This window comes from Rhodococcus sp. IEGM 1305 (assembly GCF_030058635.1).
Classification (GTDB): Bacteria; Actinomycetota; Actinomycetes; order Mycobacteriales; family Mycobacteriaceae; genus Rhodococcus_F; species Rhodococcus_F opacus_D.
Window position 1 is genome coordinate 229804 of sequence record NZ_JASHKX010000003.1, and the last position, 56394, is coordinate 286197.

The 56394-nt window shown below is 66.4% G+C and carries 54 protein-coding genes and 3 pseudogenes (2 of these 57 cut by a window edge); 20 read left to right on the forward strand and 37 right to left on the reverse strand.

Translation table 11 applies throughout. The annotated features are described in order from the left end of the window. Positions 1 to 389 carry the 5' portion of a hotdog family protein gene (locus QM693_RS07670; RefSeq protein WP_283351902.1) on the reverse strand. Its footprint begins 31 nt before the window's first position, so only the first 389 of its 420 coding nucleotides appear in the window; it begins with the start codon at positions 387 to 389; the stop codon falls past the left edge of the window. Beyond that, entirely contained in the window at positions 386 to 697 is a 312-nt protein-coding gene (locus QM693_RS07675) for a hypothetical protein (protein ID WP_283351903.1), read from the reverse strand. Before QM693_RS07675 ends, QM693_RS07670 begins: the two co-directional genes overlap by 4 nt. Positions 698 to 972: 275 nt before the next feature. On the opposite strand from QM693_RS07675, the gene QM693_RS07680 reads away from it, so the two are divergent. Both QM693_RS07680 and QM693_RS07685 read left to right on the forward strand, forming a co-directional pair. Continuing rightward, the gene (locus tag QM693_RS07680; RefSeq protein WP_283334999.1) at positions 973 to 1824 is read left to right on the forward strand and encodes an alpha/beta fold hydrolase; all 852 of its coding nucleotides are present in this window, start codon (positions 973 to 975) and stop codon (positions 1822 to 1824) included. Beyond that, a complete protein-coding gene (locus QM693_RS07685) occupies positions 1821 to 3065 on the forward strand; it encodes a multidrug effflux MFS transporter (protein WP_283334998.1) in 1245 nt (414 codons plus the stop codon). Before QM693_RS07680 ends, QM693_RS07685 begins: the two co-directional genes overlap by 4 nt. Here the strand turns inward: QM693_RS07685 and QM693_RS07690 are convergent. Continuing rightward, on the reverse strand, positions 3028 to 3771 hold the full coding sequence (locus tag QM693_RS07690; RefSeq protein WP_283351904.1) for an IclR family transcriptional regulator: 744 nt from the start codon (positions 3769 to 3771) through the stop codon (positions 3028 to 3030). The two genes, QM693_RS07685 and QM693_RS07690, sit on opposite strands and share 38 nt — an antisense overlap. Positions 3772 to 3832: 61 nt before the next feature. After that, positions 3833 to 4600: an IclR family transcriptional regulator gene (locus tag QM693_RS07695; protein WP_283351905.1), complete on the reverse strand. Its 768-nt coding sequence runs from the start codon at positions 4598 to 4600 to the stop codon at positions 3833 to 3835. A 147-nt stretch (positions 4601 to 4747) separates the two neighbouring features. Here QM693_RS07695 and QM693_RS07700 point away from each other — a divergent pair, with 147 nt between their 5' ends. From QM693_RS07700 to dmpG, 3 genes are read left to right on the forward strand one after another with little or no spacing between them, the layout of a single operon-like run. Further along, complete coding sequence (locus tag QM693_RS07700) at positions 4748 to 5578, forward strand: 2-keto-4-pentenoate hydratase (protein WP_283351906.1); 831 nt, start codon at positions 4748 to 4750, stop codon at positions 5576 to 5578. Between the two features lie 5 nt (positions 5579 to 5583). Beyond that, positions 5584 to 6567, forward strand: a complete 984-nt coding sequence (locus QM693_RS07705; RefSeq protein WP_283351907.1) for an acetaldehyde dehydrogenase (acetylating) — start codon at positions 5584 to 5586, stop codon at positions 6565 to 6567. Beyond that, positions 6564 to 7592, forward strand: coding sequence for a 4-hydroxy-2-oxovalerate aldolase (gene dmpG / locus QM693_RS07710; RefSeq protein ID WP_283334993.1), 1029 nt, complete (start codon positions 6564 to 6566; stop codon positions 7590 to 7592). Before QM693_RS07705 ends, dmpG begins: the two co-directional genes overlap by 4 nt. A 247-nt stretch (positions 7593 to 7839) precedes the next feature. Here the strand turns inward: dmpG and QM693_RS07715 are convergent. Further along, positions 7840 to 8019, reverse strand: a pseudogene (locus QM693_RS07715) (MFS transporter); the annotation flags it as partial. Between QM693_RS07715 and QM693_RS37795 the strand changes: the two are divergent. Continuing rightward, the gene (locus QM693_RS37795) at positions 7978 to 8205 is read left to right on the forward strand and encodes a three-helix bundle dimerization domain-containing protein (RefSeq protein ID WP_411194590.1); all 228 of its coding nucleotides are present in this window, start codon (positions 7978 to 7980) and stop codon (positions 8203 to 8205) included. The pseudogene QM693_RS07715 and the gene QM693_RS37795 sit on opposite strands and share 42 nt — an antisense overlap. Before the next feature lie 78 nt (positions 8206 to 8283). Here QM693_RS37795 and QM693_RS07720 read toward each other — a convergent pair whose 3' ends face one another. The 7 genes from QM693_RS07720 to QM693_RS07750 all read right to left on the reverse strand — a co-directional run bounded on the left by QM693_RS07720 (position 8284) and on the right by QM693_RS07750 (position 16532). After that, the gene (locus tag QM693_RS07720) at positions 8284 to 8985 is read right to left on the reverse strand and encodes an MspA family porin (RefSeq protein WP_280780176.1); all 702 of its coding nucleotides are present in this window, start codon (positions 8983 to 8985) and stop codon (positions 8284 to 8286) included. A gap of 267 nt (positions 8986 to 9252) precedes the next feature. After that, positions 9253 to 10488, reverse strand: a complete 1236-nt coding sequence (locus QM693_RS07725; RefSeq protein ID WP_283334992.1) for a fatty acid desaturase family protein — start codon at positions 10486 to 10488, stop codon at positions 9253 to 9255. 198 nt (positions 10489 to 10686) lie between these two features. Beyond that, on the reverse strand, positions 10687 to 12228 hold the full coding sequence (gene mhpA, locus QM693_RS07730) for a bifunctional 3-(3-hydroxy-phenyl)propionate/3-hydroxycinnamic acid hydroxylase MhpA (RefSeq protein ID WP_283351908.1): 1542 nt from the start codon (positions 12226 to 12228) through the stop codon (positions 10687 to 10689). Next, entirely contained in the window at positions 12225 to 12581 is a 357-nt protein-coding gene (locus QM693_RS07735) for a DoxX family protein (protein WP_280780179.1), read from the reverse strand. The genes mhpA and QM693_RS07735 overlap by 4 nt, the downstream gene beginning before the upstream one ends. Next, the gene (locus tag QM693_RS07740) at positions 12578 to 14467 is read right to left on the reverse strand and encodes an acyl-CoA synthetase (protein WP_283351909.1); all 1890 of its coding nucleotides are present in this window, start codon (positions 14465 to 14467) and stop codon (positions 12578 to 12580) included. The genes QM693_RS07735 and QM693_RS07740 overlap by 4 nt, the downstream gene beginning before the upstream one ends. Continuing rightward, positions 14464 to 15402 (reverse strand): fumarylacetoacetate hydrolase family protein, encoded by a 939-nt coding sequence (locus QM693_RS07745; RefSeq protein ID WP_283351910.1) that lies wholly within the window; start codon positions 15400 to 15402, stop codon positions 14464 to 14466. Before QM693_RS07745 ends, QM693_RS07740 begins: the two co-directional genes overlap by 4 nt. Continuing rightward, positions 15399 to 16532, reverse strand: coding sequence for a VOC family protein (locus QM693_RS07750; RefSeq protein ID WP_283351911.1), 1134 nt, complete (start codon positions 16530 to 16532; stop codon positions 15399 to 15401). The genes QM693_RS07745 and QM693_RS07750 overlap by 4 nt, the downstream gene beginning before the upstream one ends. Before the next feature lie 293 nt (positions 16533 to 16825). On the opposite strand from QM693_RS07750, the pseudogene QM693_RS07755 reads away from it, so the two are divergent. The 3 genes and pseudogenes from QM693_RS07755 to QM693_RS07765 all read left to right on the forward strand — a co-directional run. Beyond that, positions 16826 to 17176: pseudogene (locus tag QM693_RS07755) on the forward strand (hypothetical protein); the annotation flags it as partial. A gap of 96 nt (positions 17177 to 17272) precedes the next feature. Continuing rightward, complete coding sequence (locus QM693_RS07760; RefSeq protein ID WP_280780184.1) at positions 17273 to 17935, forward strand: TetR/AcrR family transcriptional regulator; 663 nt, start codon at positions 17273 to 17275, stop codon at positions 17933 to 17935. Positions 17936 to 18161: 226 nt separating this feature from the next. Further along, positions 18162 to 19553, forward strand: a complete 1392-nt coding sequence (locus tag QM693_RS07765) for a DUF2252 domain-containing protein (RefSeq protein WP_283351912.1) — start codon at positions 18162 to 18164, stop codon at positions 19551 to 19553. Between the two features lie 326 nt (positions 19554 to 19879). Here the strand turns inward: QM693_RS07765 and QM693_RS37800 are convergent, their stop codons facing one another. The 8 genes and pseudogenes from QM693_RS37800 to QM693_RS07800 all read right to left on the reverse strand — a co-directional run bounded on the left by QM693_RS37800 (position 19880) and on the right by QM693_RS07800 (position 28124). Continuing rightward, a complete protein-coding gene (locus QM693_RS37800; protein WP_280780186.1) occupies positions 19880 to 19993 on the reverse strand; it encodes a carotenoid oxygenase family protein in 114 nt (37 codons plus the stop codon). A 216-nt stretch (positions 19994 to 20209) separates the two neighbouring features. Further along, on the reverse strand, positions 20210 to 20701 hold the full coding sequence (locus tag QM693_RS07770) for an SRPBCC family protein (RefSeq protein WP_283351913.1): 492 nt from the start codon (positions 20699 to 20701) through the stop codon (positions 20210 to 20212). Positions 20702 to 22511: 1810 nt separating this feature from the next. Beyond that, positions 22512 to 23230, reverse strand: a pseudogene (locus tag QM693_RS07775) (cyclase family protein). 69 nt (positions 23231 to 23299) lie between these two features. Then, complete coding sequence (locus QM693_RS07780) at positions 23300 to 24148, reverse strand: HpcH/HpaI aldolase/citrate lyase family protein (RefSeq protein ID WP_283351914.1); 849 nt, start codon at positions 24146 to 24148, stop codon at positions 23300 to 23302. A 28-nt stretch (positions 24149 to 24176) separates the two neighbouring features. Further along, the gene (locus QM693_RS07785) at positions 24177 to 24965 is read right to left on the reverse strand and encodes an SDR family oxidoreductase (protein ID WP_280780189.1); all 789 of its coding nucleotides are present in this window, start codon (positions 24963 to 24965) and stop codon (positions 24177 to 24179) included. Positions 24966 to 25051: 86 nt separating this feature from the next. Further along, entirely contained in the window at positions 25052 to 26413 is a 1362-nt protein-coding gene (locus QM693_RS07790) for an MFS transporter (RefSeq protein WP_283351915.1), read from the reverse strand. Between the two features lie 38 nt (positions 26414 to 26451). After that, positions 26452 to 27456 carry an alcohol dehydrogenase catalytic domain-containing protein gene (locus tag QM693_RS07795; RefSeq protein WP_283334984.1) on the reverse strand — a complete coding sequence of 335 codons (1005 nt, stop codon included), beginning with the start codon at positions 27454 to 27456 and terminating at the stop codon, positions 26452 to 26454. A 131-nt stretch (positions 27457 to 27587) separates the two neighbouring features. Continuing rightward, entirely contained in the window at positions 27588 to 28124 is a 537-nt protein-coding gene (locus QM693_RS07800) for a 2,4'-dihydroxyacetophenone dioxygenase family protein (protein WP_280780192.1), read from the reverse strand. Positions 28125 to 28374: 250 nt separating this feature from the next. Between QM693_RS07800 and QM693_RS07805 the strand changes: the two genes are divergently transcribed. Then, positions 28375 to 29433: a LacI family DNA-binding transcriptional regulator gene (locus tag QM693_RS07805; RefSeq protein ID WP_283351916.1), complete on the forward strand. Its 1059-nt coding sequence runs from the start codon at positions 28375 to 28377 to the stop codon at positions 29431 to 29433. Between the two features lie 183 nt (positions 29434 to 29616). On the opposite strand, the gene QM693_RS07810 is transcribed toward QM693_RS07805, so the two are convergent. From QM693_RS07810 to QM693_RS07840, 7 genes are all read right to left on the reverse strand, one after another. Beyond that, entirely contained in the window at positions 29617 to 30198 is a 582-nt protein-coding gene (locus QM693_RS07810; RefSeq protein WP_283351917.1) for a gamma carbonic anhydrase family protein, read from the reverse strand. After that, positions 30195 to 31748 (reverse strand): pyruvate kinase, encoded by a 1554-nt coding sequence (gene pyk, locus QM693_RS07815; RefSeq protein ID WP_283351918.1) that lies wholly within the window; start codon positions 31746 to 31748, stop codon positions 30195 to 30197. The genes QM693_RS07810 and pyk overlap by 4 nt, the downstream gene beginning before the upstream one ends. A gap of 21 nt (positions 31749 to 31769) precedes the next feature. Continuing rightward, a complete protein-coding gene (locus tag QM693_RS07820) occupies positions 31770 to 32987 on the reverse strand; it encodes a glycerate kinase (RefSeq protein WP_283351919.1) in 1218 nt (405 codons plus the stop codon). Between the two features lie 43 nt (positions 32988 to 33030). Then, positions 33031 to 33957: a beta-keto acid cleavage family enzyme gene (locus tag QM693_RS07825; RefSeq protein ID WP_283351920.1), complete on the reverse strand. Its 927-nt coding sequence runs from the start codon at positions 33955 to 33957 to the stop codon at positions 33031 to 33033. A gap of 52 nt (positions 33958 to 34009) precedes the next feature. Next, positions 34010 to 35023, reverse strand: a complete 1014-nt coding sequence (locus QM693_RS07830; RefSeq protein WP_283351921.1) for a ketopantoate reductase family protein — start codon at positions 35021 to 35023, stop codon at positions 34010 to 34012. Further along, the gene (locus tag QM693_RS07835) at positions 35020 to 36354 is read right to left on the reverse strand and encodes an MFS transporter (protein WP_283351922.1); all 1335 of its coding nucleotides are present in this window, start codon (positions 36352 to 36354) and stop codon (positions 35020 to 35022) included. Before QM693_RS07835 ends, QM693_RS07830 begins: the two co-directional genes overlap by 4 nt. A 152-nt stretch (positions 36355 to 36506) precedes the next feature. Continuing rightward, positions 36507 to 37574 carry a LacI family DNA-binding transcriptional regulator gene (locus QM693_RS07840; protein ID WP_283351923.1) on the reverse strand — a complete coding sequence of 356 codons (1068 nt, stop codon included), beginning with the start codon at positions 37572 to 37574 and terminating at the stop codon, positions 36507 to 36509. A 333-nt stretch (positions 37575 to 37907) separates the two neighbouring features. On the opposite strand from QM693_RS07840, the gene QM693_RS07845 reads away from it, so the two are divergent. From QM693_RS07845 to QM693_RS07855, 3 genes are all read left to right on the forward strand, one after another. Further along, entirely contained in the window at positions 37908 to 38798 is an 891-nt protein-coding gene (locus tag QM693_RS07845; RefSeq protein ID WP_283351924.1) for an SMP-30/gluconolactonase/LRE family protein, read from the forward strand. Positions 38799 to 38894: 96 nt separating this feature from the next. Then, a complete protein-coding gene (locus QM693_RS07850) occupies positions 38895 to 40181 on the forward strand; it encodes an MFS transporter (protein ID WP_283351925.1) in 1287 nt (428 codons plus the stop codon). A gap of 209 nt (positions 40182 to 40390) precedes the next feature. Next, positions 40391 to 40558, forward strand: coding sequence for a hypothetical protein (locus QM693_RS07855; RefSeq protein WP_283352186.1), 168 nt, complete (start codon positions 40391 to 40393; stop codon positions 40556 to 40558). 73 nt (positions 40559 to 40631) lie between these two features. On the opposite strand, the gene QM693_RS07860 is transcribed toward QM693_RS07855, so the two are convergent. Beyond that, positions 40632 to 41672 carry an NAD(P)-dependent alcohol dehydrogenase gene (locus QM693_RS07860; protein WP_283351926.1) on the reverse strand — a complete coding sequence of 347 codons (1041 nt, stop codon included), beginning with the start codon at positions 41670 to 41672 and terminating at the stop codon, positions 40632 to 40634. Positions 41673 to 41778: 106 nt separating this feature from the next. Then, positions 41779 to 42240, reverse strand: a complete 462-nt coding sequence (locus QM693_RS07865) for a MerR family transcriptional regulator (RefSeq protein ID WP_283351927.1) — start codon at positions 42238 to 42240, stop codon at positions 41779 to 41781. A gap of 719 nt (positions 42241 to 42959) precedes the next feature. On the opposite strand from QM693_RS07865, the gene QM693_RS07870 reads away from it, so the two are divergent. The 3 genes from QM693_RS07870 (at position 42960) to QM693_RS07880 (ending at position 45279) form a co-directional block, all read left to right on the forward strand. Continuing rightward, complete coding sequence (locus tag QM693_RS07870; protein WP_283334969.1) at positions 42960 to 43400, forward strand: VOC family protein; 441 nt, start codon at positions 42960 to 42962, stop codon at positions 43398 to 43400. Positions 43401 to 43508: 108 nt separating this feature from the next. Then, a complete protein-coding gene (locus QM693_RS07875; protein WP_283334968.1) occupies positions 43509 to 43847 on the forward strand; it encodes a YciI family protein in 339 nt (112 codons plus the stop codon). Between the two features lie 925 nt (positions 43848 to 44772). After that, the gene (locus QM693_RS07880) at positions 44773 to 45279 is read left to right on the forward strand and encodes a polyketide cyclase (RefSeq protein ID WP_283336754.1); all 507 of its coding nucleotides are present in this window, start codon (positions 44773 to 44775) and stop codon (positions 45277 to 45279) included. A 215-nt stretch (positions 45280 to 45494) separates the two neighbouring features. Here QM693_RS07880 and QM693_RS07885 read toward each other — a convergent pair whose 3' ends face one another. From QM693_RS07885 to QM693_RS07900, 4 genes are all read right to left on the reverse strand, one after another. After that, a complete protein-coding gene (locus QM693_RS07885; protein ID WP_283351928.1) occupies positions 45495 to 46262 on the reverse strand; it encodes an AraC family transcriptional regulator in 768 nt (255 codons plus the stop codon). 59 nt (positions 46263 to 46321) lie between these two features. Continuing rightward, positions 46322 to 46465, reverse strand: coding sequence for a cupin domain-containing protein (locus tag QM693_RS07890; RefSeq protein ID WP_280780205.1), 144 nt, complete (start codon positions 46463 to 46465; stop codon positions 46322 to 46324). Between the two features lie 537 nt (positions 46466 to 47002). Then, positions 47003 to 47203, reverse strand: a complete 201-nt coding sequence (locus tag QM693_RS37605; protein WP_349307468.1) for a hypothetical protein — start codon at positions 47201 to 47203, stop codon at positions 47003 to 47005. Between the two features lie 10 nt (positions 47204 to 47213). After that, a complete protein-coding gene (locus QM693_RS07900; protein WP_283336756.1) occupies positions 47214 to 48674 on the reverse strand; it encodes an FAD-dependent oxidoreductase in 1461 nt (486 codons plus the stop codon). A gap of 149 nt (positions 48675 to 48823) precedes the next feature. Here QM693_RS07900 and QM693_RS07905 point away from each other — a divergent pair, with 149 nt between their 5' ends. Beyond that, the gene (locus tag QM693_RS07905) at positions 48824 to 49441 is read left to right on the forward strand and encodes a TetR/AcrR family transcriptional regulator (RefSeq protein WP_283336757.1); all 618 of its coding nucleotides are present in this window, start codon (positions 48824 to 48826) and stop codon (positions 49439 to 49441) included. Between the two features lie 336 nt (positions 49442 to 49777). Beyond that, complete coding sequence (locus QM693_RS07910) at positions 49778 to 50698, forward strand: S1C family serine protease (protein WP_283336758.1); 921 nt, start codon at positions 49778 to 49780, stop codon at positions 50696 to 50698. Between the two features lie 33 nt (positions 50699 to 50731). Here the strand turns inward: QM693_RS07910 and QM693_RS07915 are convergent, their stop codons facing one another. The 3 genes from QM693_RS07915 to QM693_RS07925 form a co-directional block, all read right to left on the reverse strand. Beyond that, entirely contained in the window at positions 50732 to 51229 is a 498-nt protein-coding gene (locus QM693_RS07915) for a hypothetical protein (protein WP_283336759.1), read from the reverse strand. A gap of 70 nt (positions 51230 to 51299) precedes the next feature. Continuing rightward, positions 51300 to 52772, reverse strand: a complete 1473-nt coding sequence (locus QM693_RS07920) for an aldehyde dehydrogenase family protein (protein WP_283336760.1) — start codon at positions 52770 to 52772, stop codon at positions 51300 to 51302. A gap of 460 nt (positions 52773 to 53232) precedes the next feature. Next, the gene (locus tag QM693_RS07925) at positions 53233 to 54180 is read right to left on the reverse strand and encodes a hypothetical protein (protein WP_283336761.1); all 948 of its coding nucleotides are present in this window, start codon (positions 54178 to 54180) and stop codon (positions 53233 to 53235) included. Positions 54181 to 55061: 881 nt separating this feature from the next. On the opposite strand from QM693_RS07925, the gene QM693_RS07930 reads away from it, so the two are divergent. Together QM693_RS07930 and QM693_RS07935 are read left to right on the forward strand one after the other, a co-directional pair. Continuing rightward, positions 55062 to 55202 (forward strand): hypothetical protein, encoded by a 141-nt coding sequence (locus tag QM693_RS07930; protein ID WP_283336762.1) that lies wholly within the window; start codon positions 55062 to 55064, stop codon positions 55200 to 55202. 161 nt (positions 55203 to 55363) lie between these two features. Continuing rightward, positions 55364 to 55642, forward strand: a complete 279-nt coding sequence (locus QM693_RS07935) for a hypothetical protein (protein WP_280780212.1) — start codon at positions 55364 to 55366, stop codon at positions 55640 to 55642. A gap of 448 nt (positions 55643 to 56090) precedes the next feature. Here the strand turns inward: QM693_RS07935 and QM693_RS07940 are convergent, their stop codons facing one another. Further along, on the reverse strand, positions 56091 to 56394 hold the 3' portion of the coding sequence (locus tag QM693_RS07940) for a VOC family protein (RefSeq protein WP_283351929.1). Its footprint extends 296 nt past the window's final position; the window shows 304 of its 600 coding nt (coding positions 297-600); its start codon lies off the right edge, out of view; the stop codon is at positions 56091 to 56093.

Genomic DNA, 56394 nt, shown 5'->3' on the forward strand with positions numbered 1-56394 from the left:
ATCACCGCGCTGCCCTCAGCGCACAATGCCCCGTCGTCGGCGTGTTCGACGAGGGTGACCTCGATCCGGTCACCCTCGATCCGGGTGACGGTTCCGCTGACCGTCAGGACACACCCCACGGGGGCGGGTGCTCGGTTGCGCCACGTCACGGACGTCACCGCACCGACCTCGCCGGCCAGGCGGGCGGCGGCCCGGAAGAACAGCGTCCCCTGCAGCTGAGCCATCACCACCGGGTCGGGAAGGCCCTCGGCACGGGCGTAGTCGGTGTCGTAGTGAATGCGGTGTGCATTGTGGGTGGTTGCACCGAAACGTAGAATCCGGACCGGATCGCACTGCAGCGCAACCTGTTCGAGAGCATCGCCGACCATCCATCCGCCACTGGGCGTCATCGGACGATGAACCGTTCCGTGACAATTGCCAGCGTGACCGATCCCGTGACGCGGTAGGTCTTGGACACGGTGATCAGAAGGAACTCACCGCCATCACTGTCCTTCCAGTCGACACCGTTCACGGTGCGTGTGACCTCGAGGGGCACGCCGAGCGGGGGAGTCGAACAAAACTCTATGGTCTGCCCTCCCGCCAACAGGCGCACGTCCAGCCCGGCCGTGCCGGGCACTTCATCGGCGAACATGCCGTCGGGGCGATACTCAGCGGTGTCGGCGCCGTCAGGTCCTCGCAGCAGGCTGGGCAGGTACATCGGGTGGACCCGGAAGTCGTCTCGTCCGGAGTCGAGAAACCGAGGATCGCGTTCCGCCGACGCTCTCGCGAATGCCACGGACTCCGCTGCTCTCACCGCCCCGAGGCGGCGATGCGTGGTGGTCCCGATCATCCGGCACGCGCGTTCGAAGGCTGAATCTAGACCAGTTCGCATGGGCGAAAGCTAGATCCGGTGTGGCGGCATCACCACGGTCCCGGACCATCCAGCGGACCGCGATGCTTCCGCCGCCGCCGCCGATCGGGTCAGGTGTGGTCATGGCACATCCACCGAACAGTCTGTACGCCACCGCCGCGGGCGTGAAGTTCCATTACCACGACATGGGCGAGGGGTCTCCGACGATCTTCCTGCACGGCGGCGGCCCCGGCTGCACGGCGTGGTCCGACTTCGGACCCGTCGCACCACTCTTCGCCGACAATCGTCGAGCCGTGCTCGTCGACATCCTCCAGTACGGCAAGTCCGACAAGTGCACCATCAGCGGACCGATGTGGGACTTCCACGCAGCCAAGATGGTCGCCCTCCTCGACGAACTCGGCATCGCCCGAGCTGATTTCGTCTGCAATTCCTGGGGCGGGACGATCGCACTGAATCTCGCGGCGAAATACCCCGACCGGGTGCGTGCTCTGGTGATCACCGGAAGTATGCCGGTCTTCTACGGACCGCTCGCCCCATTGCCGGAGGACGGCCGACGCGGCCGCAACGCCCGGGACGTGTACTACGGCGGCGACGGTCCCACCCGCGAGAAGATGCGGCAACTCATCACTCGCCTCGAATGGTTCGACGGAGTCCAGCTGCCGGACGACACGCTCGAGATGCGGTACCGGCAAAGTCTCGATCCCGACGAGATGGCGCTGGCCGCGGCGTCGGACAATCCGCGTGGGGACTGGCAGGATCTGACGACCGAACTCGGGATGATCGAGGCACCGGTTCTGTTCGCGTGGGGAATGCACGACGCCTTCCTGACGCCGGACTATCCACTGATGCTGGCCCGAATGATCAAGCACGGCCACCTCTACATAATGGACCGCGCGTCCCACCACCTGCAGGAGGAACGTCCGCACGACTTCTACTCGCTCGTTACGGGATTCCTCGAACAGCGACACCCGTGACCACGAGCAGCACTTACTCGGAGCTGATACCCGCACCACCCGCCGGGATGAAACGCATCCAGCTCGTCCTCGTCCTCGGTGTGCTCACCGCACTGGGCCCGTTCACCGTGGACATGTATCTCCCGGCACTACCAGCCATCGCCGTCGACTTCGAGACCTCGGAGTCGACGGTGCAACTGACACTGACCGGAACGCTGATCGGTCTCGCTCTCGGACAACTGGTGATCGGCCCGGTCTCCGACCGCTACGGTCGGCGTCGCCCACTCCTGCTGGGCACGGCAGTCCATGTCGCCGCGTCCGTGGCGTGCTATTTCGCGCCGACCATCACGGTGCTCGGTGCGTTCCGGACTGTTCAGGGGGTGGGCGCCGCGGCGACTGCGGTCATCGCGACCGCCGTTGTCCGGGACCTCTTCTCGGGCCGCGCCGCTGCTGTCATGTTCTCCCATCTGATGCTGGTCATGGGTGTGGCCCCGATCCTGGCGCCGAGCATCGGCGGAATCCTCATGACCACCATGTCGTGGCACGGTGTGTTCCTCGTGCTGGCCGCGCTCGCGGCCCTGTTGATGCTGATCGGTGCCGTCGCATTGCCCGAAACGCTTCCGCCCTCGCACCGGAGCCGACGCGGACTTGCCCCTGCACTCCGGACCTACACCCGGCTCGTCCGCGACGGCCGCTTCATGACGCTCGTCCTCGTGTGTGGACTGGGCCGTGCGGTCCTGTGGGCGTATATCGCCGGATCCTCGTTTGTCATGCAGAGGGAGTTCGAACTGGATCCGACCGTGTACGGAATGGCATTCGCGGCCGGTGGCGTCGTCCTGATCGGGGCGGCCCAACTCAACGTACGGCTGCTGGACCGCTGGTCTCCCGTGCGGATCTGTATCGTCGCGCTCACCGTCAGCGTCGTCGTTGGAGTCATGTTCGTCGCCGTGGCTCTTCATGGCACTGTGGGATTCGCCGGATTCGCGGTGCCGGTGCTGGCCTTACTGTGTGCCACCGGATTCGTCATGCCGAATGCGCCGGCTCTGGCATTGACCCGGCACGGCGACGCGGCCGGGACCGCGGCGGCAATCGTCGGGTTCGCGCAGTTCGGTACGGCCGCCGTGGTGGCCCCGGTCGTCGGCGTCCTGGGGAACACCGCGCTCGCCGTGGCCGTCACGATGACCGGGTGCGCTGTCCTTGCCGTTCTCTCGCTCGGGTTCGGTGTCAGGCCGAACGCGCGACGCCACGGAGGGCACGACTGATGTTCGATCCCGCAGCCGTCAACGGCTTCGCCACCCGTCCGACATTCATCCGCGACGTCGTGGTGGTCACGCTTACCGCACCGACCACCATCGAACCGGTGAAGACGGGTACCGCGATACTGGTCATACCGATTCCGACCTCCTCGACCTCCAACGCGAAACCCTCTGTACGGACCCGATCGAGTTGCCGGCGAAGGCGGAGAGCCGAGGCAACGGTCCGAGTCGTCAGGGGGGCGAACCCACGAGCGACCACCTCGTCGAACACCCTCGATGGCGAGTACGCGAGAATTGCTTTACCGGTCGCCGTGGCCTCGATCGGCAATCGGCCGGCGATCCGAGATGGGAGCCGGGCGCTGCGGTGACCGGAGATCTTTTCCACGAACATGACGTCGAGGCCGTCCCGAATCGCCAGGTGCACCGTCTCGAGGGTGAGAGTATGCAGGTCCTGCATGAACGGAACCGCGGCATCCCGGATGATGCGTTGCGTCGGGACCAGCTGGCCGAGTTCGAAGAGGCGCAGTCCCAGCCGGTAGTCGGTTCCGACCCGCTCCAGGAGCCCGATCTGGACCATCTCCCCGGCAAGTCGGTACACGGTCGCCTTCGCCACCCCGCTCCGACGTGAGAGCTCGGTCAACGACAGCGCTCCCGACTCCGCATCGAAGCTGTCGAGTAGCAGTCGCACTTTTCCCAGCAACGACGCGTTCATGTACATCCTCCGACAGGCGGGTCCACTCAGCGGACCAGCCAGTCGAGCATACCCCCGGCCTTCATTTCCGAAGCAGGCTTGATCGCCGCGCTAAGGTGGCTCCGATTTCTTCTGCGGCTGCGCGGACCGAGCTGGTGTGGTTGTCCGGCCGGAAGCGGTGGGACGGGCCTGTCACGCTGATCGCGGCGACGACGTCCTCGCTCTCGCGGACAGGGGCGGCTACGCACACGATTCCGGTTGCGGATTCCTCGTATTCGTAGGCCATGCCCTCGGCGGCGATGCGGTCGAGCTGGGTGCGCAGCGGTCCGGGCAGGATGATGGTGCGCGGGGTGTAGCGGGGCAGTGGAGCGGAGAGCACCTGTTCTCGGAGGGCACTGTCGGCGTGGGCGAGCAGTACCTTGCCGATTGCGGTGCAGTGCACCGGCATCCGGCCCCCGATCCTCGAGGGTGCGCTGGCTTGCCGATGGCCGCCGATCTTCGACAGGTACACGACCTCCGTCCCGTCGAGGACGCCCAGGTGCACCGTTTCGTGGGTGCGGACATAGAGGTCCTCCATGAAGGGGATCGCCACCTCGAGCAGGCTGCGCTCGACCGACGCCCGCATGCCCAGCTCGAACAGGGAGCCGCCGAGCCGGTAACCGGCATCGGTGCGGTCCAGCATCCGCACCGCCACCATGTCGGTGAGCACCCGGTGCAGCGTGCCCTTCGGGATGGACGTCCGCCGGACCAGTTCGGCCAGCGACAGGGTCGAGTCGTCGATGGTGAACGCGTGCAGCACCATCATGACCTTGCCCAGCACCGTCGTGCGGTCGAACTCCTGATCGGACACTGCGAACATCACCTCCGTTGCCGCCGGCGCTCACGCCCACGATACGACCTGTGTTCGGCTCAGTGGAACGCAATGCTTGGCGGGTGGTCGCCCGGCGGCGACAGTGGAACCCACAGTCCATTCCCCACGATCACATCGGGAAGTCAGATGAGCACACCTCAGGGCACCAGCCTGCCCCCCACGGCGCGAGCCTCCGCCGACGCGGTCGCCGCGGCCGCCGAGCGGTTGAGCACCGCCGCCGCAACTTCCACGCCGTGCACCCCGGTCCGCGACCTGATCGGTACCGACGACGTCGCCGCCGCGTACGCCGTCCAGGAGCGGATCGTCGCCGACCGGATCGCCGCCGGCGCGAGCGTCGTCGGCCGCAAGATCGGCCTGACCTCCCCGGCGGTCCAGCAGCAGCTCGGCGTCGACCAACCGGACTTCGGTGTGTTGTTCGACGACATGCGCTGCCAGGAGACCACCTCGATCCCGCTGTCGCGGCTGCTGCAGCCGAAGGTGGAGGCGGAGATCGCGTTCGTCCTCGCACACGATCTGGTGGACGGGCCGCTCGACGACGCGCAGATCCGCGCCGCCGTCGACTACGCGGTGGCCGCCCTCGAGATCGTCGACAGCCGAATCGCCGGGTGGGACATCACCTTCGGCGACACCGTCGCCGACAACGGGTCGAGCGGACTGTTCGTCCTCGGCGCCGACCGGCGCACCCTCGACTCCGTCGACCCGGTCGCCGCGCAGATGCAGATGTTCATCGACGACACCGAGGTGTCGACCGGAACCGGCGCCGCCTGCCTCGGTGACCCGTTGCGGGCGCTGGCCTGGCTCGCGCGCACCGCTCGCGAGTTCGGCCAACCACTGCGCGCCGGGCAGGTGATCTTGTCCGGCGCCCTCGGGCCGATGGCCGTCATCGACACCGCCGGCACCGTCCGCGCCGACATCACCGGTCTCGGATCGGTCACCGCCACCTTCACCCAGGAGTGAGCACCATGAGCGAGAACACCCGTAAGGTCACCGTCGCGGTGATCGGATCCGGCAACATCGGCACCGACCTGATGATCAAGGTGATCCGCCACTCCGACGTCCTGCAGATGGGCGCGATGGTGGGCATCGACCCCGACTCCGACGGGCTCGCCCGCGCCCGCCGCCTCGGCGTCCCCACCACCGCCGGCGGCGTCCAAGGCCTCCTTCAGTTGCCGAACTTCGACGACATCGACGTGATCTTCGACGCCACCTCCGCCAAGGCACACGCCGCCAACGCCGCCCTGCTCGAACCGCTCGGCAAACGGCTGATCGACCTCACCCCGGCCGCCCTCGGCCCGTTCGTGGTGCCGGCGGTCAACCTCGACGAACACCGGGACGCCACCAACGTCAACATGGTCACCTGCGGCGGTCAGGCCACCATCCCGATCGTCGCCGCCGTCTCCCGCGTGACCCCGGTCGCCTACGCCGAAATCGTCGCCTCCATCGCCTCGAAGTCCGCCGGACCGGGCACCCGCGCGAACATCGACGAGTTCACCGAAACCACCTCCCACGCCATCGAAACCGTCGGCGGCGCCCGCCGCGGCAAGGCCATCATCATCCTCAACCCGGCCGACCCGCCGCTGATCATGCGCGATACCGTCCTGTGCCTGATCTCCGCCCCCGACCCGGCCACCCACGACGCGGTCCGCGACTCGATCCAGACGATGGTCGAGCACGTCGCGACCTACGTGCCCGGCTACCGACTCAAGCAACAGGTCCAGATCACCCCGGTCCCGGACGGCCAACCCGTCCACACCCTGCTCGCCTCCGGGGACACGGCCGCCCCCACCCACCAGGTGACGGTGTTCCTCGAAGTCGAAGGCGCCGCCCACTACCTGCCCGCCTACGCCGGAAACCTCGACATCATGACCTCGGCCGCAGTGCGCTACGCCGAGTCCGTCGCCGACACGATCGCCGCCCCGACGGCAACCCAGGGAGCCACCCGATGACCACCAGGCTGTTCATCCAAGACGTCACCCTCCGCGACGGCATGCACGCCGTCCGCCACCGCATCACCCCCGACGACGTCGGCAAGATCGTGGCCGCGCTCGACGCCGCCGGTGTCGACGGCATCGAGGTCGCCCACGGCGACGGACTCGCCGGCGGCTCGCTGAACTACGGCCCCGGCAGCAACACCGACTGGGAATGGATCGAAGCCGCCTCCGCCAACCTCACCCACGCCCGGCTGACCACCCTGCTGCTGCCCGGCATCGGCACCATCGCCGAACTCGAACACGCCTACCGACTGGGCGTGCGGTCCGTCCGCGTAGCGACTCATTGCACCGAAGCGGACGTCGCCGCCCAACACATCGGAAAAGCCCGGGAACTCGGCATGGACGTCTCCGGCTTCCTCATGATGAGCCACATGACCACCGCACCCGAGCTCGCCGCCCAGGCCAAGCTCATGGAGTCCTACGGCGCGCACTGCGTCTACGTCACCGACTCCGGCGGCCGGTTGACCATGGACGGCGTCCGCGACCGGGTCCGCGCCTACCGGGACGTGCTCGACGAGGCCACCGAGATCGGCATCCACGCCCACGAGAACCTGTCACTGTCGGTCGCCAATTCCGTCGTCGCCGTCGAAGAGGGTGTCACCCGGGTCGACGCCTCACTGGCCGGGCACGGCGCCGGCGCCGGCAACTGCCCGATCGAACCGTTCATCGCGGTCGCGGACCTGCAGGGCTGGAAGCACAACAGCGACCTGTTCGCCCTCCAGGACGCCGCCGACGACCTCGTCCGGCCGCTCCAGGACCGGCCCGTGCGCGTCGACCGGGAAACCCTCACCCTCGGCTACGCCGGCGTGTACTCGTCCTTCCTCCGGCACGCCGAAGCCGCATCCCAGCGATACGGCATCGACGTGCGCACCATCCTCCTCGAAGTCGGCCGCCGCGGCCTCGTCGGCGGACAGGAAGACCTCATCGTCGACATCGCCCTCGACCTGCTCGCCACGAACCCTGAGCCCGCAGCGAGCTGAGTCCGGCTGCAGAGGAACGGAATTCGGACCACCGACACTCAGTGAGCCGCCCGAGTGCACGAGCATGCAACGGCGACGCCAGGGTGCGTGCCATGTCGTCAGAACGGGTACGCGGGCATCGCGCTCTGCTCGGTGACCCTCGTCGAGCCAGGACTGCCACAAACGTTCTGGAAACGCGGTTCGGTTGCGGCGCAACGATGAGGGCGAGCTGGCCGATCGACCGAGTGGAGTGGGGGAGAGAGCAATGTCAGCCTCTCGCGAGCGCCAGCCAGGTCGAGATCGCCGCCCCACCGGTCAGCACGAAGACGGCGTCGGCGCCGGCGGTGAGCGGGATGAAGACTTGTCCGAGTCGATTGCCGGTCAGGCGGAGGGAGAGCGCGGAGGCGTGGTTCGGGGGCGGGACCAGTCCCGCAACCCAGGTCATCGTGAACTCCACGTCACCAGGGTCATCGATCGCCTGGAGACGCGTCACCCGGACATCTCCCGGGAGGCCATCGAAGAGGTCGTGCGCTCCGCGCACAGCCACTTCGCGGACCGGAAGGTATGCGGCTTCGTGCCCCTTCTCGTCGAGCGGGCTGCCCGCGAGAAGATCCAGGAACTGGTGACGTCGTAGGCGTGGTCGCGTCGGGTCGCCATCCACGATCGAGATGGCGACCCGACGTGTTTCACCGAAACCTGTTCGTGTTCTCTCTCAGTTGAGCTTCTGCGGCACACCGTAGGTCATAACGGTGTCGCCGTTGGCTGTGACGGCCTTCGCATACGGCCGGATGGTGACCGGTCCGATCGCTCCGGAGATGGAACCGTGAACGCCCTGCATCCGCACCAGCGCCTCGGGTCCGTCGAACTCCTGACCCTCGAGCAGCGGGACCTCGGTGATACCGCCCGGCTCCAGGTCGATGTCCAGTTCCTGCGACGGGATGATGTCACCCGCCAGCTCCACGTTGGTCCCCGCGCTCAGATCCAGCGTGAAGTCGGGGATAAGCCCCAGGTCGATGCCGGTGTCCGACCCGATCGCGAACCCCAGGCCGGGCGAATTGAGGACGATGGTCGCACCTGCCAGCGCAACCGGGTAGCCGATCTGGTATCCGACGGTCAGTTGTGTGCCCTCGAATTCCGCGGCGTCGGGGCCGCTGATGTTCACCCCGGCGTATCCGTTGTGGAAGAACTCGACGCTGGTCGGTACGCCGTCGAGCGGCGGAACGACCTGATACTGCGTGTCGCCCTGCAGGACCTCGATGCGGTTGCCGTCCGCGTCGATGACGGAACTGGAGTTGTCGACACCGGCCGCGGCGGTGCCGTTACCCATCACCATGGCAAGTACGGCGATACCTGCGACCGCCGCCAGGCGGGTGAAGGATCTGTGTCCGGGTGGAGCTGTGCTGATGTTCGTCATGCCGATCCCCATTCAGTACGTACTGCAACCGATACGAAAAAGCATGCGAAGCGTAACCATTCAAGCCCCTCGCCGTCTTCGTGTTGTTCAGAAGTTCACGAGCGTTTCGTGCGGGTCCGCCACCGCTGACCTGGTTGTTCGTGGCACGATGGGCCGGTCGACGACGGCGAGCGTGCGGGGCAGGTCAGTCGTAGCGCGCGCCGGGCGTTCGACCACCGAGACTCCCGAGAACGTTCACCCAGCGCAGCAGCCCGGAATAGCTGCTGATCAGCGCATTCCGAGGATTCGGCGGACGGGACCGCGTTTGCGCGTCTTCGTGATCGTCGTCGCCAGGCCGATGCGGCGGCCGGTGAGTGGATCGGTGGCGGGAGGACCGCCGAACCCGGATTCGGACGCGGTCTCTGGTGCGGCGTCGCGGGTGTCGGTGAGGTACTTGTCGGGAAGCGAGAGTTTCGCGATGGTCCGCCACGACTTCCAGTACTGCACCGCGAGCGGGCCGGTCGTGTACGGCAGGTCGTACTTGTCACATAGCTGCTTCACGCGGATCGAGATCTCGTGGTAGCGGTTGGAGGGCAGGTCCGGGAAAATATGGTGCTCGATCTGGTAGCTCAGGTTGCCGGTCATGAAGTCCATGACGGGGCCGCCCGAGATGTTGGCGGAACCGAGCATCTGCCGCAGGTACCACTGGGCGTGCGTCTCGTTGTCGACGTCGGTCTTGGTGAATTTCTCGGCGCCGTCCGGGAAGTGGCCGCAGAAGATTACGGCGTTGGTCCACAGGTTGCGGACGAGGTTGGCGGTCGCGTTCGCCTTTGCGGTGGACTTCCATGCCTTGCCCGTCAGTGCCGGGTACACGACATAGTCCTTGAGTGTCTGCCTGCCGAGCTTGGCGAGCACTTCCTTGCCGCGCGTCTTGGTGAGTTCACGGTCGTCCCGGCCTCGGGTCACTTTGCCCAGTTCGAGCAATTGGATGGCGAGGCCGTATTGGAACAGCGCCGCGAGAATCGCGTTGTAGGCGAGGTTGCCGAGGTAGAAGGGCTTCCAGCGCTGGTCACGGGTGACGCGGAGCAGGCCGAAGCCCACGTCGTCGTCCATGCCGAGGACGTTGGTGTATTTGTGGTGCGCGTAGTTGTGGGTGATCTTCCAGTGCGCCGACGGATCGGCGTTGTCCCATTCCCAGTTCACGGAGTGCACCTCGGGATCGTTCATCCAGTCCCATTGCCCGTGCATCACGTTGTGCCCGAGCTCCATGTTCTCGATGATCTTCGACAACGAGAGCATCCCGGTGCCCAGCACCCACAGCGAGCGCTTGCGGGAACCGAAGAGCACCGCCCGGCCGCCGAGTTCCAGGCCGCGTTGCAGCCGGATGGTGTTGCGGAGGTACCGGGCGTCGCGTGCACCGCGGGATTCCTCGATGTCTCGTCGGATCGCATCCAGGTCGCGGCCGATGGCCTCGACGTCGGCGCGTGTCAGGTGTGCATATTCCTCGATGTCCGATATCGCCATGCACCTACGGTACCGTAGGTTACGGTCCCGTAGGTTACGGGCGAGTATTTTATGATGCGAATCACTTCGACTGGTACGCAGCGATTTTCGATGTCGAGTGGCGGACTGGGTGAGTTGTTACCGCGCTCTCGGGCTGCGGCGACGACCGACCGCACCGTCCTGCAGGACAGTGGGGACGGTCGTATCGCTGTTAGGGGGTCACTGGGTGAGGAAGGTGGGCGTGCGGTGGGTGTGGAAGCGGGGGAGGGCGGGGCAGAGGGCGGACAGGTCGTTGCCGCTACTGAGGACGGTACCGTCGGGCCGGATGATGGCGGCGCGGGCGCGGGCGCGGCGTAGCCAGCGGTGCAGATCGGTGCCGGGTCGAGCCAGCAGGACTGTGCCACCGCGTTGTTCGATGTCGGTGCGTTGTGTCGGGGTCGGGGAGAGGGAGGTGACGACCGCGAACCGGCCGCCGACGACCTCGGCGAATCGGCGACCCTGGTCGAGGTCCGGATTCGGGATCAGGCGGCCCGCTCGGCTTCTGCGCAGTCGAGGTCGTTCTATCAGAGTGGAGCGGTGAAGGGCCGGGGTTTCGCCGTCCATGATCTTGTCGCCGAGACCCGGGATGCGGTGCAGCAGTGGTACGACGATGCGACGGATGAGGTTACCGAGTTCGCCGCCTTCGGTCATGGCCATTCCGATCAGCTTGGCGCGCCGGATCAGTGCGAGCGCGTGGGGCTTGCGTTCGATCTCGTAGGTGTCGAGTGCGCTTTCGGGCAGATCTCCGGTGAGTACGCCGGCAAGTTTCCAGGCGAGGTTCATCGCGTCGCGGATCCCGGCGCCCATCCCCTGTCCGATGAACGGGGGTGTGAGATGGGCGGCGTCGCCGAGTAGGAACACGCGCCGGTTGCGCCATCGGTCCGCGATTTGGGCTCGAAAGGTGTACTCGGCCACGCGGACAAGTGTCAATTCGTCGACCGGTGTGTTCCGTGTCCACGGCGAGATGAGGGGTTGCAGTCGAGCCATGTCGCGATAGTCGTCGGCGGTCTCGCCGGGTTCGAGCCGGAACTCCCAGCGGTAGCGAGTGTGTCCGATGCGCATGTATGTTGCCGCGCGCACCGGGTCGCACACCTGGTGGGCGCCCTCCCACACGCCGAGGTCGGCGGTGGTCGCGACGTCGACAACCAACCAGCGTTGGTCGAATTTCAGGTCCCGCATCGTTGCCTGAATCTGGTTTCTGACCAGGCTGTTGGCGCCGTCGCAGCCGAGGACGTATCTGGCCTGCACCGATTCCTGCACACCGGTGTTTCGGTCGGTGAAGTCGACGCGAACGCTGTCGGTCGTGTCGTCGGCCAGCCCGGTGACCTCTACGTTGCCGCGCACGGACGCCTTCGGGTGCCGGGTCAGGTTGGCGCGCAGGATCTCCTCGAACTGCGGCTGGTCGAACATGTTGGCCTCAGGGTAGCCGTGGACGCCCGGACCGGGGTCTCGGTGGAACTCGGTGAGAACGCGCATGTTCCGGTCGACAAGTCGCAACCCGAGGCACGGCCGGGAGATCGCAGCGAACTCTTCGGCGATCCCGAGGTGCGCCACTATCCGGTGGATCTCACCGTCGAGGTGGACTGCCCGCGGCTGCGCGTAGACGCCCTCCCAGCGCTCCAGTAGCAGGCACTCGACACAGTACTGAGCCAGCAGCGTGGCGGCGGTCAGTCCGGTGGGTCCGGCACCGACGATGACGACTGGGACGACCCGTTCGCTCATCGGATCGATCCGAACAGGACTACGAGGTAGGCCACGATCGCTACGCCGACGACGATGGCGGGTGCCATCTCACGCAGTCCGTCACCGTTCCGTACGTGTGTGACGACGGCACCTACCATCAGGAGCAGCAGCCCGATGCCGGCGGCTGCGCCGAGCGCCGGCACGAGTCCGCCGATCACGAGACCGACGGCACCGGCGACCTCGAGCGCACCGATGCCCCGATACGTGCTGACGGGCATACCGACGTGGGCTGCCCGTTCCCGCATCGGCGCGGTTGCCGCTATCTTGCCGACGCCGAGCAGGAGGTAGAAGACTGCGAGGCAGAGTGCCAGAACTAGTGATGCGGTGGTCATGTGCGCACCGTGACCTTCCAATTGATCGCATATCGGTTCAAGATCGCCTTGACCGCCGGTTCGCTGGCAGTTCCGTCGATCTCGACGGTGGCAAGGATCGAACCGTCCTGGACGGACGCCTGGATGCTGCCGATGCCTGCGAGGGTGGCGAGGGCATGCTCGAGCTCGCGCCGTGTCGCGTCGGCGCGCAGAGCGAGTTTGTAGAGCTTGCCTACCGCCGTGACGGGCAACGCCGGGAGGATGGTGACCGCCTTGGGTGCCGCGGCCCGTTCGGGAACGCGCTCGCCCGCCCAGGCTTGCAGCTCGTGCGCGGTGACACCGGCGTCTGCGACGACGGTGACGTAGGCAACGGGCACTTCGCCGGCGTGGGCATCGGGGCGTCCCACCGCGCTGGCCGCGGTGACCTGTGGATGGGCCAGGAGGGCGTCTTCGATGACCGCTGGATCGATGTTGTGCCCGCCCCGGATGATGATGTCCTTCGCGCGTCCGACCAGGTAGAGGAAACCGTCGCTGTCGATGCGCGCCAGGTCGCCGGTGTCGAGCCAGCCGTCGACCAGTTTGCCCATGCCGTCGAGAACGGGTCCGTGTTCGTCGTGGCCGGAAACATAGCCGGCGAACACCGTCGGACCGTTGATCGCCAGCACTCCGGTGGCTCCGGTGGGCAGGTCGTCCCAGGTGCCGTCTTCCCGGACGCGTACCACCTTGACCTGCTGATAGGGCATCCGTAGCCCGACCGAGCCAGGTCGTGGTGCATCGGGAAAGCTGCGTGCACTCGCGCAGGTTGCCTCGGTCAATCCGTAGCCTTCGAGAAGGGGCACACCCGTGTGGTCCCGGAACTTCGTGGCGACCGCGGTCGGTAGAGGCGACGCCCCCACCATGGCGAAGCGCAGACTACTGATGTCGGCATCGACCGGGCGCTGCGCGAGGGCCGCGTAGACGGTGGGCACCGCGCTCATCGACGCGATGCGGTAGTGCTCGACGACCTTCCAGAATTCGTTGGACAGTGCCGGGTCGCGATAGCCGAGCGGGCCGGCCCACACCACACCCTGGCCCTTGAACAGCGGCGCCAGCAGCGTGACCATCAAGGCATTGACATGGAACAGGGGCAGGGCGGCGAATACGACGGAGTCCGAGTCCCACGACGAGTTCGCGGCCAGCATCCAGGCATCGGCGACCTCGTTGTCGTGGGTGTGGGCGGCCAGCTTCGGAACACCGGTGGTACCACCGGTGTGAAACAGTGCGGCCACGTCGCACCCGCCGGGGGGATCACCGACGAAGTGGGAGGAATCGATATCGGCCGCCAGCGCACTGAGATAGCCGATCCGCACTCCGTCGACCTCGGGCAGGTCCGCAGGCGCGTCGGCGGCGCCGGTGGGCCGCAAGGCCAACACGGCATCCACCTTCCCGCTCACGGCAATCTGGTGCGCGGCCTCCCATGTCTCGGGCGCAAGTTCCGGTCCGGCCGCGACGAGTACCCGGGCACCTGAGCGGCGCAACAATTCAGCGATGTGCTGTTGCGACTGCGCGGCGTTGATGGGAGCTGCGATGCCGGCAAGCTGTGCGGCGAGAGTAGCGGGGATCAACTCGGCGCAGTTGGGCGCCATCAGGGCGACGGCGTCGTGACGCCGCACGCCCAGACGATGGAGCAGGTTCGCGTAACGATGAACATCGTCGAGTAGTTCGGAGAAACTGCGCTGCACCGGCTCCCGCCACCGTGCGCCGTCGGGGAGGACGGTGAGCGCGAGGCGATCCGGCCACATGCGGGCCGCTCGGGTGAGCAACGCATAGGTGGACTCCGGAAGCCCCCGATCGCGCAGCGGCACGGCCTCGATCGTCGCGAGATCCGTGGGCGCCGCGTAATGCGGCCACAGCAGGTCGGTGGTCATCGGGCGTACCTCACCACCGTGCGCTGGCGCCCCAAGTCGATGGTCCCGTCGTCTGTGAAGACGGTGGCTTCGATGAGGTCTCCATCCTGCAGATAGTTCGAATTCTTGGCCTGGCTCGCGAAGAAGAGCTTCCATTTGACTGCGGGCGGTAGCAGGGAGGAGAGGATTGCGATCGGCTTCAGTGGGGCGCTCAGTGCCGTCCCGACCGGCGTTCCGGTGAGTAGCAAGTCCCCGGCATCGAGGCGCTGAAACCGGGTCAGCGCCTGCAAAGTCTCGGTCGGTTGGTAGATCATGTCGGCAACGGTCATGTTCTGGCGCGGCTTGCCGTTGACCCAGAGCCGCAGACGCAGGTCGGTGAACCGCTTCAGTTCGTCGCCGTCCAGCAGTACCAGCGCGGGGCCGACCGGGGTGAACGTCGGGTATGACTTGCCTTCGTAGAACTGCGTTTTCGGAAGCTGAATGTCGCGCGCGGAGATGTCGTTGGTGACGACCAGCCCGGCAACGTAATCGGCGAGATTGTCTGCGGTGATCGCCGACCCGACCGGGATGTCGCGGGCGAGGACGAGCCCGATCTCCACCTCGTAGTCCAGTAGCCGGACATGGGCAGGACGGATCACGTCGTCGTTGGGGCCGCTGATCGATCCGGAGGTCTTTCGGAAGAAGGTCAACGGAATGGTGTCGGGGTTCATCCCGGAGTCCTCGACGTGCGAGGCGAAGTTCGTCATCTGTGCGACCACCCGGCAGGGGGCGGTGACCGGGGAGAGCAACGAGAGGGTCTCGACGGGCACGGCGCCCTTGCTGGACGCCGCGGCCTCGACGGCTGGTCGGTCGGCCAGCAGTTGGGCGGTGGTGGTGGCCTCGGTGTCTACCCGTGCGGCGCCCGTGGGTGTGTCGACCCACCAGGCGTCGGCGGTGCGGAGGACGGAGATGGTCATGAGCTGGCAACTTTCAGAAGGCCGCGGAGGCGGTGGAGGTCGAATTCGTTGTCGGCGCGCAGCGCGTTGACAATGGCGCGCAATTCCTGGAGTGATTCCCGACCGGGGTTCAATCCGAGGAAGTCTTTGGTGGCGGGCGGCCCCCACTGGGCGAGTCCGGACGCGGTCATCGGTGCCCAGCCCGCGTCGAGTGTGCTGTCGAAAAGATCGCCGTCGCTGAAGTGCTCGACCATGAATCCGTCGGGGTCGCGCCAGTAGTCGAAGATTTGGCTGCCCTGGATGTGCCGGCCGATGCCCCAGGACCGGCGGTAGCCCCGGTCGAGCAGGTATTCGCCTCCTGCAGCGAGGCAGTCGAGGTCGGCGACCTGATATGCCGAATGCACATAGCGGTTGGCCGGGCCGAGGACCATCGCGAGGGTGTGATGGTCGGTGGGCGTGGCGCCCCGGTCGCAGCGGATGAAGCTCATGGCCGGGCCCCGGGCCCGTTGACCGGGGTAGTACAGGAAGTCGCTGACGATCAGTCCGAGGTACTCGAGGTACCAGTTGAGTGTTTCGAGGTACGTCGTCGTCTGGAGCACGACGTGACCGAGCCGTTGCACGGTGGCCGGCGCACGGGGTGGCCGCTGAGGGGCGTTCACCCGCCCGCGGTCGTGTCCGAAATTCAGTGGGAGCGGGGCCTGATCGGACAGCGCCGGCAACTCGAACGTGTCGGACACAACGCGGACTCCCAAAGCGCTGGGATCTGTGAGATCGACCGTGATCCCGCCCAGACTCTCGGGGAGGGGCGCGACCGCACCTCCGACCGCGTCCGCCAGTCGCAGCACGTCGGTCGAGTCGGCTGCCCGGAAGGCTGGACCGACGAACCGCGACCGTGGGCCTCGGCGGATGAGCACGCAGGGCGAGCCGGGGTCTGTACCGCGCAACTGCAGTTCGTGTGCGGTGCGGAGCGCCGTCGTAAAACCGAAGGCATGGGCGAACGCCTCCGCCCGCTCGAGGTCGGGCTTCTCGAACTCCAGCCACGCGAGGTCATGCACCTTGATGATCGGCTCGGCGGCCCGCCCCCGGTGTTCGCCCGCCAGGGCGCCCTGCTCACTGTGCAGACCGGTATGCGGGTCATGGTGGACACTCATTGACCACTCCCTTCGATTTATGACGATATCGTCACTTACGACCATATCGTCAGTCAAGAGTATTTGAGGAATTCGTCAATATTGATGACGGGCGCTAGGGTGGGGCGAGGTCACGCGGATCAGGAGATGAGCGCGCAGGCCTGATCGAGCAGGTCGCCGAGCCACTGAAGCGCCTGGAACCGCGCGCGGCGCGAACCACTTCCGGGCCGAGGAGGAGCTCTTTCACGCGGTAGTGGAGGAGGCCCTCGACGGCCACGGGCAGACGCGTCGTCGACGGGATACGAATGGCTGGAATGGGATTGGTGCAAGGGTTGCTCGGACAAGGCAGATTCGAACCGATTCGCGTGGTGACTGAAGTGACTGGCGGGGCCGGCGAGACGAATCGGGAAGAGATTCCCGTGGAGCATGTCGTCGCGCTCCTGCGAGAGCGTGTGTACGGCGCGATGACGTGTTTGGCGACGCTCGCCGTCCTCGTCCGCTATACGGCTCCCGAGACGAGCCCATGGGCGCGGGTCATGGATGTCGCGGTGGCCACCGGCGGGCTCTGGGCGGCGAGCCTGCTGGCCGACTGGGTAGCACACCTCGGCGCGTACCACCGTGCTCCGCGCGGACGGGCAGCGCTGCGGATGGCGACTGCTCGCGGAGTGGAGCAGTCGCCGAGTTTGAGGAATTCGTCAATATTGATGACGCGCGGGTAGTGTAGGGCAAGGTCGGACGGATCAGGAGAAGGGCACGCAGGCATGACCGAGCAGATCGCCGATGCACCGAACCGCCTGGAACGGCGCAAGGCGCGTACCCGCGCCGCACTCGTACGCGCAGCCCAGTCTTTCATGGCGGCAGGGAAACTGACCGCCCCGATTCTCGAGATCACCCAGGCCGCAGATGTCGGAATGGGGTCGTTCTACAACCACTTTCAGACCAAGGAGGAGCTCTTCCACGCGGCAGTGGAGGAGGCCCTCGACCGCCACGGCGCGGTGCTCGACGAACTGACCGCAGATCTGGACGACCCTGCCCAGATCTTTGCGCAGAGCTTTCGTCTGACCGGACGACTGCATCGCAGAAATCCCGAACTGAGCAAAGTTCTGCTCCGCGACGGGCCAAGTCTGGTCAACTCGGACAAAGGCCTCGCGCCGAGAGCCCGCCGCGACATCGAGGCAGCAGCCCGTGCGGGCCGGTTCAGCGTGCGCGATCCCGAACTGGCCCTGACGATCACAGCAGGGGCCGCACTCTGCCTGGGTCAACTGCTGCACGACCACCCCGAACGTGACGACGCGGAGGACACCGACCAAATCACCGAGGATCTGTTGCGCATGTTCGGCATCTCGGCCGACGAAGCCCACGAAATCTGCCGACGCCCCTTACCCGACACCGACGATCAACCCCAAGGCGCAACCGCCACATAGCGTGTCCGCGTCGTCACGATGCTCGCACCGGACCCGTCCCACAATGGGGTTGGGCCGATCCCGGCGAGGGGCCCGTCGATATGCTGCACGCATCCTTAATGCTCACAGCGAAGAGACGGTGATCGAGTTGTCTGATGCGCAACGTGGCCAACCCGGACAAGCTGCACGCCGTGGTGGTCGGCCCGATCCTCCACGTCGGCGCGCAGTAACCGCGGACGCGCACATCGTGTTGCCGACCATCGACGGGCAGTCGTTCGCGTCGTTGCGCCGCCGGGCCACGCCGAGGGCGGAGCGGTACGCGCTCGGCAAACGCCTGCGCAAGCAGACACCGCGGTCCGCGCTCGGCGAGTGGCGCGCACCGGACGATCGCCCCGATGTGGTGGATCAGATCGGTGTGTCGCACCAGGGTCGGGTGGAATCGCTCATACCGGTCAGGGTGGGGCGGATGGCGGCCTCGCCGTACGGTTTTCTGCGCGGCACCGCGATCGTGATGGCCCAGGACCTCGCCGGGCTGCCGGCGACCGGAATCCAGCCGGTGATCTGCGGGGACGCGCATCTGGGCAACTTCGGGTTCTACGCCTCGCCGGAGCGCGACCTGGTGCTGGATCTGAACGACTTCGACGAGGCGCATCCCGGCGGCTGGGAATGGGACCTGCGCCGCTTGACTGCGAGCATCTGGGTGGCGGGCCGGCAGAACTCGGCGACCGAGGGGCAGTGCGAGAGTGCAGTGCAGTCCTGCGTCGCCACCTATCGCGAGCATGTGCGCTGGCTCGCGGAACAACCATTGCTGGCGCGCTCGTTCGAGCGACTCGACCTCGACCGGCTGCAGACGACGGCGTCGGACGAGTCGCTGCGCCACGAGATCACCCGCGCCGCGGAGCGGGCTCGGCGCCGCGTCAGCGACCGGGCGCTGCCCCGATTCACCGAGCAGGACGAAACCGGCCGGCGCATCGTGGAGGAGCCGCCGCTGATCACCCGGGTGCCCGAGGCGGAGGCTGAGCAAATCGCCGCCGGGCTCGACGAATACGTCACCACGCTGCCCAGCCACTGGGCACGACTGCTCAGTGGCTACACCGTCGTCGACGTCGCGCACAAAGTGGTCGGCGTGGGCAGCGTCGGACTGCGTGCCTACGTCGTGCTGTGCGAAGGGAGCAGTGCCGACGACGTGGTGTTCCTGCAGCTCAAGCAGGCACGTCGATCCGTCGTGGCTCGCTTCGTACACGGCGAGTCCGCCTGGCACGACCACCAGGGCCGGCGCGTGGTCGAGTACCAGCAGGCCCTGCAGACCGTCAGCGATCCGTTGCTCGGCTGGACCACGGTGGAGGGTCGGCAGTACTACGTGCGGCAGTTCCGGAACATGAAGGGCGCGGTCCCGATCGACCACCTCAGCGCGGCAGCGCTGACCGACTACGCCGGCATCTGCGGGCGCCTGCTCGCGAAGGGCCACGCGCGGACCAGTGGTGCGTCGATGATCGGCGGCTACGTCGGGAAGTCGGACACGCTCGACGTCGCACTGAGCCGCTTCGCGCACGCCTACGCGGATCAGACCGAACGCGACCACGCGACTTTGGTCGACGCGGTGAAGCGGGGGAAGTTGCCGTGTGAGCCGCCGACGTGAATCGGTGCGTATTTGTCGTCCGGCTTCGCTGCGGCCACCCTCTGGTCGCCCGCCCGTTTCGGCTTGGTGCGGACTCGTAGGTGCTGCCGTCTTGTGGTGGTACTGCTGCCGTCTTGTGGTGGTACGCCCTCCAAGCCGTTCACGATCTGCACGGCCGGCTACCAGCCGAACGAGTTCCATTCGATACGGATCGACATGGTCTCGGTTTACCGATCATGATTGGACTGGTCGTTGGTGGCCTCTTTTCGGAGCCGCAATCGGGGCACTCGTTTCCATGACGGGTTGGAATCTCGTACCGAGAGAACGCACGCGCGCTTGTATCCAAATCATGAGGCTGTCACTCGACTGGTGAAGCTGCCGTGGAATCCGGGGAAGAAGTGCCGGTCCAACCTGGCGACGGCGATGGGTGCGCGGGAGGGGTCGCGGGCGTCGAGAACCACCAGGGCGGAGCGGTGCTCGGCAGCAGCCGGTCGGCCTGCACGAGCCCGCCCACGATAGTGAAGGCAGTTCGGTTCGCTGGCCGCTCGGCTTCGCTACACAGGCTCCGACATCGATCCTTTCCGCTCCACCCGCCCCGAGCACGTTCCCGACAGTGGTCGGCCGGCCGTCACGTCCGGCTTCTCCCCACTCTTCGGGAGACGAGCGCTGATCGTAGATCAGTCCTTCGCTTCGCGGACGTCCTTTCCCTGCTCGGCGAACGCCTTGAAGTCCTGCATGTGCTGTTGCGACTGCTTGCGGAAGGCGCCGGGCATCAGGAGCCCCACCAACCGCATCAGCAAGCCGCTGAACCGGTATTCGCTCTCGCTCACCCAGAGCGTCATCCCCGGACCGGCTTCGGTCAGCCGGTCGCGCACGGCGCTCCACATGCCCACGCCGACGATCTCGCGGTCGAAGTGAACGACGCTCCCCTTCGGAATCCCGCGCAGGTCTGCCGGTTCCCGACGCGTGATGGTCTCGGTGCACTCGATCTTCTGCTTCCCCATCTGCATCACGACCCGCGATGTGGTACCGACCTGCCCGTGCACCCCACTCAGCGGCTCGTGCAGCACCAGACCCCGCAGCCACCTCGGCAGGTGTGCCGAGTCGGCGAGCAGCTGTGCCACTGTCTCCCGCGGCAGGGCGATCTCGATCGAGACGGTGTTCTTCATGGCGGAGCGCTCCTGGGTCCCGAGTAAAGAGGCCCACGCTAGCAGCCTCGCTTCATATTATGAGGTCACGGCATGTTCAACGATCCCCCGGTGCGCGTGGTCGCGGCGGGTGTCGCCCTGTCAGCGGAGGGCGAGGGCGCGCTGCGGCCGGCGTCGCACACGGCGACGTGCGGCTCGCCGAAGCGGTTGTCCACCACGAAGTGGGGGCCCTGGGGCGGCACAGTTGCTCACCGCCGTGTCGTACGTCGGTTCCTGGCATCGGAAGCGCGGGCGGCGGCTCGTGGCGTTCTACGCGGTCATGTACCACGCCGCACTCCGACCGGCCGAAGCCGTGGGCCTACGCGAGAGTGACTGTCACCTGCCGTAAACCGGGTGGGGGCGCCTCACCCTGCGCGGGACGCGGCGCCCCGTCTCGGGGAAGCAGTGGACGGACTCCGGGGCACGACCCCACCGTAAGCGGGTGGGCGCATCGCGCAGATGACTCCAGCCACGCTGTTTCCGAAGACGTCTGCACAAGCGGCCGACTCCTCAGGAGTCCGTGCAGTGAACTATCGACACTGACAGCGGAGGCGAAGGTGCTCGTCGATCAGCGAAAGAGCCGGGATCTGCTCGCGGCCGGGTGTGTAGTGGTGCGGCTACGGGAAGACGCTTTGCCGTCCCTAAGCGTTCGACCATCCCCACTGCCGGGAAATACGGGTGCACTCGATGGTGCCGCGTCCCCGCAAGGTCATGGAAGACATCCGCGACTGGATGCGGGGACTACCAACCGGCCGATAACACGTGGATGGATGGATATGGATGGAGGGGTGTTCACCTATGGCGAGCGGTGATGTGGGGCTTGGTAGCTCCATGAACTGACTCGCCGGTAATCACGCGTACGAGGGGCTACTGATCACACCTGATTCCGCTTGCTGCGGGCACGTTCGCGCACTCCAGGCGAACGGGTGGTTGCTGCAGATGGTTCTGGTGGGCGCAGTGCCGGGGGAGTGGAGTGAGTGGAGTGACTGCTGAAAAAACCTTTCCAGCGTCTCGACCAAAAGGCCAGGTGAGCACACTTTTGCTCGGCAAAATCCCGTCCCAGTGCCTCGACCGTGGATTTCGTGCAGGTGAGGGCCGAAATGGCCGTGACGAACGGCGCCGGGGCCGCTCGATAACAGCACAGCCGGTGATCGCGAAGTTGATCTTGTGTGAACACTGTAATGATCGGAACGGCATTCGGGCTCGGCGCGGGCCTGGTGTGTACCAGTCTGTTTGCCCGGTGGTTGTCGCACCCGGTGCGCTTCACCACGGGGTACGTCGGGTCTAGCGCCTTGCACATGGAATCGGTTGATCCCATGCCGTTCCTGGTTGCCGGCCTGATTGTCAGTGCGTGCCTCGGCGCGTTCGCCGGTTACGCAGCCGCCCAACGCGGTTGGCGGCTGACCCGACACGGTGCCCGATGACGGAGTGCTCGGATGTTCCGGTCCCGGGTCCACGGGGTGAGAACACCGCCCGCGACCGCCGCCTACACCGGGCGTCGGCTCCTTTATGGACGGTGAGCAGCAGGTGATCGAACTGGGTGCGCAGACTCGCGCCGGAGTCAGACGCGGAGCCGGGTATTTGGTCTGCGGGGAGCGCCAAACGCGAACGTCGAACGCCCGGTCGCTGGGGATGCCGTAGACCAGCATCAACAACACCCTCGGCCTGCTCGCTCGACGCGGCAGCGAGAGGATCCTCCACTGAATGATGTTGAAATCCCGCCGCACTCAGCTGACAAATTCGGCTGGAACCTACAGAGGTCGCCCGATGGTGGGTCCTGCCCACGCGCGAGTCAGTGATTCCTCCATCGGGTGGACGGCTTCCTGATGACGATCGGATTGACCGGGGCGCCGGTTCCTTCGACAACCTTCAATGGTGCTGCGGTGTAGAGGAACGAGTACTGGCCGTCGCCGTTGCAGTCCTGGGCCAGTTCGTGCAGGGCGATGATCTCGGCGAAGGTGATTCCGAGGTTGCGCATCAGTGCGTTGTGCAGCGTCAGCCAGACGCCGGAGACCGGGTCGTGGGTGACTTCGTTGGCGATCGTGTCGGTGACGAGATTCGGGATTTCCAGGTCGTTGAACCACGCGACCAGCTCGGGTGAGTACGTCAGACCCGGCTCGTTGAAGTTGTCGTAGAACTCCTCGCGCGGGGTGTTGTAGAAGTATTCGAGCCATCCGGTGTGGACCACCAGGATGTCACGCTTGCGGATCTCGACGCCTTGCTGGGCGACCGGCACCGCCGAGATACACCACGGTCCATGATGTTGACCCGTCGCGCCGGTCCGCGAGGGCCGAGGAAGGTGGGATCCCCCTTGGGGTTGCCGATCTGCACCTGCAACGTGAACGTCTTTCCCTGCCTGACTTCGGCGACGCCGACGAGCGCTTCGCGGGAGCCGAGGTAGTTCAGTGCGCACACCTCGTCGTCGGACCCCCATTTGCCCCAGTTCTTTGGCTGGTCCTCGAGCAACTCGGTGGTGGTCGGAACCCTCGTCGTGCGTCCTGTGTCGGACATGATGGTGACACCTTGGAAGCGGGGAGAGAATCGGTCGGCATTCGGCGACAACTGGTGCTCGCTCTGCGGCTAGGCCATTGGTGCGGGTGCGAAGACGGTGGCGAGGCGGCTGATCGTCCGAGCTCGGGCGAGTTTCGGCAGGTCACTGCCGTTTTCGATGCGCGCACCGTCGACGCCGAGTCGGTCGATGATCTGGCGGGCCCAGTCGATGTCGGTGTCGGTGGGGCTCAGTGCGCGGTTGATGACGGGGGCTTGTCCGGGGTGCATGCACAGCTTGCCTGACATGCCCATGGTGCGGGTCACGGTGAGGGCGTCGGTGAGCGGATCCTCTGCGGTGGTGAGGGTGGGGCCGTCGATGGGGCCGGGCAGACCCGCTGCCCGGCTTGCCACCACCAGCCGTCCCCGGGCATAGGACAGGGCCGGCGCGAGGTCGGCGGCCCCGGTGTCACGGCGGAAGTCATTGCTGCCGAAGGCGATCCGGAAAGTCGGCTGTGCGGAGGCGATGTCGTAGGCGCGTTCGATGCCCAGTGCCGATTCGACGAGTGCCATAACGGGGGTCCGGGCGGGCAATCGGGCGGCGGTCTCGGTGACGTGTTCTGCCGACTCGCATTTGGCGAGCATCACACCCAAGAGCCCGGGTGTTGCCTCGAGTGCGTCGAGGTCGCGGCTCCAGTCCTCGCTTTCGGCCGGGTTGATGCGGACCCAGCCGGTGCCGCCGCGAGAGAACCAGAGGTGGAGGGCTTCTCGTGCCGTGGGTCTCGCGGAGGGGACGACACCGTCTTCGAGGTCATAGATGACGGCGTCGGCCGCTCCGGCGTTGGTCTCGGTGAAGTGTCTGCTGTGGGCGGCCGAGACGAGCAGCCACGATCGGGCATCGGCGGCGGGGATGTCGGTATGGTTCTGCTGTGTCGATGCCATGGGGGTCCTCCGGTGGGTCGTCGTTGTTCTATCGGGACAGCCATCCACCGTCGACGGACAGGGCGGTGCCGGTGACGTACGAGGACGCGGCCGAGGCGAGGAAGACCGCCGCGCCGGCAAGATCCTCCGGCCGTCCCCAGACGCCGGCGGGAATGCGGCGCAGCATGTTCTCCGCCCGGGCGGGGTCCTCGCGGTGCGCGGCGGTGAACTCGGTTTCCATATAGCCGGGGGCGATTGCGTTGACTCGGATGCGGTGTGCGGCCCACTCGTTCGCGAGAGCTCGGGTCAGTCCGAGGATGCCGTGCTTGGAGGCGGCGTAGGACGGGACCTCCATCCCGCCTTGGAAGGAGTTGATCGAGGCGATGTTGATGATGCTGGCGGCGGCGTTGTCGTCGAGGGCGGCCCGTGCGAAGGCCTGGCTGAGCAGGAATGGGGTGGTGAGGTTGAGGTCGAGCACGGCCGACCAGTCCGTGGGCGTGGTTTCGGTCGCCGGCCCACGGCGGATGATGCCGGCGTTGTTGACCAGGATCGTCGGATGCGGGAACTCGGTCCCCGCCCAGGACATCAGCTCTGTCGCGGTTTCCGGCGTCAGGTGACCGAGGTCGGCGGTGCGGGTCGAGCACCGGACTCCCCGGGCACGCACCTCCTTGGCGACCTGGTCGAGGTCGCCGATGTCGACGGCGACGATGTCGGCTCCTGCTTCCGCGAGAGCGATGGCCAGTGCACGGCCCAGGCCGCGCGAGGCCCCGGTCACGAGGGCGGCGTTGCCGTCCAGGCGGAACAGGTCCAGGACCGGGGTGTGGACAGGTGCGTTCATGCGAGAGCTCTTTCTACTCGGATCGGGAGACGACTGGTGGCCGGGCCGGTGTGCGGGGTGAGCACCGCACACCGGCCCGGCGGCTATCAGGTGCGGGTGGCCTCGTCGAGGACCCGGTCGTGTTCGAGGGAGGTGCGGGCGGTTTCCTTGGCGGCGATCACGGCGATGATGGTGATCACGGCCAGGACGGCGAGGTAGATGCTGACGGCGATGGTGTTCTTTTCCTCGACGGTGCCGAGCAGTGCGACCGCGATGACGGGGGCGAGGCCGCCGGCGAAGACGGACGCGAGCTGGTAGCCGAGGGAGGCGCCGCTGTAGCGGACGCTGGTGCCGAACAGTTCGGAGAACATCGCCGCCTGCGGCGCGTACATCAGGGTGGTGAAGATCAGCCCGATGAAGATGGCCGCCGCGATGACGGTTTGGTTTCCGGTGTCGATGAGGGGGAAGAACACGAAGCCCCAGATGCCGGCACCGACTGCGCCGGTGAAGTACAGCGGTCGCCGGCCGACCCGGTCGGACAGGGCGCCGATGATCGGGGTGAGGAAGAACTGCGCGACGGAGGCGATCAGCACACCGGCGATGGCGGCGCTCTTGGGCATATCCAGGTAGGTGACCATGTAGGTCATCACCACGACCGTGAAGATGTAGTACGAGGTGTTCTCCACCAGCCGCAGGCCCATCGCGATGAGGACCTCGCGGGGGTATTTGCGCAGGACCTCGATGATCGGTGCGTGCTCGGCCTTGTGGTTCTCGAGGGCTTTCTTGTTGGCGGCGAAGACCGGGGATTCTTCGATGCTCAGCCGGATCCACAACCCGATGAGAACGAGAACGGCGCTGAGCAGGAAGGGAATTCGCCAGCCCCAGGAATCGAAGGCTTCGTCGCTCTGGAACATGGCCAGCACCCACAGCACCACCGCGGAGAGCAGGTTCCCGAGGGGTACGCCGGCCTGGGTCCACGACGTCCAGAAGCCGCGGCGGTCGTTGTCGCCGTGTTCGGCGGCCATCAGGACCGCTCCGCCCCATTCGCCGCCGACGGCGAAGCCCTGCAGTAGTCGGCAGCCGATCAACAGCAGTGGTGCGGCCATACCGATGCTCGCGAAGGTCGGCAGCAGGCCGATGGCGAAGGTCGCGGCGCCCATCATGAGCAGGCTGACGACCAGCATTTTCTTGCGTCCGAGTTTGTCACCGTAGTGGCCGAAGACGATTCCGCCGAGCGGGCGGGCGAAGAAGCCCACCGCGAACGTGGCGAAGGCGAGCAGGGTGGCGGTGGCCGGTTCGCTGTCGGGGAAGAACAGGGGCCCGAAGACGAGCGCGGCGGCCGAGCCGTAGAGGAAGAAGTCATACCATTCGACGGCCGTGCCGATCATGCTGGCGAAGGCGACCTTGACGATCGAGGTGCGCCCGGCCGCGTGGGTAGCGGGTTCGGCCGCAATGTCGGGTGTGGACATGGCGTGTCCTTTCGGGACAGGGGTGGGGTCCGGTGTGGTCATGGGACGAGCACGACCTTCATGTCGTGGCCGGCCGCGGCGCGTTCGAGCGCCGAAGCCGCATCAGTGAGGGAAATTTCGGTCACCAGTTGTGGCCACGGTGTCGGGTCGGCGGCCATCGCGTCGGCTGCGGCCCGGTAGTCGACCTTGGTCGATCCGTAACTGCCCTGCAGGCGAATCTCCTTGCGGGTGACGGCGTTGAAGTCGACCGGTCCGGTGCGGGCGAACAGGCCGACGACGGAGATGGGGCTGCCGGGCAGGACCGCGGCGATGGCGGCGTCGAGCGCGGCCGTCGAACCGGAGGCGTCGACCCAGGCGGTGGGGATGAACGGTAGCTCGTCCCGGCCGGCGATCACGGTGCGTAGACCGAGCGCGCGGGCGAGCGGCAATCGCGCGTTCTCATCGTTGCCGACCCCGGAGAGCACGACGTCGTGGCCGCGCTGGGCGAGGACGAGGGCGGCCATTGTTCCGATCGGTCCGGGCCCGGACACCACCACCCTGGTGGGGCCGTCGGCGGCGTTCTCGATGTGCGCGACGGCGCGGCAGGCGACCGACAGTGGTTCGGTCAGCGCCAGGGTCGACGCCGGCAGATGCCGGTCGACCTCGACGAGGCGGACCTCGGGGACGACGAACGATTCGGCGGCCGCGCCGTCGAAGGACAATCCGAGCACGGTGCGCCGGGGGCAGATCTGCCGGAAACCACGCTCGCACAGATCGCACACGCCGCAGCCGTCGATGGCAACGGGGACAACGCGTTTGCCGAGCCAGGTCGGGTCGGCGCCCTCGCCGAGGGCTTCGACGTATCCGACCGCCTCGTGTCCGAGCACGACCGGGGGGCGGATCCATTCGTAGCCGGTGTCGTGACGCCAGGCGTGCACGTCGCTGCCGCACAGCCCGCAGGCCTCGGTGCGAACCCGCACCTGTCCCGGGCCCGGTTCGGGCTTGGGCAGATCCTGCACCAGGACGTCGTGGGGAGTGGCACTTCTCTTGGTCAGAGCTCGCATGGGGAACCTGCTAACTTTCGCCCGCTGCCGGGCTGACGGATGAAAGAGGGTGAGATGCCGGCGGACACCGCCCCTGAGTGCCGAGGGCACTCGGTGTGGTTGCGCCATGTCAGGCGGTGTCCGCCGCAGTGTCAGCGGATGAAGCGGTCGACGTAGTCGGCGCCGAGACCGATTTTCTCGTAGTGCGCGCGGGCTTTCTCGATCTTGCTGAACACATCCTCGATGCCGACGGTGTTGCCGTCGACGTCGACGTAGATGTACGCACCGCTCACGTGGAACAGGGTCGCCATCTCGGTCACGTCTTCGGGGACCTCGAGGGTGTGGATGTCGCCGGGCGGCTCGAACGCGTAGGTGCCCTCTTCTGCCCACCAGTCGTACTCGAGGTAATGCCAGCGGCCACGCAGGGTGAACGCGTGCACTGCCCCGGCGTGCCGGTGGCGGGACAGGATGCCCGAGCGGCGCACCCGCAGAATGTTCACGAAATAGCCCTGACTCGCCGACAACACCAGCGGGCGGAACTCGACATCCTGCGACTGCGGAACCCACAGCCGCTCGTCACAGTCCAGATCCAGTGCACCCGGAACGATCAGGTCGTCACTCATCCCGTACGGCTTCGGACCCGTGTAGGGCACAGCCTCTTCATTCTTCATCTCAACGGTGGAACTCACGATGCTCTCCTTTCGCTTAATCGCATAAGTGACGGTACATCGTTGTGTTCCAACGCACAAGCGGTGATGTTTCAGGGCTTCAGCGGGCCGTTAACTGGATAAATGAGCCAAGGCCGGGCAGTCGTCGGAGTTCTTAAGTAGTCATTGGCGGATTTACGGGTAACTTAAACGAATCAGTGCTGCCGCTTGTGCAGGACTCTTCGCGGCGTCACCTCCTGGAAGCATTACTTAACCGCGTAAGCTGGCACGCGTGACTGATACGTCCCGCGGCGCAGGCAGTACGTCCAACGGTGGCCGCTCCCGGCGAGTGACGATGAGCGATGTCGCCCGCAAGGCGGGGGTGTCTGCTGCCGCGGTCTCCTATGCACTCAGCGGGGCGCCCGGGGTCAGCGACGAGAGCCGCCAGCGGATCCTTGCCATCGCCGAGGAGATGGGGTTTCGACCCAGCAGGATCGCCCGGGAACTGCGCTCGGGAACCACGAAAGCAATCGGGTTACTCCTGGCGGACATCGCCAACCCGTTCTACACCGAGGTCGCCGGGGGAGTGGTCGCCGCCGCCGCCGAAGAAGGCTACGAGGTGTTCGTCTCCCACGTCGGCGTGGACGGTTCGCGGCAATCGGACGTCGCGTTCGCGCAGGTCGACCGGAACTGCAGCGGCCTGATCTTCACCTCGCTCGTCGCCGCCGACAAACCACTCCTCGACAAGCTCCGCCACGAGAACATCCCCGTCGTGCAGCTCTACCGGCAGATCGAAGACGAACCGTCCGACTGGGTCGGCATCGACGACTACTCCGCCTCGTTCGAAATGGCCTCCCACGTGGTTGCCACCGGGCGTCGCAAGGTCGCCATCCTCGGCGGCCCGGACACCTCGAGCGTGTCGGTCAACCGCATGAACGGATACCGTGACGCCTTGGCCAAAGCGGGTTTGCGCGCGGTCAACGAACCCGACGTGTGGGGGGAGTTGACCCGACCGGCCGGTGCATTGCGCGCCCGAGCACTCTTCGCCGAACACCCTGAGATAGAGGCCGTCGTCTGCGGTAACGACATGATCGCGCTCGGCGTTCTCGACGTCTCCCGCGAAATCGGCAAGCGCGTGCCGGAAGACCTGGCGCTGACCGGGTTCGACGACATGAGCTTTTCCAGCGCCGGCCCCCTCCAGTTGAGCACCGTGACCGTGCCGCGGGATCTGATGGGCCAACGCGCCGCACGCATGCTTCTTCAACGTCTCGCCGGCGACAAGGGACCCGCACGCAAAGAGCTACTGCCGTACGGGATTCAGGTGCGAGAGACCACCGCACGACGCGTATAGGGCGCGCTCGGCCGAGAAACATTCGAACGTCGGAAGACACGCATCGCACCGAACCGCTTAGGCCTGCGGACTGTCATCTCTCGAGGACGCGCACGGCGGAACCCGCCAGTCCTTTCACTGTGATGCGGTCGCCCCCACCCCGGCGATTCGTCGAGTGGACCCCCTCGTCGGCGGACTCATCGCTCAGATTCGAGGTGCACCGTGACGCCAGGCAGAGGTCGGTGATCCTGTGCCTGTGCCTGTGCCTGTGCCTGTGCCTGTCGCTGCCGCGTGACGTACACGAGCCTGCGCGTAGTGGTCCGCGTTGGTGCGTATGGCAGCCAGTTCCTGTGTTGTCAGAGCACGCCGGACCTTTCCGGGGATGCCGGCGACGAGCGTCCCGGGTGGAATCTGCATTCCCTCGGGGATCAGGGCGTTGGCGGCGATCAGGGTGCCCGCCCCGACGCGGGCGCCGTTCATCACCGTCGCACCCATTCCGACCAGGACGTCGTCGCCGATCGTGCAGCCGTGCAGGATCGCGTTGTGCCCCACCGACACCCCTGTGCCGATGACGAGCGGGAACCCGGGATCTGCGTGGAGGACGCAGCCGTCTTGGATGTTCGTCCGCTCACCGATGTCGATCCTCTCCGCATCGCCGCGGGCCACTGCGCCATACCAGATACCCACCCCCGACCGGATTCGCACAGTTCCTACGACGGTGGCGTTCGGCGCGATCCACACATCCTCTGCGATGTCCTGATCGCCTGGGGTCAGGGAAATCCTCACCGCTGCAGCTCCTCGGTGTCGAGTCGCCGATGATTCGTGCCGGGATAAGGCTGGGCGGATGTGAAGTCGTTCTCGCCGATGCGGTGGACGTGGATGAGGTTGGTGGATCCGACGGTGTGTGGGGGTGAGCCGGCGACGATGACGACGAGGTCGCCGCGCCGGTAGCGGCCCAGCCGGAGGAGGGCGGTGTCGACCTGGCGGATCATCTCGTCGGTCGATTCGACCGGGTCGACGAGGAAGGTTTCGGTGCCCCAGGTGAGGGCGAGTTCGTTGCGCACCTGGGGTACCGGGGTGAATGCCAGCAGCGGCAGCGGGGTGTGGAGCCGGGCGAGTCGTCGCACGGTGTCCCCGGACTGGGTGAACGCCACCAGCGCTGCGGCGCCCAGGCGTTCGCCGATGTCGCGGGCGGCGAACGAGATCACCCCGCCGTGGGTGCGGGGAGTGTGCGTCAGGGCGGGGACGGTGGTGGACTCGCGTTCGACGGCGGAGAGGATCCGCGCCATCGTCGCGACCGTCTCGATCGGATATGCGCCGACGGAGGTTTCACCGGACAGCATCACCGCGTCGGCGCCGTCGAGGACCGCGTTGGCCACATCCGACGCCTCGGCCCGGGTCGGCCGGGAGTTGTCGATCATCGACTCGAGCATCTGCGTGGCCACGATCACCGGTCGAGCGTTCTCCCGCGCGATCTGCACGATCCGCTTCTGCACCAGCGGCACCTGCTCGAGGGGAACCTCCACCCCGAGGTCGCCGCGCGCGACCATGACCGCGTCGAAGGCGCGCACGATCGCCTCGAGGTCGTCAACGGCCTCCGGCTTCTCGATCTTCGCGATCACCGGCACCCGCCGGCCGACCCGGTCCATCACGTCGTGGACCCGGTCGATGTCGGACGGGGACCGCACGAACGACAGGGCGATCAGGTCCACCCCGAGCCGCAGGGCGAACTCGAGGTCGTCGATGTCCTTGTCCGACAGCGCCGGGACGGACACGTTCATCCCAGGCAGGGAAACGCCCTTGTTGTTGCTGATCGGGCCGCCCTCGGTGACCCGGCACACGACGTCGTTGCCGTCGACGTCGATGACGGTCAGTGCGATCTTGCCGTCGTCGACCAGCAGTCGGTCACCGGGCCGCGCGTCCTGGGCGAGGTGGGTATAGGTGGTCGAGACCCGGTCGTGGGTGCCCGCGCAGTCCTCGACGGTGATCCGGACCTGTTCGCCGGTCGCCCACACCGCCCCGCCGTCGGCGAAGCGGCCGAGGCGGATCTTCGGTCCCTGCAGGTCCGCGAGGATTCCCACGGCTCGGCCGGTGTTGTCGGCTGCGGCGCGGACGCGGCGGTAGTTGGCTTCGTGGTCGGTGTGGTCGCCGTGGCTGAAGTTCAGTCGGGCGATGTCCATCCCGGTTTCGACGAGTGTGCGGGTGCGCTCGTCCGTGGCGGTGGCGGGCCCGAGCGTGCACACGATCTTCGCGCGCCGCAGTGATGACAGGGCGGTGGCGTCGAGGTAAGGGGTGGTGCGGCGTTCCGCAACTGCCGAGTCGAGAGTGGTATCCATTGGTCTCCTTGGAAGTCGCGGCTAGGGCGTGGGGGTAGGGGCGGGTGCGGCGCCGATCGTGCCGAGTCTGCGGGCCGGTCGAGAAGACCACCGGCCGTGGGCGATGCCCGCACCGGCCTGCTCCAGAAGGCTTTCCGCATTGGCCATGCAGCGGCTTTCGTCGGGTTCGAGATCGGTGAGGGTGTACACAGCATCCAAGCCGGCGGCGCGGGCGTCGTCGGCGGTGACGACGCAACGGCCCGCCACGGCTACCGCTGGTACCCCGACCTGCCGGGCGGCCCGGGCGACGCCGACGGGGCCCTTGCCGCGCAGGCTCTGCCCATCGAGAGATCCCTCTCCCACGACGACGCACGCCGCCCCCCGCACCACCTCGGAGAACGAGGTCAGTTCCAGGAGGAGGTCGATACCCGAGGTCAGCCGCGCTCCGAGGATCGCGGCCATGGCGAACGCCAATCCGCCTGCCGCCCCCACACCGGGCCGGTCCCGAACATCCCGGCCGACAGCCTGCTCGACCACGTCGGCCCAGCGGCCCAGTGCGTGATCGAGTCGGGCCACGGTGTGCGGGTCGGCACCCTTTTGCGGCCCGTAGACCGCCGCCGCGCCGTGCCGCCCGGTGAGTGGGTTGTCGACGTCGCAGGCAACGATCACCTCGATGTCCCGCAGCCGCGGATCGAGCGAATCGACGTCGAGGACGTCCGCGGCGGCCAGGTCCTGGCCGCACGGGTAGAGCGGGTCCCCGTCGGCATCGAGGATGCGCGCCCCGAGCGCACTCAGCGCGCCGGCGCCGCCGTCGGTGGACGCACTGCCGCCGACGCCGAGGACGATCCGCTGCGCCCCTCGGTCGAGTGCATCCACCATCAGCTGCCCGACACCGCGGGTGGACGCCGTCCGTGCGGTGGTGGGGGTCGGCCCATGGTGACCGAGGTGGGACAGGCCCGCCGCTGAGGCCATCTCGATCACCGCGGTATCACCCCGCAGCGCATAGGTTGCGGTGAGCGTCTGCTGCAGTGGCCCAGTGACCGGGCACGTGACGGCTGTGTAGCCCTGCCTGATCATCACCTCGACCGTGCCCTCGCCGCCGTCGGCGATCGGGAACTCGACCACCGTCAAGTTCGGTGCGGCGGAACGCAACCCGCGCGCGACGGCGGCTGCGGCGCACGCTGCCGTAGCGGAGCCCTTGAACTTGTCGGGCGCCACCACCACATGGCCGGTGGCCCTTAGTACGGACGGAGTACTCACCCGTTCCCCTTCGGTGCTCGAGAAGGCCTGCGACATAGAGGAATCAGAACGCCACTGAGGACGAACCCTTGAGACCCAGATGCGCACGTGCCTCATCCGGTGTCGCGGGGGTGCGGTCGAACATCGAGGCCAGGTCCGCCACCTTCGTCACCAATTGCGCATTGGAGGTGGCCTGCTCGCGCTTGCTCACGCGGAGGTTGTCCTCGAGACCGACTCGAACGTTGCCGCCGAGCATCAAGGACATTGCGGCAAGGTTGAACTCACCGCGGTAGCCCACTCCGGCGGCCGACCAGGTGAACGAATCCTTGCCGAGAACACGCTCGGCAGTGCGCAGCATGTGGATGAGCTGGTCGGGTTCGGCGGCATTCGCACCGAGGACGCCGAGCACGAACTGCAGGTTGAACGGCGCCTCGAGTACCCCGTCCTTGACCAACTGCTCGAGGTTGTAGATCTGGCCGACATCGTAGACCTCGATCTCCGGGCGGGTATCGGACTGGCGCATCTGCTCGGCCATGTAGGTCATGTCGGCAAAAGTGTTCCTGAAGATGTAATCGGTGGTGCCCTCCAGGTATTCGCGCTCCCAGTCGGCGAACGGCAAATCACGGGCGGCGACAGGGAACAAGCCGAAGTTGAAGCTGCCGGCGTTGAAGGTTGCCATCTCGGGGCGGAACTTCAGGACCGAGGCGCGCTCTTCGACGGTCATCCCGCGGCCACCGCCCGTGGTGGGCTGAAGGACGGCGTCGGTGTGCTTGCGCAGCTCGGACAGGGCGCGTTCGAACAAATCGAGGTCGGCGACGGGGCGTCCGGTCGTTTCTTCGCGCACGTGCACGTGCAGGACGGAGGCGCCGGCCTCGGCGGCCTTGACACCCTCCTCGACGATCTGGTCGACGGTGATCGGGATGGCCTTGCTCTGGGCGGGGACGGTCATGCCGCCGGTCAGCGCACAGGTGATGATGACTGTGTCGTTCATGATGTTTCGGCTCCTGGATAGGGATTGGGTAGGGCGGGTGGTGGCGGTGTTGTCAGGCGGGAACGGTGGCCAGCGCCGTCAGGGTGTCGCGGCCCGGCGTGCGGAGGCCGCGTTCGCAGTCGTGCACGAGCTCGACGATGCGGGTGTTCAGCGGGCTGGGAATACCGGCGGATGCGGCGGTCGCGGCGACGCCGCCGTTGATGACGTCGACCTCGGTAATCGCGCCGCGTTCGAGGTCTTGGAGCATCGATGCCTTGGTCGCCCCGAGTCGGTTCATCAGGATGGCCAGTGCGGCGTCGGCGCGACTGAGGTCGTCGCCGGACCGGACCACGAGCTGCTCGGGCCGGACGCCCACGATCTCGTCGAGATCGACACCGATTGCGGTCGCGACGTCGTATGCCTCGGTCCACAGCCGGTAGGCGACTTCCCGCCCGAGCGGATCGGAAACGATGTCGCGGTAGAGCAGTCCGGTGACCGCACCGAGTCCGGAGAAGGTGCTGTTGAGCAGCAGCTTCGACCAGATCTGCCCGACGATGCGGTGGGAGATGTGCACCTCGGCCGCCGCGCCGAGGATACGAGCCAGGCGCTCGATGCGTTCGGTACTGCGGCCGTCGACCTCCCCCACGACGAACGGTGCGACGGTGGTCTGGGCGAGATGACCGGCGCCGAGGTTCGTCGCGCCCCACTCGGTAATACCGATGACCAACCGATCCGCGCCGACCATGGCCTGAACATTGTTCTGTACCAGCCCGTTTCCGAGAGAGACGTAGGTGTCGACCAGGCCGCCACGGACGAGTGGGGTCAGTGCCACATCCAGATAGGGTGCCTTGAGGGTGACGAGCGCGTAGTCGAAGCGTCCCTCGAGGTCGTCGGCGGTATCGACGGCAGCGATCGTGATGTGCGAGGTGACGCCGAGTTCGTCGAACCGGAGACCGGGGGAGTTCATCAGCCGGACGTGTTCGGTGTTGGCGTCGAGTACGACGACGTCGTGGCCGGCGCGGGCGAGATGGGCGGCGGTGACTCCGCCGATGGCCCCCGCGCCGACGATGAGAATGCGCTCATTCATGCTTTGACCTGGCTTTCTTTCTTGTTGCCGTTCATCTGGGGGTCCTGGATTTTGAGGTTGAGGCTGACCGCGGCGCCGACGGCGACGAGGGCGATGACGAACCACAGCCCTGCCGACGGGTTGTCGGTGGCCGTTTCGATGAGTCCCATCGCGAAGGGGCCCACGAAGCCGCCGAGGATGCCGAGGGTGTTGACCAAAGCCAATCCGCCCGCCAAGGCGGCGCCGGCGAGGCGGGACGCGGGCACGGCGAAGAGAATCGACTGGACGACGAAGAAGGTGGCGGCCGCGATACAGAATCCGACCAGGGCCAGTGCCGGGCTCGAGACGGCACCGATCGTGAATCCGACGACCATGGACGTCATTCCGCCGAAGAGGATCTTGCGGGAGCGTCGACCGTCGGTGGCGTACAGGGGCAGGACGAGGGTGCCGATCGCCGCCGCCACCCACGGGAGGGCGGTGAGCAACCCGATGGTCAGGTCCGACATCTCCCCCCACTCGCCGATGATGCTGGGTAGGAAGTAGGTGAGGCTGTAGACCGCGATCTGATGCGTGAAGTACACCGCGATGACCAGCAGAATCTGCTTGTCCTTGAAGACGCCGGCGAACGAGTGCGTGCCCGAGGCGGCGGCGCCCTCCTGTTGTTCCTTGGCCAGACGGGCGGTAAGGTCGCGGGCCTGCTTCGGGTCGAGCCACTTCGCGTCGAGAGGACCGTTGGGCAGGTATTTGAACACCACGACGGCAAGGATCACTGCCGGAATTCCCTCGAGGACGAACATCCACTGCCAGCCGTGCCAGCCGAACAGCCCATCCAATCCGAGCAGTGCGCCACCGATGGGCGCTCCCAGGATGTTTGCCAGGCAGACCGCGACCAGGAACGACCCGTTCGCGCGGGCACGTTGTTCCCGGCCGAACCAATAGGTGAGGTAGAGCATCACGCCGGGGAACAGCCCCGCCTCGGCCGCACCGAGAAGCACTCGCAGGATGTAGAAGGAGGTGGGACCTTCGACGAATGCCATCGCCGCCGAGAGCAGACCCCACGTGACCATAATGCGGGTGATCCACAGCCGGGCGCCGACTCGGTACATGATGAGGTTGCTCGGCACCTCGCACAGCGAATACGCGAGGAAAAACAATCCCGCACCCAAACCGTATGCGGCGGCGGAAATTCCCAGATCGGCTTCGAGATGATGTTTGGCCAGGCCGATGTTGGTGCGGTCGATGAACGCGATGATGTACGCGGCGATCAGCAGCGGCATCAGTTTGCGGAAGATGAGCCTGTTCAGTTCTTCACCGGGAGGCGCGGAGGCCGCCGGAGTGTGGTTTTCAGACATGGCAAAGCCCTTCTCAGGGTGTCGAGAGGTGGTCCCCGTGAGCGGAGCGCTCCGGAGAACTCGGTCGGGAGGACCCCCGGATGGTGTGAGAAACGACAGTCCGGGTGGGGAATGAAGTTGGTTCTGGCACGCTCGGGAGGCGGGCCCGGCCACTAGGGGGTGGCCGTGGGATCCTTTCGTGGGCATCCGCAGGTGATACCGATGCGGAGTTGGTGGGCGCGAAGAACGGACTGGTACGAGCCCCCGGCACCGTCGATCCGGCGGGTGAGAAGCTCGAGAGCCTGCTCGGCCATCTCTCGCCGCGGCTGGTTGACGGTGGTCAATTCGACCAACGGGGAGGCTCCGGGGAAGAGGCCGTCGAAACCGGTGACGGCGACATCACCGGGCACGGTGATCGAGTGCGCACGCAGGGCGCTGATCGCGCCGAGCGCAATAGCGTCGCTGCCACAGACGATCACCCTCGGGAGGGCCTTGTGCGCGAGGAGTTTTTCGACCGCCGCATAACCGCCCTGCTCACTGAGGTAGGTGCTGATGCGATGCGAGGCGATACTGCGAATGCCATGAGCTTCGGCAGTACGTGTAAACCCCTCCTCCCGGGCGGCAGACGCACTCGAGGTGCGCGGCCCTACAATCGTGACGATGTCCCGATACCCGTGCCCGACAACGTGTTCCATCATCTCCGACGCCGCAGCTCGGTCATCGATTCCGACGAAGTCGGCCTCGACCCGTTCGATGCGCCGGGACAGCTGGATCAGCGGGATACGGGCGCTGCGCAGCGACCGGACGACGTCACCGTCGTCGGGGTGCAGGACGGTGACCACGACACCGTCGACGTGCCGTGCGATCATCGCGTCCACGACGGACCGCAGCGTGTCGGGATCTTCCTGCGTGTGGGCAAGGAACACCTCGTACCCGCGGGCGCGGGCGGCGTCGATGGTCCCCGCCGCGATCTCGGTATAGAACGGGTTGGCGATATCGGTCAGCACGAGCCCGATCACCCGGGACTGATGCGAGCGGAGACGGTTCGCGCGGGCACTCGAGGTGTGTCCGAGCTCCTCCGCGACCTCGAGAACCCGTTCCCGAGTCTCCTCCGACACCCCCGATCGCCCGTTCATCACGTAGGAGACGGTGGCCGGCGAGACGCCGACCGCACGCGCGACATCGGCCGCGGACACCCGAGGGGGCCGCTGCCTGCCGCTGCCTACATTGGCTGTTCTCACTGGTTCACCTCCTCCTCACTGATCGGATACATCGACGTTAAGTGTGACCCGAATCATTAAGCAACGTTAAGTTGAAAGACTCCCTTGGCGCCCGTTGGAGGGGCCGTGACCGCGCATGCAGAGCGTGCCGAAGTGACGGCAAGGGTCAGACGGTTCGCGAATGATGCACGTCACAACTTAACGTTGCTGAACTTGACCGGTGCTTCTAGCGTTCTTCCCCGCGCCGCTCGTGGCGCACCGTCCGCGCCCTGCCTTTTTACCGCCCATGAAATGGAGCAGCCCATGCCCGACATCGCTACGGTCAGGACTCCGTCAGAGCCGAGGAGTACGACCATGCGCAGTAGTTTCAGCATCGACGTCGTCGCAGATCTGAAGACCACGCTTGGCGAGGGACCGCTGTGGGATGTCGAGCAGCAACTTCTCTATTGGATCGACAGCGCGGAGGGCAGAATCTTCCGCTCGACGGCACAGGGATCACACATCCGGGCATGGGAGGTCGGCCAGAAGATCGGGTCCATGGCAGTGTGCCAGGATGGCGCGAACGCGCTTGTCGCTCTGCAAAACGGGCTCTGGAACCTCGACCTGCAGACGGGCCACCTCGCAGCCCTGGTCGATCCCGAACCGGGCCTGCCGAACAACCGCCTCAACGACGGCAAGGTGGACCGGGCCGGCCGCTTCGTCTTCGGCTCGATGGACACCCTCGAAGATTCGCCCAGCGGCAGGCTCTACAGCTACAGCCCCGACGGATCCCTCGCTGTCCTGGACGAGGGCATCACCGTCTCCAACGGACCGTGCTGGAGCCCGGACGGCAGGACGCTCTACTTCTCCGACACCTGGACCGGCGAAATCTGGGCCTATGACTACGACCTCGCCACCGGTGAAGTCGCCAACCGCCGCACCTTCGCCCACGTCGACACCAGTTTCGGCGGCGCGGCGGACGGGGCGACCGTCGACGCGGACGGCTACCTCTGGCAAGCCCTGGTCTACGGCGGCAGGATCATCCGATACGCGCCGGATGGAACGGTCGACCGCACCATCGACTTCCCCGTACTCAAGCCGACCAGTGTCATGTTCGGTGGACCGAACCTCGACACCCTGTTCGTCACTTCGATGGCGAAACCGCCGCTGCCCAGATTCCCCGACGACGGACAACTGCGCGGATCCCTGTTCGCCATCCACGGCCTCGGCGTACGTGGCGTCCGGGAACACCGCTTCGGCGCATAGCGCCGAGCACGCACAGACCAAGGACACCTCATGGCACGCCCCTCACGACGCGGATCGCTGCGCAACACCCACAAATACTCCTGGATCTCACTAGCCGTGTGCTGGCTGATCTGGATCCTCAATGCGTACGACCGCGAGATCATTCTCCGCCTGGGACCCACGATCTCCGAGCAGTTCGACCTCAGCCCGGAAGCATGGGGCGTGATCGCCTCGCTGATCATGCTCTCTCTCGCCGTCTTGGCGATTCCCGGATCGACGCTGAGTGACAAGTACGGCGGCGGCTGGAGACGTGCCCGGTTCCAAGTACCTCTCGTCATTGGATACACGGCCCTGTCGTTCGTCTCCGGGTTCAAGGCGGCGAGCTCGCACCTCATCGCCTTCATCATCCTGCGGGTCGGCGTCAATCTCGGTGCAGGCTGGGGTGAGCCGGTGGGTATCAGCAACACCGCCGAATGGTGGCCGAAAGAACGCCGAGGCTTTGCTCTCGGCGTGCACCACACCGGATACCCGATCGGGTCGCTTCTCAGCGGCCTCTCCGCCGCCGCTGTGCTGGCCATGTTCGGTCCCGCGAATTGGTCGTACACGCTGTTTCTGGGCCTGATGATCGCAGTACCAGTGATGATTTTCTGGGGTCGGTACTCCACCGCAGACAAGATCGACACTCTCTACGAGCACATTTCCGCGCAGGGATTGACCCCGCCGGACCGCGACCAGGTTCAGGTACGCGCAAACGGCGAACGGGGACCTACCGCAGCGTGCTTCCGGAACCGGAACATCAACTTGACGGCACTCACCACAATGCTGACCCAGATCGTCTACATGGGCGTCAACGTTGTCCTCCCGGCGTATCTGTACAACGTCGTCGGACTGTCACTAGCCGAATCAGCCGGACTCAGTGTCGTATTCGCCCTCACCGGCATTCTTGGGCAGGTGCTGTGGCCGACCCTGTCCGATGTCATCGGCCGGCGTACCACCATCGTGGTGTGCGGTATGTGGATGGCTGTCAGCGTGGCCTGCTTCTACCTCGCCACATCCTCGCTCTTGGTTGTCCTCATCCAGTTGGCGTTTGGTCTGGTCGCTAACGCTGTGTGGCCGATCTACTACGCAGCCGCCTCTGATGCCGCACCAGAAGGCGCCGTGTCCACCGCAAACGGCATCATCACCACGGCAATGTTCGTCGGCGGAGGTATTGCACCGCTCTTCATGGGCAAACTGATCTCTCTCAGCGGTGGATGGGGTGAGCGTGGGGGGTACATCGTCTGCTTCTTCGTCATGTCTGGCTGCGCCCTGTTCGGGGTGCTGCTCCAGCTCTTCACCGAAAGGCCGAAACATGATTCGGCGCAGCATGATGAGAGTGCATCACAAGAATCGGTGGCCCAGTGACCGGGATTCGCTTGTGCGCTGGCGACTTTCGAGATTCCCGCGCCAGCTGGTTGAGCGGACCAGGGGAGATGGTGCGGCGCAGTTGCTCGGCACAGGGCCGGAAAGTTGACAAGAGATCCGTTCTCGGCGCCGCGGGTGTTACCAGCTCTCCTCAACGCCGCCGTGGGGCAAGAATCCTGGTCGCAAACCGCTCGCCCCAGGATGAGGACGTGAGCGACGAACTGCAGCAATTCTCGTGCGTGACTCCCATGCCCGCCTACGTACGGGACCGCCTCCAGGCGTGGGAGGGCACAGACTTCCGGATCCTGACCACCGCCGTCGACCAGGCTCTCGATGAGCTCAACAGTCTCGAACAATCGCCGTGGGATCCGAACTGATTCCCGCCGTGCACTTTTGTGGTGTGGGTGAACGCCCGCCGGAACTTGTCTGCGGCGGGCGTTCACGGTGGGGTCAGTTCAGGGTGGCGGTGTCGATGACGAACCGGTATCGGACGTCCGAGGCGAGGACCCGCTCGTATGCCTCGTTGACTCGGTCGGCGGGGATCACCTCGACTTCGGATCCGATGCCGTGGGTGGCGCAGAAGTCGAGCATCTCCTGGGTGAGCGTGATGCCGCCGATCATCGATCCGGCGAAGTTGCGGCGGCCGCCGATCAGTGACATCACGTTCAGGCTGAGCGGTTCGGCTGGGGCGCCGACGTTGACCAGGGTGCCGTCGACGGCGAGCAGGCCGAGGTAGGCGTTGGGGTCGATGCTGGCGCTGACCGTGTTGATGATGAGGTCGAATCGGCCGGCGAGCTGCTCGAAGGTGTTGGGGTCGGAGGTGGCGTAGTAGGCGTCGGCGCCGAGGCGCAGTCCGTCCTCCTGCTTCTTCAGAGTTTGGGAGAGCACGGTGACCTCGGCGCCGAGGGCGTGGGCGATCTTGACGGCCATGTGCCCGAGCCCGCCGAGGCCGACGATGGCGACCTTCTTGCCGGGACCGGCACCCCAGCGGCGCAGCGGGGCGTACGTAGTGATGCCGGCGCACAGAAGCGGAGCTGCGGCGGCCGGGTCCAGGCTCTCCGGTACGGAAAGGACGTAATCGGCGTCGACGACGACATGAGTGGAGTAGCCGCCCTGGGTGGTGGTGCCGTCGCGGTCGACGCCGGCGTAGGTGGGGACCATGCCGTTGGCGCAGTACTGCTCGTCGCCACTCTGGCAGTTGGTGCAGTGACCGCAGGAGTTGACCAGACAGCCGACGCCGACGCGGTCCCCGACGTTGTGGCGGGTGACGTCGGCGCCGACCTCGGTGACGATGCCGACGATCTCGTGGCCGGGCACCACCGGGAAGGGCTGCGGGCCCCAGTCGCCGTTGACGGTGTGGATGTCGGAGTGGCAGATGCCGGCGTACTGGATTTCGATGAGGACGTCGTCAGGGCCGACGTCGCGGCGCTCGATGGTGGTGGGGACCAGCGGCTGGCCCGCGGCGGGGGCGGCGTACGCGTTGACACGCATGGCAGATCTTCCTTCTTCTCTGGGGGTCACAGTGGTGGTGAGCAGGGCAGGGCTGAGTAACCGGTGGCGCAGCAGTCGAGGGGCGCACCGGGCGAATTGGGTGGGGTTATCGCTTCTTGGTGTGGTGGAGTTCGTCGGCCAGTGCGCTCGCCTCGGCACCGAGGAGCGCGGCATGGTGCTCGTCGCCCGCGTCGATCGCGTGCCAGTAGTCGATTTTGAGGTCGACGTAGCGTTGACGAAGGGCGATCTGTTGGGCCTCGCGTGCAAGTTGCTGCCGGCGTTCGGTCAGCAACGCGACTTGTGCGGGGGCGGCCTCGGCCCCGAGTTGCCCGTTGGCGACGTACTCCTTCATATCGTTCACCGACATCCCGGTCGCTGCCAGGCATGCGACGGCCAACAGCTGGCCCAGGTCGTTCTCGTCGTAGACCCGGTGTTTACTGCTTTCCCCGCGGCTGATCGGCGCGATCACCCCGACCGACTCGTAGTAGCGCAGTGTGCTGGCCGGAAGTCCGGTCAGGGCGGCCGCGTCCTTGATCGTGTAGTCGCGTGGGGTGGTTTGTGCACTCACACCATCGACGCTAGGAACTTCAAGTACTTGAAGTCAAAGGTCGGATGAGTCACACCCGTCTTCCCCGACCTCGGCAGATCAGCGCGCTCGTTGCCAGGTACACGATCAGTTCGCTGGCGACCGGCCACCTTGCACGACGCCTACACCGGCACATACGGCATCGAACCGCTCCGACTGTGAAGGTGCAGCCAAGACTGCTGAGGGGTGGACAGCGCGGGAGCTGAGCTGAACCAGACCCGGGTCTGACCGGTTCTCTTCTGAGTCCGACCTCGTCATTGTCGAATTCTCGCGCACTACGAGCCACTTGTTCACAAGATGCCCACCGGTGACCCCGCTTTGCCGGTGACGGATCAACTACCGCGACTCACCCTTCTGCTCCGGCGGCACGGCCAGCGACACGCACGGTACTGGCGGGATCGGGCGTGTGGACCGATCGATTACGCGTCAGGACGGCATTTTGAGGATGGGCTTCGACCCTCAGATGCCAGTAGGGGACACGCACTCAACGAAAGGCCGCGAGAGGTTCACGGGGACCGTCACGCACCAGGGGCGTTCCCGCGTCTTCCAGCCGCGACAGCAACCTGTCGTCCCGAACGATCTTTCGAAACCCTGGGCTGACCGCAGCTTTGCGGCAAGAACATGTCGAGATCCCGGCACCGGCTCCGTCCCAGCATCGAATCGGCAAGACAACACAAGACAACAACCGGAGGATGGATCCCATGGCACACGTACAACGTTTCGACCACATCGGCATCACCGTCGCGGACCTCGACTCGGCAACGGCGTTCTTCGTCGGACTGGGCCTCGAGTTAGAGGGCACCGGATCCGTCGAGGGCGAGTTCGTGGAGACCGTCTGCGGTATCCCCGGCGCGCACTGTGAGATCGCGATGCTGCGGCCGCCCGACGGAGGGTCCCGGCTGGAGCTCGCGGCCTTCGTCACGCCCGACCACGAACCCGGATCGCCCACGGCGATGGCCAACGAGCTCGGGCTGCGCAACGTGTCCTTCGAGGTCGGCGACCTCCAGGCGGCCGTTGACGCGGTGGCTGCGGACGGGTACGGGCTCATCGGCGGCATCGGCGAGTACGAGAACAGTGTGCGGATGGCCTACGTGCGTGGGCCCGAAGGGATCATCGTGTCCCTTTTCGAGCAGATCGGCTGACGCGCGTGAGCGTGCCACGTGTGGCTGTTCGAGCACCGTACGGGCGAAATCAGGAGCGGGTCGTGGGTTTGATCGAGGTCGAACGCCAAGAGGTGGGAGGTGAACGAGATGAGCTCGGACGTGACTGACGACCAGATTCAAGCCCTGGCCGCGACCGCCAAGCCCTTTAGTCTGGTTCAGCTTCGTTGGAGCTCGGACCGATATCAGGACGGAGCCGGGGCGATTGAACTTGAACACCAACGTCGCATGGTGTCGTTACGCGCCGAAGGTGTGATCGCGATCCTCTGTCCCGTCATCTCTGACACCTTTGCCGGCGTGGCGATCATGACTGAGCCCCTTGAACGGGCGCGGCAGATCATGGCCGCCGACCCGTGTGTGCAGGCCGGAATCATGACCTGCGAGGTCCTCCCGTGCCTCGGCTTCCCGGGCGACACGCTGCCTGAGTAGCCGCACTCTCCGTCACGCAGGCAGCGGGACGGTCCTAGCTAGCCTTTCACGCGCGCTCCACGATCGCGGTTGTCGTGGTAGCCAGAGGTGTTTACGCCGACGCATTACAACCCCGATACGGAGGATCTACCCCTCATCGCAAAGTGGCCAGAGATCGGCCTCGGACCTGTCACTACGCCGGTTCCGATCGTCGGAGACATAAGTCGATACTGCATCATCGTCACGAACGTTTACCTGCCAATCTTCTACTCGGCCGGCCGGTGACGGAGTGATCCCGGTGAAGGATCGTGTCCGCTCACCGACGCACCACCCGGGACAGGTAGCGGGCATGAAGGCGGTGACGTTGACCGATCAACAGCCGGTTGAGAGGGTGAAGAATGGCTTCGAAAGAATCGCGACGACCCCCGTTGCATCCGTTGGCGACCCCATCATGGAACCTGAAACTCTGTGGCGAGGAAGACAACGCTGCTGGTGCACCTCCCCACTTCGTAAGCGCATGTCACGCCGTGGGGCGTGACACCCGCTGCTACGAGGAGCTGAGCTGGCTCGGTGAGATGAGCTGGCTTGTAGTCGACGAGACCAAAGTCTTTGGGGGCTGGTCAATTGGGCTCGAGACCGGACACGGAGGAAGCCATGGTTTCGGAACCCCGGTCGACGTCGATCTCGCCACGATCACCGCACGAGTTGCCGAAGCGGCGCAGGACTGGTTTACGGGGTGTGAACACATATTTTGGCCCGTTGCGAGCCGTAACCCGCTTCGATTGCCGAAGCCAGAGGTCCGGAACGGGTGCGGCGTCTGGGTTAGCCCCGGCGATGGCACGGTCATGTGCAGTATCGGAGACCTCTGCGAATAATCTGGACGGCCGAATCCGCTGCGTTGCTATGTGTTCCGGAGACGGATCTGCTTTCGACGGAAGGACTTGTGATGATCGGTGACCGATGGGGCGTGACCGATGACGAGGTTGCCCGTCGTTACCCGTGCGACGAGCTGGTCCCAGTGCCCGTGCTGCAGGCTTGGCGAGGCGTCACCGTGCACAGCACGCCCGACGGCCTGTGGCCGTGGGTGGCGCAGATCCGATTGGCGCCGTACTCCTACGACTGGATCGACAATTTCGGGCGCCGATCGCCACGGCAGCTGCGCGCATTGCCGGAACCCGCAGCTGGTCAGCACTTCACCGCCTCGGGGAATCGTCCCCTCGGGCGCATCCTCTCGGTCTCCACGGCGGAACAGCTCACCGGCGGGATCATGGGTGCGGTGATGTCGTACGTGCTCGTTCCGAACGGCGACTCGACGCGCCTGCTGCTGAAGGTCGTCATGGCGAAGGGCCGCTGGCTCGCGCCACTGATCTCCGTCGGCGACCTCGTCATGGCCCGCCGTCAACTGCTCAATCTCAAGCGGCTGGCCGAGCAGAACAGAGCCCCGTTGGCCTGACGGGGAACTGAAGCACTGTCACCGGCAGGGATCGGTCACCGGACGCAGTCGACCGTGGCTTCCGCTCCTATTCTGGATGTTGCCCTGGTCCCCGCTTGGCGGGTGCAGGAAGCCGAGCAAGTCGTCATCACGGGAGCGGCGATGTTCGATCCAATCAGCATCCGCAGCACGAGTGGTCGCGCCGGCCCTCAGGACAGCAGAACCCGCCGGTGGGGTCAGGCCGGGGCGAGGTGCGGGCTCTCGCGCAGTGTGTCGGGCGGTGACCGGCGAGCGGCGCCGGGGGAAATGCCGACGGCGCGCTTGAAGGCGCGGCTGAATGCCGCTTCGGACGCGTAGCCCAGGCGGGCGGCGAGCACCGCGACGGGGACGTCGTCGGTCCGCAGCCAGTCCAGTGCCACCTGCATCCGCCACCGGGTCACGTACGCCATCACCGGCTCGCCCACCAGTTCGGTGAATCGGGCCGCGAAGGCTGACCGGGACATGGCCGTCTCCCGCGCCAGCGAGGCCACCGACCAGGGCTGGGCCGGATCGCGGTGCACGAGCGACATGGTCCGGCCGATGCGGGGATCCTGCAGGGCTCCCAACCAGCCGGTCTGCCCCGCCGGGTCGTCGGCGATCCACGAGCGGATGGCCTGGATCACCAGGATGTCCGACAGCCGGGTGAGCACTTCCTCGCCGCCCGGCCGCAGCTGCCGCCTCTCGGCGACGATGAGCCGGAGCGTGTTTCGCATCCAGTCAGCCTCGGGCGACGCCGACCCGGGCGATCCCTCGATGACGATCGTGCGGGGCAGCAGCGCCACCAGGTTGCGGGCTGCCGGGTGCCCGAAGCGGACGGTGCCGCACACGATGCTCGTGGGTGCCCCGCCGCCGCCGTGCCGCAAGATCGCATAACGATCGCTGGCGTAGTCGTATGCCATCCCGTCGACCCGCGGGGCCGGAACCCCGGGCTCGCTGAGCAGCAGGTGCCCCTGGCCGTGCGGCACTGCCGGGGATCGTCGCCGTCCACCTCGAGCCGACAGCGTCCGGCGTTGACGACATGGAATCACATCGACTCGGGCTCGGGCGGCAGGTCCAGCCCCCATGGAGCGGTCAGCTCGGACCTGCAGTAGAAGGTGCCCGCCATGCGCAGGGCGTGCAGCGCCTCGCCCAGCGGATCGGGTGTGGTCCAGGGATCCACTCCTCGCATGGGCCCAGTCTGGCGCCCCGCACGTGCGCGCGTCCACGGACTCTGGACGAACGGGCATGAGTGAGCGACGGGCGAGCATTGTTCCACCGGCTCTGGTCCCGCAGAGTGGACGGCAGGTACATCACCCAATCACGACCGGGATCCGCCATGACCGAGATTGCACACAACGAACTGCCCACACCGGTGCTCTGGTGCTCGGCGTCGCGCTGCCGGCGATGGCCCTCGTCGCCGGGGTGGCCTACTCATTCTCGGTTGCGGTCATGCCCAACCAAGGTGCGCAACGTAATTCGAATGCTCCCTGCGCCCGAAGCCGGGCGAACCTCGTACACCACCACGTCCCTGCACCCGACTAGCTCGGAACCGCCGCGACTGAGACGTCGTCCGGACCTCGCCGGTGTCACTAGCCGAAGCCGGGACCAGTTCCCAATCCGACACGATGGGCAAGTGAGGCCGGTGACGGCGCTCGGCGACACTGTGACCGTGACCGGCGACATGCACGTCGCTGATTCGATCGTCGGCGTTGACGGCCAACGTGCCCTACACGTACGCGGCGAGGATCCAGTAGCCATCCAGGCTTGTATTCACCGCTGGTGCCTGCCCGCTCGATGAGGCCGGCGCCACGATAGCGGTCGTGAGCGCCCCTTTGGCGACCACGACGTGCCTTGCGCACTGCTCGGCGTTGCTGTATTCGGCTACCCGGACCAGCTTGTCGAAGTCGAAGCGATTGCCGCGCTTCAAGAGCGGAGCTTCATCGAGCTCGTTCCGCGTGGCGGAGGGCCGCGGCCGGTTCGGTGCCTGACGGCCACCATCCGGCGGGGGCCCCGTCCGGGCGCGCCAGGAGTGCCCCGCCGCGGGGGATGCCCATTCCGCGGGCGGTGATGGTGTCGAGGTCGTGGACGACGAGCGGAGGCCCGGGAACGGAGCGAGCTGCGCGCTGCCAGGTCGCGCTCGGGTCGGTGGTGAACAACGTCAGCCCGGGTCCGAGTAGATCGAGGGTGGACACAGTGTGGGCTCGGGAGCGCAACCAGACGTGCGGGATTCGGCCGCCGAGGTCCGCGGGCAGTTCGTGTGCGGCGAGTCGAGCCCCGCCGCGCGGGTCGGCCGATCGGGCCACGTTGTGTGCGGCCACCGGTCGACGTTCGGCCTCGTAGGTGTCCAGTAGCTGCGGTCCGCTCCAGCCGAGGAGCACCCAGGCGAGTTTCCACCCGAGGTCGTAGGCACTCTGGATGGCGGTGTTCATGCCGGTGCCCCCGCGTGGCGTGATCTGGTGCGCGGCGTCGCCGACGAGGAACGCGGCGCCCTCCCGCCAGCGGTCCGCGAGCTGCGCGGCGAAGGTGAACGTCCCGATGCGTTCGATTTTCGGCGCCAGGTCGGCTAGTCCGCTGCCGAGCCGGATGAGGCGGGCGGATTGGTCCCTCGTCGGCTTCGGCGAAGAGTACTGCGCGAGTTCGTGTTCCACGCCGTAGACCCATCGGTCACCGTGGCCGGCGGGGACGAAGACTCCCGCGGCTTCGGGGTGGGTGACGGCGTAGATGCAGTAGCGGCGGTCGCCGAGTAGTTCCCACAGTGGGGCACGGAACTCGGTCCCGATTGCCTGGGACAGACGCCCCGGCCCACGCATCACGATCCCGAGGGCATCGCGCACCGTGCTGCGCGCTCCGTCCGCCGCGACGAGGTAGCGGGCGTGGACGATTCGGGTTTCGCGGGTTTCGACGTCGCGCAGCGTCACCTGGACGTCATCGGACCGGTCCTCGAGGCCGACCACTTCGGTGCCCATCTCCACCCGCGCGGTGCCGAACGAGCGCAGATGGTCCAGCAGCACCGGCTCGAGCTGATCTTGCGGAACCGAGGCGGGAGCGGTCGGGCTGAGGACCGCGCTCTGCTCTCGGGTCGGGAAGCTGGTCAGGTGGGTGTCACCGGCAGCGTTGAGCGTGGGACCGACCCATTGCTTCCATTCGACCTCGACCCCGCCCGCGCGGACCTCCTGCTCCAGCCCCCAGGAACGCAACAGCTCCATCGTGCGGGTACTGATGGAGGCCGCCCGTGGTAGCCCCGACAGGGCGGGACGCCGCTCCACCACGATGACCTCGATCCCGTGGCGAGCCAGTGTGATTGCCGTGGTGAGACCCGCCGGGCCCGCTCCGACCACGAGTACAGGCGTGGACGCCCGGGGTGTCGGCGGACGGGTGGGTGTGGTCGGGCTGTTCATGACGTCAGCTCCTTCGTCCGAAGGCTCGTTGTCTCGACGTCAGGGGAGGGCGGCGGGCTCGTCTCGATTTCGCCGGACAATATGTCTCTCGATTAACAGTCTGAACTTCACGAGACGATGTGTCAAGTGAAAATGTTAAAGTGACGGCTGTGGCCACCAGGAAGTACGAGCAGCGCCTGCGCGCGGAGGCGGCCGAGGAAACGCGCCGCAGCATTATCGACGCGGTCTATGACCGGCTGCGACGAGCACCGTCCACACCGGTGAGTGTCGAGCAGGTGGCCCGGACGGCGGGTGTCTCCCGCTCCACCGTCTACCTCGTCTTCGGGTCACGAGCCGGGCTGTTCGACGCCCTCACCACGGACCTGTGGTGGCACCGGGCAGGGTTCCAGGCGGTGGTGGATGCGGTGGAGCACCCGGACGCGCGGGAGCACCTGCGCGGCGGGATCGACGCCGGTGTCCGGGTGTTCGCGGCCCACCGCGACGTCTTCCGGGCACTGTTCTCGATGGCCCAACTCGACGCGGATGCCGTCGGCGGGGCCATCGCGCGGATCGAGGAGAACCGGGCCGGCGGGATGGCGCACCTCGCCCAGCGACTGGCCGAACAGGAGGTTCTGCGGCCGGAGGTGACCGTCGACGAGGCTGCAGACCTGCTCTGGCTATTGGCGAGCTTCGACAGCTTCGACCAGCTGTACACCGGGCGGAATCTCCCCGTCGACGACGTCTCCCGCACCCTGATCGCCGCCGCCGAACGCAGCCTCTGCCGGTGAGTGGTCGGCCTCCTACCGCACGGTCACGCCGGGTCGGTGTTTCTGCGGGGCTGGCGGCGCCGGTGGAACCGTGCACGCTGGAGATCCAGGAGGATCGCGCCCTCGGCATCTACTCGCCGGTGTCGACGGGTGATTCCGGCCCGGACGGCAGTCGTATGTCGGTGCAGTTCGCAGTAATTGGTAATTGATTCGCAATAGTGTCATCGGCACGTCGCGCAGTGGTGTCACGATCGGGGATGTCAGCGCTCGTGGAGGAAACGGGCGGAGTGTTTCGTCGGGTGGTCAGCTGGGAGCGAACAGGGGCATAGGTGGTCGTGTGCCGGCGCTGTAGTGGGTATGGGCGAACTGGAGAAGTTGGACGGCTACTCGAGGACGGTGATCTCGGTTGCCGATACGGTGTTGCCGAGTGTGGCAAGCCTGGTTGTGCGGACGTCACGGGGGAGCGGTTCGGGCAGCGCGAGTGTGATCACCGATGACCGGCTGTTGCTGACGAGTGCGCACGTGGTGGCGGGAGCGAGCGGGGCCGAGGCGGCATTCACCGACGGAACTGTTGTCCGCACCGACGTGGTGGGGCGCGATCCGTTGTCCGATCTCGCTGTGCTGCGTGCTCGGGGTGATGTGCCGGCTCCGGTGGAATTGGGTGACGCCGCGTCGCTGCGGGTGGGGCAGTTGGTCGTCGCGTTGGGGAACCCGCTGGGTCTGGCGGGCAGTGTGACGGCGGGCATCGTGTCCGGGTTGGGCCGCTCGTTGCCGGTGGAGTCGGGGCGGGTGATCGATGAGGTGATCCAGACCGACGCGGCGCTGAATCCGGGGAACAGCGGTGGCGCGTTGGCCGACAGTGCGGGCCGGCTGGTCGGGGTGAACACCGCTGTGGCCGGAATGGGGGTGGGTCTGGCGGTGCCGATCAACTCGACGACGAGGCAGATCATCGCCGCGTTGGTATCGGCGGGGCGGGTGCGGAGGGCCTGGTTGGGGATCGCGGGCATGCAGGTTCCGCTGCCTCCGAAGCTGCAGGGGCGGATCGGGTCGAAGACCGGTTTGCAGGTTGCCGGTGTCTCCCCGCGCAGCCCGGCCGCCGAGGCGGGGCTGCGGCGCGGAGACATCATGGTCGAACTCGACGGCAAGCCGATCGTGACGACGACCGCCGTCCAGCGGTTGATGGTCGAGGATGCGATCGACCGGCAGATCGAGATCACGGTGTGGCGCAACGGTGCGCTGGTGGACGTGTTCGCACGTCCTCGTGAGCTCGCGGCCTGACGACCACACGGCGACGTGGGATCCGATCGACGGTCACCGATTCATCTCGTGCCGGATCGCGTCCTGGACTTTCCCGTGAGCCACCGCGATACCGCCCGCGATATCGGTCAGTGTTCTCCGATGCTGGAGGCGCAACGGGTCGTTCATTACGCCGTCGTGCAGGTGTTGCCGATAGGGGAAGGCCGGGCGCGATTCGGTCTTCACGAGGTGCCGGTTGAACGTCCCAGTGAGCTGCGACAGCTCGTTGAGTCGTCGGTAAACGTCATCGCTGGCGACGACCCGCGCCTGGCTGAGCAGGGAATCGAACTCGTCGCCGCCGATCTCGTCCGCGTCATTCGGGTGCGATGCAGCCGAAGTCGTTGCGGTTGCGGCGAGGCGGGCCGTCGCTCGCAGCAGGTCGGCGTAGATCGCGAGCCGCAGTTTCACGAGTTGGTCTCGGCGCGCAGTCTTGCTGCGCATGCGTTCGGTTATCCACGGTGAGAGGGCCGTGCCCACGATTCCGGCCACGCCCATCCACATGATCGCATTCACGATCAGTCTCCCGTCTCTTCTTGCATTCGTGCCGGAGACCTGCGGTCACATCCCGCAGCCTCCGCGTTACTCATTCCCGGACACTCTGGCGGCCGCTGTTCACGGCCGGTCCTGGTTCGTCGTTGTCGCCGAAGATCGTCTTGGCCTCGAGGTATTCCATCAGGCCGAACTTGCCGAACTCCCGGCCGTTGCCTGACTGTTTGTAGCCGCCGAACGGCGCATCGAAGGCCAGCGGAGCACCATTGAGGTGAACCATTCCCGTCCGCAGCTGTCGGGCCACATTCCGCGCCCGCTCCGGATCGCTCGACGAGACCATCCCGGACAGCCCATACGCGGTGTCGTTCGCGATGCGGATTGCGTCGGCCTCGTCCTCGTAGCCGATGAGCATCATGACCGGGCCGAAGATCTCCTCGCGCGCGATGGTCATATCGTTCGTCACGTCCGCAAAGACGGTGGGCCGGACGAAGTAGCCGGTGGACAGTCCTGCCGGGCGACCGACTCCACCAGCGACGAGTGTGCCGCCCTCTTCGATGCCGGTCTGGATCAGGCGCTGCACCTTGTCGAACTGTGTCTGTGACACCAGCGGTCCCACGGTCGTCCCCTCGGCCTCGGGTTGTCCGACCACGATCGACGCGGTGGCGGCTTTCGCGATCGCGATCGCATCGTTCATGCGGTCGGACGGAACCAGAATGCGCGAGGCAGCATTGCAGGACTGGCCCGAATTGACCACCACACCCAGCACGTCTCGGGTGATGACCTTTTCGAAGTCCGCGTCGTCCAGCACAATGTTCGCCGACTTGCCGCCGAGCTCCTGTGCAACGCGTTTGACCGTTGTCGCAGCGTTCCGAGCGACCTCGACGCCGGCACGCGTCGATCCGGTGAACGAGACCATGTCGATGTCGGGGTGCATCGAGAGTGCGGCTCCGACGGTAGGTCCGTCACCGTGGACAAGGTTGAAAACTCCGGCAGGGACTCCTGCTTCATGAAGTATCTCCGCGAAGATGATCGCATTGAGGGGCGCGATCTCGGACGGCTTCAACACCATCGTGCAGCCTGCGGCCAGCGCGGGCGCAACCTTCGCGGCGATCTGATTGACGGGCCAGTTCCAGGGTGTGATGAACGCACACACGCCGACCGGCTCATGCACCACCGTCGTCGTGCCGATCCTCTCCTCGAATTCGACCGCGCGCAGCGCATCGACGGCCGCTGTGAGATGCACCAGGCCGGACGGTGCCTGAGCGGTCGTGGCCAATGAAGTGGGTGCCCCCACTTCCTGGGTGATCGTCGACGCCAGGTCCGCCATCCGTCGCCCGTAGACCTCGATTATCCGATCCAGTAACGCAATCCGGTCGGCACGTGTCGTCGACCCGTAACCGTCGAACGCTCTGCGGGCGGCCATGACGGCGCGGTCGACGTCCTTCTCGTCGCCCAGCGCGATGGTGGCGACGATCTCTTCTGTCGCAGGGTTGACGACGTCGAGCGTGTCGGTGCCGATCGGGTCGGTCCATTCGCCGTCGATGTAAAACCTCTGGGTGTTCTCCATGGTGCTCCTCTGGTCGGCTGCTGCAGAAGGTGGGAAGGGTTGGGTATCGGATTCGGCGGGTGGCCTTCGGGTTTGCGATGGCGTCCTGTGTTGCACCGCTCTCGCATCCCGGGTCCTGACTGGTTTGCGTCGGAACGTTTCCGGCGCCTGATAACAATGACTCGCCGCAGCTCAGCCGTCTGTCCGCCGGCCGGGCCCAGTGGAGGATGAATGCGTTGTCCCCCAACCGGAGGACAACGGCGATTTCGGGTCGAGCGTTAGGAATACGAGGTGGTCGATCCATCCCCGCTGCTCGGCGGACGATGTTCCCCGAGAACGGAATTACGGTGTCGAGCTGCTGGTTCCAGCGCCGAACGTGTCAGCTTCGTTCGGACGAATGACCGGTTGGGTCCGACGTCACGATGCGGGATATCGACGATCAGACCGTGAAGCGGAGCCCTGTGCGGCGGATGGCGCGGCGTTACCTCGACGCACTGACCGACGAGGACCGCGCGGGACGTCGGAGTGCGGCCGCCGCCATGGTGAGCGCCACAGCATCCTCGGCGAGCGCGGCCTGCCAGTCCGGCATCCGCCGGCCGGCCCACTGCCGCCACCACGCGCCGCCGTAGGAGCCGGCGAGGGCACCGACGGTTCCGATGATCAGGGCCGACGCCGTGTCGGCCCGGTCGCGGTGGGCCAGCGCCGCGGCGCCTCCGCCGCCTGCGATGAGGCGTCCGGTGAGCGCGGGCTGGGAGAGGCGCGACGGTACGTTCGGGTTCTTGTCGGCCACCAGTTCGCCGCCGACGAGCGCCGTCGCGCCAACGACGCGGGCCCGGTGCGCCGAGCCCGGGGCACCCGACAGCAGTGCCGCCGCGATGCCCGTGGAACTGCGGAGACCGCTGGCCACGCCGATCACGGCCGACCGGGCAGTGCTCGACCGTTCCGCCGCCCGGCCCCTCCGGTGCCCCGTCGCCTCGTCCTGTTGCCGCAGGACTGTGGTGACGGTGGCGCTGTAGACGAGATGCGGCACGAGGTCGCTGAGCCAGTCCTGGGCGGTCCACTGCCGCGGGTCGCTGATGCCGCGCAGGGCGATCGGGATGTCGGTGGCTGCCATCGCGGCGAGACCGATCCCGATCGTTCCGGCGGCCGGGGTCAGGTGGGCGCCGGCGCGGCGGACGAGGGACGCGGCCACGCCGAGTCCTGTGCCGACGGCTATCCCACCGAGCGCACCGAACGCCGACCGCCGCGCCGCGAGCGTGTCACCGCGTCCCGGTATCGCGACGCCCAGAGCGGTCGCAACGGACTCGACCGTCTTCTCCGGAACGGTGCTTGCGGGGCGGCCGCGGATCGCCATGTCCAGGTAAGTGACGGCGTCGAGCATCGTGGTGCCTGCGGCACCTGCAACGATGCCGGTCGTGACAGCGTTCATCGAACTGCCTCTCTCGCGTGATTCGACGACGGGGTCGCCCTTCCCGGGAGCATCCCCCGGCGGCGTACCGGGCAAACGTGGACGGGTGTTGGGCGCGAGGCACGGCGGTATGCGGGCAGGAGTGAGCAGGACGCGATTGCGGGCGACGGTGACTGGTTCGGTGGCCGGGAACGTTGGCCAGGATCGTGCCGGCAATGGGGAGTCCGCGAGCGTGGCGACGCCGGATATCTTGTGGCGCAGCCAAGCGCAGCCCCCGCCAACGATCGGTGTCAGCTGGCAGGGGCGCTACACGGACAAACCGCGCGTAGTAACGAGCGGCGCATTAGTGATCTTCGTGAGCCGGGGCGCGGAAGTCCAGGGAGTGTGATCCACGCCATTGCACAAATTTCTTCACTCAGTATTACCGACCAGTAAGTGTATTTTTCGGGGTCGCACAAGGCGCGTGCGTGAATTGATCGGCACCGCCGAGTTCCAATCGGCCGGAGTCGAGGCGGGGATGAAATTTTCAAATCCATCAGTTGGGAGTTCAACATATCTGTCCGCCGATCCTGCTGTGCCGCAGAATGTCCGGCCGTCGCTCGGAGCTGTTCTGCGGAATCGAGGCACGCGGCGAGTTGCTCGCGGACCATTCGGTGCCTGCGCAGCGTAATGCTCGGTATGCAAAGAACAGGCACTGCGGTGTGACGTAGAACACGGCACATTCTCTCGGGAAGCATGGTGATCGGGAATGAGGTGTGGTTACACCCCTGCGTGGGACCCAAAAGCGGGTATGGGTGTAGGTGATTCGGCCGTTGTGCAGGTGTCGACGTCGGACGATTGTGTGTAGTGCACCGTCATCGACGTGGCGGTCGGGAATCTCTGCACGTGAAGGAAGAGTCGTAATGGCACGGATCAGCAAGAAACTGGGAGTCGATTTACTGGATGCGTTGCGTGTCAGTGTCGTTGGCACTGTGGTGTGTGCCGGACTGGTCATGGGTGTGATCGTCCTGGCGATGTGGAAGTTCCCGATACCGGGCGTGTAGACGCCCGTGGCTTATGGACCTTCGCCGGCCCGCGGTAGGCCGGAGTGCAACACCCGGCGGCAGTTCGGCGATATAGCTGACGGGGGATTGGTTGTGCTCGTGGGTCCGGTGATCGATACCGGCACCCGTGACGGGCGTCGTGTGGAGTGGAAGGAATGAGAATGCTCGGGACGGGTACGGGTGCGATGGTTGGCCTACTGGTGGTTGCGCTGCTGGTGGTCCCCGTCTCGTTCGCTGTGGCGGCACGGGCGGATGCAAAGGCCCGCCGCCTCTCGGAGGCGCAGCCGTCCGACGCGGACCTGGGGCGAGCGGTCGCGGTCGCGGAAGTGGCTGGTCGGTGCGATCAGTGGCGGCAGCTCGCAACGCGCGCGTGGCTGATCTGCGGCGGCGCCTCGCTGGTTGCAGTCGTGGTCGTGGGTGTACTCGTCTGTATCGGGTAAGGGCGGCGCGGACCGGACTGCGCGATTCCGGTTCGGGGCTGTCCAGCTTCCGTGTCTCCGGAACCTCTCGACTGCCGTGACATGCGCGTCCCGGGATCGTCCGGGAGTGCGGTGGGCCCTCTGTGAGCCGAAGCGGCCCGGTCGGAGTGTTCTCCGCTCCGGCCGGGCCTCGCCGGGACGTGCAACAGGACGCCACCGCGCTCTGCATCGGACGACTGGGTCCGCGCCGGTGTGCCTGGTGGTTTGCCTGGCTGCCAATGCCTTCTCGGGCGTCGGAGATGGCATCGGCGACCGGTACTCGGTCTGTACTGGCGTGAGGAAATGCTAGATCGGCCGGCCGGTCGCATCGCGGGGATGTGATCCACGCCACACAGTTTTCCGTGTCGACCGAACTGGGCCGGTGACGATGAGGCACCGGCCCCAACTCGCGCCCGAGGACTTCTCCGATTCACACTGTTTGCCAAGTGAAGCCGTCGGGGTCAGTGAAGGGTTCGGCGTCGCCGCTGATGACGATCCGGTGGGCGCCGGTGCCGTCGGGGGAGACGCCGGCGTCCTTCGCGAGGGCGCGGCGCCCGTAGAGCGCGAGCTTGACGTTCGGGCCGGTGGCGAACTCGACGTACTTGCGACCGAAGCTTCTTGTCACTTCCAGCCCGTGGTCGAGGTAGAACTGCTTGCTGGCTTTGACGTCTTCGACGCCGAGCAGCAGGACGAGGTCCTCGATGTGCCGGGTCGCCGGCCCCGTGTTCTTCTTC

What these genes read in the sequence shown, in the direction of transcription:
- QM693_RS07830 (WP_283351921.1), bottom strand. Translation starts at nt 35,023, where the DNA reads ATGAATGAGCGCATTCTCATCGTCGGCGCGGGGGCCATCGGCGGAGTC.
- QM693_RS07835 (WP_283351922.1), bottom strand. Translation starts at nt 36,354, where the DNA reads ATGTCTGAAAACCACACTCCGGCGGCCTCCGCGCCTCCCGGTGAAGAA.
- QM693_RS07785 (WP_280780189.1), bottom strand. Translation starts at nt 24,965, where the DNA reads ATGAACGCACCTGTCCACACCCCGGTCCTGGACCTGTTCCGCCTGGAC.
- QM693_RS07795 (WP_283334984.1), bottom strand. Translation starts at nt 27,456, where the DNA reads ATGCGAGCTCTGACCAAGAGAAGTGCCACTCCCCACGACGTCCTGGTG.
- QM693_RS07935 (WP_280780212.1), top strand. Translation starts at nt 55,364, where the DNA reads ATGCTCGGGACGGGTACGGGTGCGATGGTTGGCCTACTGGTGGTTGCG.
- QM693_RS07780 (WP_283351914.1), bottom strand. Translation starts at nt 24,148, where the DNA reads ATGGCATCGACACAGCAGAACCATACCGACATCCCCGCCGCCGATGCC.
- QM693_RS07745 (WP_283351910.1), bottom strand. Translation starts at nt 15,402, where the DNA reads ATGACCATCTCCGTCCTCCGCACCGCCGACGCCTGGTGGGTCGACACA.
- QM693_RS07675 (WP_283351903.1), bottom strand. Translation starts at nt 697, where the DNA reads ATGTACCTGCCCAGCCTGCTGCGAGGACCTGACGGCGCCGACACCGCT.
- QM693_RS07725 (WP_283334992.1), bottom strand. Translation starts at nt 10,488, where the DNA reads ATGGCGATATCGGACATCGAGGAATATGCACACCTGACACGCGCCGAC.
- QM693_RS07870 (WP_283334969.1), top strand. Translation starts at nt 42,960, where the DNA reads ATGGCACACGTACAACGTTTCGACCACATCGGCATCACCGTCGCGGAC.
- QM693_RS07700 (WP_283351906.1), top strand. Translation starts at nt 4,748, where the DNA reads ATGAGCACACCTCAGGGCACCAGCCTGCCCCCCACGGCGCGAGCCTCC.
- QM693_RS07760 (WP_280780184.1), top strand. Translation starts at nt 17,273, where the DNA reads ATGACCGAGCAGATCGCCGATGCACCGAACCGCCTGGAACGGCGCAAG.
- QM693_RS07705 (WP_283351907.1), top strand. Translation starts at nt 5,584, where the DNA reads ATGAGCGAGAACACCCGTAAGGTCACCGTCGCGGTGATCGGATCCGGC.
- dmpG (WP_283334993.1), top strand. Translation starts at nt 6,564, where the DNA reads ATGACCACCAGGCTGTTCATCCAAGACGTCACCCTCCGCGACGGCATG.
- QM693_RS07680 (WP_283334999.1), top strand. Translation starts at nt 973, where the DNA reads ATGGCACATCCACCGAACAGTCTGTACGCCACCGCCGCGGGCGTGAAG.
- QM693_RS07910 (WP_283336758.1), top strand. Translation starts at nt 49,778, where the DNA reads ATGGGCGAACTGGAGAAGTTGGACGGCTACTCGAGGACGGTGATCTCG.
- QM693_RS07925 (WP_283336761.1), bottom strand. Translation starts at nt 54,180, where the DNA reads ATGAACGCTGTCACGACCGGCATCGTTGCAGGTGCCGCAGGCACCACG.
- QM693_RS07750 (WP_283351911.1), bottom strand. Translation starts at nt 16,532, where the DNA reads ATGAGTGTCCACCATGACCCGCATACCGGTCTGCACAGTGAGCAGGGC.
- QM693_RS07790 (WP_283351915.1), bottom strand. Translation starts at nt 26,413, where the DNA reads ATGTCCACACCCGACATTGCGGCCGAACCCGCTACCCACGCGGCCGGG.
- QM693_RS07735 (WP_280780179.1), bottom strand. Translation starts at nt 12,581, where the DNA reads ATGACCACCGCATCACTAGTTCTGGCACTCTGCCTCGCAGTCTTCTAC.
- QM693_RS07845 (WP_283351924.1), top strand. Translation starts at nt 37,908, where the DNA reads ATGCGCAGTAGTTTCAGCATCGACGTCGTCGCAGATCTGAAGACCACG.
- QM693_RS07690 (WP_283351904.1), bottom strand. Translation starts at nt 3,771, where the DNA reads ATGAACGCGTCGTTGCTGGGAAAAGTGCGACTGCTACTCGACAGCTTC.
- QM693_RS07890 (WP_280780205.1), bottom strand. Translation starts at nt 46,465, where the DNA reads ATGCGAGGAGTGGATCCCTGGACCACACCCGATCCGCTGGGCGAGGCG.
- QM693_RS07825 (WP_283351920.1), bottom strand. Translation starts at nt 33,957, where the DNA reads ATGAACGACACAGTCATCATCACCTGTGCGCTGACCGGCGGCATGACC.
- QM693_RS07740 (WP_283351909.1), bottom strand. Translation starts at nt 14,467, where the DNA reads ATGACCACCGACCTGCTGTGGCCGCATTACGCGGCGCCCACGGATCTC.
- QM693_RS07720 (WP_280780176.1), bottom strand. Translation starts at nt 8,985, where the DNA reads ATGACGAACATCAGCACAGCTCCACCCGGACACAGATCCTTCACCCGC.
- QM693_RS07875 (WP_283334968.1), top strand. Translation starts at nt 43,509, where the DNA reads ATGAGCTCGGACGTGACTGACGACCAGATTCAAGCCCTGGCCGCGACC.
- mhpA (WP_283351908.1), bottom strand. Translation starts at nt 12,228, where the DNA reads ATGAGCGAACGGGTCGTCCCAGTCGTCATCGTCGGTGCCGGACCCACC.
- QM693_RS07930 (WP_283336762.1), top strand. Translation starts at nt 55,062, where the DNA reads ATGGCACGGATCAGCAAGAAACTGGGAGTCGATTTACTGGATGCGTTG.
- QM693_RS07880 (WP_283336754.1), top strand. Translation starts at nt 44,773, where the DNA reads ATGATCGGTGACCGATGGGGCGTGACCGATGACGAGGTTGCCCGTCGT.
- pyk (WP_283351918.1), bottom strand. Translation starts at nt 31,748, where the DNA reads ATGGATACCACTCTCGACTCGGCAGTTGCGGAACGCCGCACCACCCCT.
- QM693_RS07860 (WP_283351926.1), bottom strand. Translation starts at nt 41,672, where the DNA reads ATGCGTGTCAACGCGTACGCCGCCCCCGCCGCGGGCCAGCCGCTGGTC.
- QM693_RS07920 (WP_283336760.1), bottom strand. Translation starts at nt 52,772, where the DNA reads ATGGAGAACACCCAGAGGTTTTACATCGACGGCGAATGGACCGACCCG.
- QM693_RS07900 (WP_283336756.1), bottom strand. Translation starts at nt 48,674, where the DNA reads ATGAACAGCCCGACCACACCCACCCGTCCGCCGACACCCCGGGCGTCC.
- QM693_RS07770 (WP_283351913.1), bottom strand. Translation starts at nt 20,701, where the DNA reads ATGAAGAACACCGTCTCGATCGAGATCGCCCTGCCGCGGGAGACAGTG.